Raw genomic sequence first — 57671 nt, forward strand, 5'->3', positions numbered from 1 at the left:
ATCCACATTGAAATTATTTTATAATTACCTAGTAAAAGAAAAAAGCCAGGTTTCCCTGACTCGTTTTTTCGCATGATTTGATCCTTGAAGAATTAAGACTGTTACTCATTTATCTTAGGGTCAAGTGCATCCCTGAGTCCATCACCGACAAAGTTAAAACAAATGACCGTCAACAGAATCATTAATCCCGGTGCGAGCGGATACCACCATGATTTTAATAAAATAGTGAAATTCTGTGCGTCCTGGAGCATGTTTCCCCAACTTGCGTCTGGAGGCTGAATGCCCAGTCCCAAATAACTTAATCCTGATTCTGCCAGAATGACATAGCCAACTGCCAATGTGGCTGAGACAATGATTGGACCCATCGCATTCGGAAGGATATGCGAAAATATAATCGTATGTGTCCTTGTCCCGATTGTTTTAGATGCTAGGACAAATTCCCTCGACCTTAATGACAGGAATTCACCTCTGACAAGACGCGCAGTAGTTGTCCAACCTAGCAGCGCGAAGATTAATATTAACTTATCTACTCCTGGCTTGAAGATCGTGACTAGTGTAATCAATAGGAAAATGGATGGGATTGATAGAATGATATCTACAAAACGCATGATAATAGCGTCAACAATCCCGCCAACATAGCCAGCGACCGCTCCAAGAAACGTTCCGATTGTAATCGAGCCCAATACTGAGGCGAAACCGACCAATAGAGATATTCTTGCACCATATAAAAGCCTAGAAAAGACATCCCTTCCAAATCGGTCTGTCCCCAGCCAGTGTTCACTGTTTGGCGGCTGCAATTTTAACAGCAGATTTTGTTTAGATGGCGAGAATGGTGCGATTACCGGCGCTAAAAGTGCTGCTGAGATAATGATGATCAAGAATACTCCGCCAAAAATGGCAAGCTTGTTTTTGAAAAACTTTCTGACAATGATCCCGAGCATTGTGTCCCGCGAGGTTTTAATGCCATGCAAGTCAAGGCTGCCAGAAGTATTTCCAGCTAGATTTGTTTTTGCCATGTTTACCTCCCCTTAATACTCGATCCTTGGATCAAAAATTGCGTAAAGTATATCGGCAATCAGATTTCCGATGACGACAAACACCGATGAAATTACAGTTAAACCCATAAGAACGGGATAGTCCCGCTGGAACGCCGAATCTACGAACAATAAGCCAATCCCTGGCCAGGTGAAGATTTTTTCAACAATGACAGCTCCTCCAATGAAGGAAGGAATCATCAAACCGAAAATCGTGATGACCGGAATCAGGCCATTACGTAAGCCGTGTTTATAGATGACTTTGTTTTCTCTAAAGCCTTTCGCTCTGGCAGTCCTCATATAATCCTGCTTAATGACTTCGAGCATGCTTGATCTCGTATACCTAGTCAGTCCGGCCATATCCGCCGAAGCCAAAACAAATGCCGGCATGATTAAATGGTGTATCCTGTCCCATATACTGAAAGGGGCGTTCAATGTCGCTACTCCTCCAGTAGGGAACCAGTTATTTTGTACCGCGAAGACCATGATCAAAATCAGGCCAAGGAAGAAGTTTGGTGTTGCTACTCCAAGAAATGATGTGACTGTTACTGAATAATCCAGCTTGGAATACGGTCGTGTGGCCGAAATCACTCCAAATGGAATCGAAATTAATATGGCCAGGATTGTTGAAACAACCATCAGTAAAATCGTATTTGGCACCCTGTTCATGATCATTTCTATTACTGGAACACCTTTACGGATAAGCGATGTACCAAAGTCACCCTGAAGCATGGCTCCCAGCCATTTTAAATACTGAATATGGACAGGATCGTTAAGCCCGTACCTTTCCATAAACCTTTCCTTATCAGCCGGACTGATCGTCGGATCCATCATCAGGCTGGCAGGATCACCGGGAGCTAGCTTCATGATTGCAAAGGAGACAATCGTAATCCCCAACAGCAAAGGAATGGCCATCAGTATTCGGCGAATGATATAAGATAGCATGGCAATTCTCCTTTTAAAATGAATACGTTTATATTTATGGCTGGCAAATCTTATTTTCAGAGTTAAAAAGAAAGAGAAGGGAATCCCCCTTCCCTTTCAGCCTTTTTGTGGTGAGAAAGTATCTACTTTTTCAGCCACCACTTGCTGATTTCATAAAAATCATCCTTCGCGTGGAAAACATAGCCCTCAAGATTCGCCGGCATTACCCTATGCACGTTAGGATAGTACAGGAAGGTGTATGGCTGGTCTTCCGCCAGCATCTTATAGATGTCGGCATATGCTGCCTTATATTCATCCTGATCCAGAATCTGTTTTGCTTCTTCCATCAGCTTATCCGCTTCAGGATTCGAGTACCATACGAAGTTCAAGCCTGCTTCCATCTGGCTTGTGTGGAAAATATCATATTGGTCTGGGAATGTTGACAAGCTCCACCCAAGTACCAGTGCATCATAATTCCAATTCGGAGCGGAAATCTGCTCAATGAACGCGCTCCATTCGACGATTTCAGGCTTTGCTTCGATTCCAACTTCCTTCAATTGCTCCTGAAGGACCACGACAATATCTTCCCTTACTTTGTTACCCTGGTTTGTTTTTACCGTGAAGGAGAATTTCTTGCCGTCCTTATCAAGGATTCCGTCGCCATCTGAATCCTTCCAGCCAGCTTCGGCCAGCAAAGACTTTGCTTTTTCAACGTCAAATTCAAATTTAGGAACATCTTCATTGTATGCGAACGATAGTGGACTTTCAGGAACGTGTGCCACTTTGCCGTCACCGTTCATGACAGAGCTGACGATTGCTTCCCTGTCAATTGCATGAGTTATTGCCTGACGAACCTTCTTATCTTTGAACAGCTCATTCTTCTGGTTGTAGCCAAGATATGTGTAAGAAAGGCCCAAGCCAGACTCGACTTTAACACCTGGGAATGATTTGACTGTTTCAATGTCAGTTCCAGGAACTCCTGCAGCAAAGTGGATATCTCCTGCCTGGATTTGCGCGATCATCGCATCCATATCCGGTACGATTTTGTATGTGAGTGTATCAAGGTAAGGGCGACCTTTGAAGTAATCATCGAATGCTTCAACTTTTACATACTCCCCATCCTTCCATTCAACGAATTTGAATGGACCAGTACCAATCGGGCTCTTTGTATTGAACTCATGCTCACCCAGTTCCGCAACAGGAACATCCTTTAGGATATGTTCAGGCAGAATGTAATAGCTTAACGAAACCGGGTAGAAGGAAGCATCTTTCTTGCTCAGCTTGAACTCGACAGTATAGTCATCGACTTTTGTAACTGATTCCATCGCTTCAAAAGCAGATCCGCGCTCACCATTATAATCAGGGTCCTTTGGAATGCTGAAGGTGAAAACGACGTCATCAGCAGTGAATTCTTCTCCATCATGCCATTTGATTCCCTTTTTTAGTTTGGCTGTAAATGTCAAACCATCTTCAGATATATCAATTGACTCGGCCATGCTCATTGTCGGATTAAATTCCGTATCAGATGATACAAGGCTGTCATAAATGAATCCTTCAATGTCAGAACTGGATGTATCCGTTGAATAAAGCGGGTTGAAAACGGTAGGTGCACCCGTAGAACCAATGATTAAATCCCCGCCTTGCTGCGGACCAGTTGCTTCTTCTTCTGTCTTGCCATCATCTCCAGGAGTTTCTTTCGGATCCTCAGCTGTTTTTCCTCCCGTACAGGCTGTCAGGAAGATCGACAGGATCAAAGTAAGACTAATCAACCACCACGAAGCTTTTCTTAATTTCACATCATTTCCCCCTTAGATTTCACTAGATTTTTAGCCATCAACGAATGTTTTGTTGGCCGTACTAGATAATGCATTCTTACAAACTTCGAGACTCATTAAAAAAAGACTCAAAATTCGTATACATTAATAGTGGTAAAGGCAACAAAAGTTACGCAAATTGCCTTAACAATAGACAGGTGCCGGTATCTCCTCCTTTCAAGTCATGCTCCTGCACTATGTATACAGATGGCAGGCAACAAAATGGTTGTTCTTGACTTCTTTGAAGTCGGGGTTAACTTGTTTGCAAAGGTCAAATGCGGCTGGGCACCTTGTATGGAAGACACACCCTTTTGGCGGGTTTGCCGGGCTTGGCAGCTCACCTTTCAAGATGATTCGTTCCCTCTTTAGGGCTCCCTTTTTTCTAGGAACAGGCACAGCCGAAAGCAATGCCTGTGTATAGGGATGGAGTGGTTCAGCGTAAATCCCCTTTTTTGAAGCAAGCTCCATCATTTTTCCGAGGTACATAACCCCAACCCTGTCACTTATATGCCTGACAACGCTCAGGTCATGGGATATGAATATATAAGTCAAGCCGAATTCTTCCTGAAGGTCCTCCATCAGATTAATTATTTGGGCCTGGATTGAAACGTCCAATGCTGACACAGCTTCGTCGGCAACAATCAGTTCAGGGTTCAATGCCAGCGCTCTTGAAATCCCTATCCTTTGCCGCTGCCCTCCAGAAAATTCATGTGGATACCGATTGATGAATGAAGCATTGAGCCCTACTTTTTCCAAAAGACTTTCGACTTTCTCATCCCGTTCCTTGCTTTTATAAAGATGATGGGTATCCAGCGGTTCCCTGATGATTGATCTCAGTGTTTTCCTAGGGTTAAGAGACGCGAACGGATCCTGAAAAATCATCTGGATGTTTTTTCGTACATCCTTGCGAAGCTCACTTTCCGATAGATGGGAGATATCCCTGCCATTAAAAATGATCTTTCCATCGGTAGGTTCATAGAGTCGGATAATGGTCCGGCCGACTGTTGATTTGCCACAGCCTGATTCTCCGACGATCCCTAAAGTCTCACCTTTATTCACCTTCAGATTTATTCCATCGACTGCCTTTATATGACCAACTGTCTTTTGCAGCAAGCCAGATTTTATAGGAAAGTGCTTTTTTACATCCTGTAATTCAAGCAAGGTTTCAGAACTATTTTCCTGTGAGTTCTTTTCAAGGGTTTGATTTTGTGAGGTCATTTCTTCACCTCCTTGCTGTCATGCAAAAAGCATCTTACAGAACGATTGGCGTATTTTCTCACAAGCTCTGGCATTTCAATGAAACAGCGCTCAAATGCATGCGGGCAGCGAGGTGCAAACCGGCAGCCTTTTGGGAGATTCTCAGGTGACGGAACATTTCCTTCAATAGAGGCGAGCCGTGAATGATCCTCGTCAATAGATGGGATGGAACCCATAAGGCCAATCGTATAAGGGTGCAGCGGATTTTCAAATAGGTCTTCAACCATTGCTTCTTCTACTACCTGGCCTGCATACAGGACGACGACTCGATCAGCAACTTCAGAAACCACTCCCAGGTCATGCGTAATGATTAAGATTGATGTTTCAAACTTTGTGCTCAGGTCCTTCATCAAGTCCAATATTTGCGCCTGGATGGTCACGTCCAATGCAGTTGTCGGTTCATCCGCAATCAATAGCTTAGGGTTGCAGCTCATCGCCATCGCAATCATCACCCTTTGGCGCATTCCACCCGAAAGCCTGTGCGGATAATCATTGATTATTTCCTTTGCACGGGAAAAACCCACCAACTCCAGCATCTCAATCGCCTTTTTCTTCGCCATAGCATTATTCAAGCCCTGATGGTATGTCAGGACTTCCGTGATTTGTTCACCGATAGTAAGTACAGGATTGAGCGATGTCATTGGTTCCTGGAAAATCATTGAAATATCATTTCCGCGAATTTTGCACATCTCTTCCTCGCTTGCCTTGGCAAGATCCCGTCCATCAAAATAAATCTGCCCGTCCACAATTTCTCCGGGAGGACTAGGAATCAGCCGCATAATCGATAGAGAAGTAATACTTTTGCCAGACCCTGATTCCCCTACCAATGCGACAGTTTCCCCTCTATTGATGACTAGATCAACCCCGTCAACTGCAGGAATCATTGTCTTTTTCCTTTTAAAATAGGTTTTAAGATTCTTTAGTTCCAATAAGGCTGTCACGTTTCTTGCACACCGCCTATCCCAATGAAATTGATATTAAGAGAAATGACTTTCTGACCAAGCGAAAGATTCTGATAATTATTAATTATTAGAAACAGTCTTCTTTTATTACACTTTCATTACTTTTTTCATCTTAATATTTTTTTCTCAAGATATAGGAATAGACCTTTTGCAGGCAAATTGTTTTAGCAGGAAAATAGTTTTGAGCTTTCTATTAAATCAGGAACAAGATATCGGGAGTGTTTTATATTAGTTGTTAGAATTATTCAATTGAAGGTTTTTTGGGAGTGGGATGCTCTGCTTTTACCCTAATGCAGGGACAAACACCTTTTCAGGCAATGCACGTGCTCTGCTTTTACCCAAATGCGGAGACAAACACCTTTTCGGGCAATGCACGTGCTCTGCTTTTACCCAAATGCGGGGACAAGCTCATTTTCGCGCAATGCACGCGCTCTGCTTTTACCCAAATACGGGGACAAGCAATTTTTCGGGCAATGCAGATGCTCTGCTTTTACCCAAATAGGGGGACACGCACCTTTTCGGACAATGGAGACATTCTGCTTTTACCCAAAGTGAGGTGGTGGAGCAATAAAGCTATAAAAAAAAGCAGAAACCCTAAAATCAAATAGGGTTCCTGCTTTTTTAGTTCGAGGAGTTTTTTTCCTCATTAAGCATCGTATTTTCTAAAAGCAATTGTCGCATTATGGCCGCCGAAGCCCAGCGAATTGCTGATTGCTGCATTGACCTGTTGCTTGCGTGCTGCGTTTGGCACATAATCCAGGTCACATTCTGGGTCAGGTGTTTCCAGGTTGATTGTTGGCGGCAGGGTTCCTTCCTTCAAAGCCAGAACCGTGAAAATTGCTTCGATTCCGCCTGCTGCGCCAAGCAAGTGGCCTGTCATCGATTTTGTCGAGCTAACCGTAAGCTTGTAAGCATGCTCGCCAAATACTGATTTGATGGCCATTGTTTCGTATTTATCATTATATTCAGTGCTTGTTCCGTGGGCGTTAATGTATCCTACTTCTTCCGGTGCAAGGCCTGCATCGTCAAGCGCCATTTTCATCGCTCTTGCTCCGCCTTCCCCTTCTGGAGCTGGAGCGGTAATGTGATAAGCATCACCGGTAGCGCCGTAACCGACGATTTCAGCGTAAATTTTTGCTCCACGGGTCAATGCGTGCTCCAGATCCTCAAGGACTACGATTCCAGCGCCCTCACCCATAACAAACCCATCACGATTTTTATCGAATGGCCTGCTCGCTTTCTGCGGATCTTGGTTAGTAGATAACGCCGTATTCGCACAGAAGCCTGCGAAAGACATTTTTGTAATCGGCGCTTCTGCACCGCCAGTAACCATTACGTCAGCGTCGCCTCGCTGGATTACTTTGAAGGCATCCCCGATTGAGTTGGTTCCAGTCGCGCACGCTGTGACTGTACAAGAATTAAAGCCTCTTGCGCCAAGTGTAATGGACACCTGTCCTGTTGCCATATCAGGAATCATCATTGGCACGAAGAAAGGGCTGACCCTGCGGTATCCTCTGTTCATGAAGGTTTCGTGCTGCTGCTCGAATGTCTCCATGCCGCCGATTCCTGAGCCGATCCATACTCCGACTCGAGGAGCGTTTTCATCGGTAATTTCCAGGCCGGAGTCTTTTACAGCCATCAATGAAGCAGCAACGGCATAATGTGTAAAACGATCCATCTTTCTTGCGTCTTTCCGGTCCATAAAGTTCTCAACATTGAATTCCTTTACTTCTGCTGCAACCTTTGCAGGAAAGTCATCTGCATTCAATCTCGTAACCGGTCCGATTCCCGATACACCTTCAATGATATTGTTCCATGTAGTTTCTGCGTCATTTCCAAGAGGCGTAACAGCTCCGATTCCAGTAACAACGACTCTGCGTTTCTCCATCATTATTGCATCTCCTTTATTCAGACTCTTATTTAATATAGAGTTCATCTAATAATTGGTTTATTTACCCCAGCGCAATGCGATCGCGCCCCATGTCAAACCGCCGCCAAAACCAACCATAACGACTACATCGCCATCCTTGATTTTGCCTGCTTCCAGCTCTTCAAAAAGCGAGATCGGTATCGATGCGGCTGATGTATTTCCGTATTTATGGACGGTCTTTGACATTTTTTCTACAGGCAGCTCAAGTCGCTGGCGGGCAGCTTCCATAATCCTGATATTTGCCTGGTGGGGAATCAGGAAATCAACATTCTCTTTTGAAAGTCCTGCCTTTTCAAGGACATTGATGCTGCTCTCACCCATCTGCCTGACAGCAAATTTGAAAACTTCGCGTCCATTCATCACAATAAAGTCATCCTGGTATAAATGCTTGCCGCCTGAACCATCAGATCCGAGTTCAAAAGAAAGCACTCCTCTGCCATCAGAAACAGGTCCCATGACGACCGCACCCGCACCATCACCAAACAAAACAGCTGTGTTGCGATCGTTCCAGTCGGTTATCTTGGAAAGCTTTTCTACACCTACTATTAAAACATACTTATATGCGCCTGCTTCAATAAATTGTTTAGCAGTAACCATTCCATACATGAATCCAGCACATGCGGCACTCAGATCCATTGCGGCAGCTTTTTTCGCACCCAATTGGTCCTGGAGCATACAAGATACTGTTGGGAAAGGCTGATCAGGCGTAACGGTCGCTACAAGAATCAAGTCGAGGTCCTCAGCTGAGATCCCAGCATTACTGATTGCCTCAACAGCAGCACGATAGGCTAAATCTGAAGTGTCCATATCGTCGCCTGCAATTCTTCTTTCCTCAATCCCCGTCCTTGTCCGGATCCATTCATCCGAGGTATCCATTTTCTTTTCCAAATCAAGGTTTGTTACAACTTCTTCCGGCAAATACCGCCCAACCCCAGTTATCCCTGCATTCATGGGCTCCATCTCCTTTTATCTTGGATTCTGTCTATTTCGTTAAAATTTTTATTATCAATTATTATGACTTGGTACTAATTTTAGCAGAAACTGCTCGTTCCCTGCAACTGAAAATTAACAATTCCGCTCCTGCCCTAGTCCAAATGGCCAGATCAATCATAAACTGACAGTGAAGACCAATGCTTTTTGGGCCGGTTGTTGGCGGCCTAAGGCAGTCTGAAATAAGCCAGCCTAACCAGTTGCTTTCAATTTTTTAAAAAATAGATAGAAACATAGAAAGGTGGGAGTGAAAATGGAGGATGGAAGAGACAGGGACTTATTTGGTTTCAAGCTAAAGAGAGAGAATGATGAGAGTTCCGATCAAGTTGAACAAGAGTATACTCATTTCGATCAATTTATGTTCGGGCGGCCAAGATATAACGAAGAATCTAGTCAGCAAAGTGAGAAAAATGATTCTCCTCTTAACAAGTATTTGGGACAAATTGATTTAGATGAAGTCATGTACCATGTAGATACACTGATCACATCAGCCAGAGAGCTCAAGCCACTAGTGGGCAAAGTAAAACCACTTTTTGACCATATCATCGAAAAAAATAAAAGCTGAGGCGCCCCTCAGCTTTCGTTCCTGAATTATTCTTTTGCAGCATCTGCTTTTCCCAGCTCATAAGCTTCGTTCATTACATTAGTGAAAAGCGTGAAAAATGGCTGCAGGTTGTCCATTGTCAATTCAATGCCAGCCTCCTGCAGTTTTTGCTGAGCTTCCGGGAGGTATTTCATCGCGATTTGCATGAACTCCATGGTTTTATCATTGCTTTGCATCTATCATATCTCCTTCTGTTTCATTTACTGGTTGGGCAATTTGCCGGTTTCTTTATAAGAATTGATAAACGTGCCTATTCTTTCCCTGAACTTGGAATCGACTTTAGGACTGAACTCACCGAGGGAAATAACTCCATCCTGAAAATCGAATGATAGATTGCCCGACTTTAATTCCCCATTATTGAACTTCTCAGCTGTCAATTCATACAAGTCATCAACATGCTGGACAGTACTCGTCAATACCGTCGACTCGCCAAAATCTGACTGGTCTGAAATATAGCCAATTACATATAAGCCTCTGTCCTTTACGCTTTCGATCACAGGTACATTATACCCATCTCCAGCAGGATAAATGACATCAGCTCCCTCATCTAATACATCACCAAGAACATCCAGCGCTTTCTTTTGGTCATCCCAGTGACCAACAAAGCGTATGTCGACTTTCATATCCTTGTTTTCAAACATCGCACCATCATAAAAGCCTTCGACTTCAGGTTGCCATTCATATGCGGCAATGATTCCTACCTTTCCTGTTTCGGACATGTGGCTCGCGACCATTCCGCCAAAAAAGCCCATGGCATATCCCTTGAAATTTAGGCTTGTCGAGTTTTTGGTTCTGGCATCTCCATTGAAGCTTATGAAATGTATGTCAGGATAGTTCCCTGATATCTTATTGAAATAAGTTGCGTATTCATTTCCATGCCCATAAATGAGGTTGACTCCCTGGCGGTCGAACTCCTTCACTGCAGCCTCTACATCTTCCTGTGAATTCATTCCTTCTTTGAAAAAGACGTCAACTCCCAGGCTGGATTGGATTTGCAGTAGTCCTCGATACCCTTTCGTCCCCCACACCTGATCATTTATAGTTTCAGGCACCAAAAGGCCGACTTTCTCCGCCTTGCCTGTTGCAAGAGGTTGTCCGCAACCCCCAAGCAAAAGAAGGCTTAATAATATTAGCCCGAAACGTGTCAGCATCCGATGCATCTCCTTTATGCGCCACTGTGCAAATCCTTTAAATCTTTCAGTGTTCGCTTTATTAAAATGGAACCGATTATAAGAATCTTTTACCATTTTACTCTCTGGAGTATCACTTTGAAAAGTGATTTATTGAAATTCGCTTACACTCTGCTGTCCTGTATCCGGGCAAAATGCTCCTTTTGCCTGCTTAACCCCTTGCTGATTTGCTCATTTTGTCCTATTGTCCTGACTTGGATGGCTGCTTTTATTCCTGGTGCTGCAACCTCGTTCCTGAGTTTTGCAGCATCCTGGCCAAGCAGCTCCTCTGCACATTGCAGCCACCTGTCCTGTTCTCCACTTGCTAGTAAGTACTGGCCCTGTTGGCCTGATTCAGCCATTTCCTTTATCGATTTGACAGCATCATCTATATACAAGCAATCATGCTTCCACTCCCATTTGCTGACATCAGGAAGCCTACTGCCATTACCCGAAGAATGAGAAATCGCTTGCTGGAAAAAACACGCTTCCGGCTGCCAGGGACCATAAATAGTCGGCAAATAAATTGTTAGAAGTGTCGATTTCCGATTGTTGATTATTGTGCTGATTTTTGTTTCTTCCTCTCTAAACTCCATGTTTTCCTCTGCAAAATATGCAGGCAGAATAACAGCTGTCGGCAGCTTTTTCAAATGACGATCTTCTAATTTGCTGATAAGTGCTTTCAAAAAATCTTTTTTACCATCCCGAGTCTGCAGCGACTCAAACAAAGTCACGAACAGAAACCCTTCTGCCTGCTCAGCTTCCCAATCTTCCAGACTGATCTCTGAGAAATTAGCATTCCTGCCGATTTCGAGACGTTTTTCCTCTGTAAAATAATCATCTATGTTTCCTGACAGATGGATTCCATCTATCTCAACGCCTAGATCAAGCATATGACGGCACAGACTATATCCTATAAAGTCATATATTCCGAGAATGGTTGCCCTTTCCATATTGAACCCCTCCTTACAAATACTCTCTTGTATCCTATGAATCTAAAACTGAAAATATTTGCAGGGAGTTATAGGACTTGCTCGTATTTTGTAAAAAATTGTACGATTTGGCTTCCTGCTTGAAGCACTTTTTCAGGAAGTACATAGCTAACTGTAACCGGCAGGCCCTCTTTTTCCCATTCAGCGGACAGTTCCTTAAGGACGCTTGACTGCTTATATGCCCTGTTTCCTGTTAATACATGGATGATTTTTACGGGCGTTTCTTTATTGAAAGCAGGACTGTAAGAGATGCCATCCAGGCTCTCGAGCAGCTTGCTAATATCTATTTCGTAAGCCGCTTCTAGTTCTGCGACAAGCTTTTTATAAAAAAACTTATTCTCCTTTTCCTGCTCCAAATGCTTACTTAAAGAGAGGATCGGGTTGATTAAGATCAAGCTCCTGATTTTAAAATCACTATCAGCTAAAAGCTTCAAGGCTACAAGTGCGCCCATGCCCTCTGCCACAACATGGAAAGAAGTATTCAATATTTCATTACGGACGATATGGCTGCACAGTCTCATTGTTAGCTCGACAGCCTTCTCACTTCCCCAATGCCTTCCATATAAGTTTGAATAGAAGACAGTATACCCTTCTTTTTTCAGTATGTTCAATAGTGAACGTTTACCTTCATTCTGCGTCCAGAAGCTGCTTTCACTGTTCACAAAATGCCTTTCATCCCCAATCGTCAGGATACCGAAACCATTTGGCTTTTCAGGATAATGTATGACATTCCACTCGGTATCCAGTTTAATGTTCCGGCTCTCCATCTTACCAACCCCTTCCCTACAGATTATTCATATTACTGTATGTAATTTAACAAGAAAGGAAAGGGGATTTGCCCATTTTTTCATATTAATCCCTTCTCTATGTGTTCAAATCTCCATAAGTTCGATACATTAATTTTACCATGATTTATAAAAACAGAAGTGTATCATGAAAACGCTTTTCATTTTATTTAAAATTCATTTATAATTTATGTGGCTTGTGGTAAGATGAGAAAAGATTTAATAATGTAAGAGGTGAAAATCGTGAAATATTTCTGGACATTACTCTGGACATTTCTTCTTGTTCTAATGCTAAATTACGTGGCTGGCGCGATGATCGGCGTTGGATTGGACTTAGCACAAAGCACGATCCTTGCGGTTGTGGCAACAATCATTATCCTTGTGATTCCTGCAGTTCTTCCAAATGGATCTGAAGAAAATCATCAGCATTAATAGTACATAAGAAATGCGCAAGCGCCTTGTTCAGCCCCGACAAGCGCTGGAGGACCGACCAGTGAAGTCGTTCTTTGACTTCATTGGGCGGACCGAAGCGACTCGAGGGGCTAGGCGCTGAAGCTAGACAATTTTCGAAGTGGAAATTGATATTTTCTTATCAGGTAAAAAAAGTCATCCGACATGGATGACTTTTTTTCTTTCCATCTAATGCTTCCTAACTAACGCTCAACGAAATCTCGCCATTTTCAACACTTATTTCAACCTGGCTCTTCTCTCTGATTCTGCCTGCAATGATTTCCCTGGCGAGCTTTGTTTCTACGCTCCTCTGGATAAATCTCTTCAGCGGCCTAGCGCCGTAAACAGGATCGAATCCTTGTTCAGCTAAGAACTCTTTTGCTTCATCGGTAATGGACAGCTGGATTTGCTGGTCTGCGAGCCTTGCCTGCAAGGTCTTTACTAATTTTCCAACAATCATTTTGATTTCCTTTAATGCCAGCGGCTTAAAGAGGATGATTTCATCAACACGATTCAGAAATTCCGGACGGAAATGGCCGCGAAGCTGAGCCATTACTAAATCCCTGGTTTCAGAAGAGATTTCATCGTCTCCTCCCTGACGGTCAAGCAAGTAATGCGAGCCAATATTGGACGTCATAATAATGACCGTATTCTTAAAGTCGACCATTCTACCTTGTGAGTCCGTTACCCGGCCATCATCCAGCATCTGCAATAGGATATTAAAGACCTCTGGATGTGCTTTCTCCACTTCATCAAGTAGGATGACCGAATATGGATTTCTCCTGACCGCTTCTGTCAGCTGGCCGCCTTCTTCATAACCTACATATCCTGGAGGTGCCCCAATCAGCCTTGATACTGCATGTTTTTCCATATACTCAGACATATCGATTCGGATGATATGCTCTTCACTATCAAACAATGACTGAGCAAGCGTTTTGGCCAGTTCTGTTTTACCTACACCGGTAGGACCAAGGAAAATGAAAGACCCAATTGGTCTATTCGGGTCCTTGATGCCAGCTCTGGCTCTGAGGACCGCATCGGATACGAGTGACACTGCCTCATCCTGTCCAACCACCCGTTCATGGAGGATGCTTTCTAACTTGAGAAGCTTTTCCCGCTCTCCTTCAACAAGCTTCATCACTGGTATGCCTGTCCATCTTGAGACGATTGACGCAATTTCCTCTTCAGTCACTTCTTCACGAAGGAGCCTCTCACCTTCATTTTTGCTTACCTCCTGCTCAAGTGCCTTGAGTTCTTTTTCAAGAGAAGGTATACGTCCATGCCTAAGTTCAGCAGCCTTATTTAAATCATAGTCATTTTCCGCTTTTTCAAGTTCTCGCCGAAGTTTTTCAAGTAGCTCCCGCTGTTCCTGAACCTTTTGGATGCCTTCTTTTTCTTTCTGCCACCTTGATTTCATTGCATTTGCTTTTTCCCTCGAGTTGGCAAGCTCTTTACGCAGAGATTCAAGGCGCACTTGGCTTGCGTCATCTTTTTCCTTAGTTAACGCAGCTTCTTCAATTTCCAGCTGCATGACCCTTCTAGTCACTTCATCAAGCTCAGTCGGCATGGAGTCAATTTCTGTACGGATCATCGCGCAAGCTTCATCTACGAGATCAATCGCCTTGTCTGGCAAAAATCGGTCCGTGATGTATCGATCTGATAACGTAGCAGCAGCAACCAGCGCACGGTCATGAATATTCACTCCATGGTGGATTTCAAACCTTTCCTTCAATCCTCGTAAAATTGATACTGTATCCTCGACGTCTGGCTCCTGAACCAATACTTGCTGAAAGCGGCGTTCCAGCGCTGGGTCTTTTTCAATGTATTTACGATGTTCATCGAGAGTTGTTGCACCAATACAATGAAGTTCCCCACGAGCAAGCATCGGTTTCAGCATATTACCTGCATCCATTGCCCCTTCGGTTTTACCCGCACCAACAATGGTATGGAGTTCATCAATAAACAACAGGATTTTCCCTTCGCTCTTTTTCACTTCATTCAAGACAGCTTTTAATCTCTCTTCAAATTCTCCCCGGAATTTCGCTCCTGCTATCAGTGCGCTCATGTCCAGCGCAAAAACAGTTTTATCCTTTAAGCCTTCCGGAACATCCCTTCGAACGATCCTCTGTGCCAGTCCTTCTACAATTGCAGTCTTTCCTACTCCTGGCTCCCCGATCAAAACTGGGTTGTTTTTTGTCTTCCTTGAGAGAATGCGGATGACATTACGAATTTCACTATCCCTGCCGATTACCGGGTCAACCTTTCCCGCACGGACTTCTTCCACAAGGTCGCGTCCATATTTTTTTAACACTTCATAAGTAGCTTCTGGGTTTTGTGAAGTCACTCTCTGGTTCCCCCTAACCTCTTTGATTCTTGCTAATAATTTTTCTCTGTTAACTCCTAATTTCCTCATTGCTCCGCCTGATTCAGATCCATGAATCTCAAGCGCAGCCAACAAAACATGTTCTACCGATAAATAGTCATCTTCAAACTGTTTCATTTCCTTTTCTGCTTGTGCCAAAACCTTTTGCAGCGTTGCGGTGATATATAATTTCCCCTGTTCTGCGCCACTTCCCGAGACTTGAGGTTTCTTTGACAGGGTAAGATTTAATGCATCTTTCAAATTATCCAGATTCAGTCCGATTCCAGTAAGCAAAGTTCCAGCCAGATTGCCGTCCTGTTCAAGTAAGGCAATCAACAGGTGCGCATCATCTACTTCCTGGTGATTTTGTTGAACAGCCAGGGTCTGGGCTGATACAAAAGCATTCTGCAAGCTTTCCGTCATTTTATTCAAATCCACGCCCAACCACTCCTTTGACCTTTTTTGACCTTTAATTATATTATAATAAAAATTCCCAAATAGTAAAGCCATCCGCATTGGATGGCTTTAAATGACAGTAAAAATTTTATTCCGGAAAATGCTTTTGTCCTGTAGACCTAGATGTAGTTTATTTAAAACTTTATCATGTAAGTCCAGTGGCGGTTGTGGTTGGAGTTTTCCGGAAAACGGTCCCCAGCTTTAAGTTTGATTTTTTGCGGGTTGTTGACATTGCTGCCTGTTTCTCCAATTTCAATATAAATACCATTATTCGGTGCCTTTTGTCCGGCACGGAACTGATGACTTTGACCCATTTGCCTTCCTCCTTCATTAAAGTATTCCGGCAATTTTATTATTTACTGATTTAAATAAAGTATTTATGCATAATTTATCCTTCCAAAAAAAAGGGTTATACGGTACATTAGTGTGTATGAGAAAAGAAAAGCGGAAGCGCCTTGTCCAGCCCCGACAAGCGGTGGAGGTCCTTACAGTGAAGTCGTTCTTTGACTTCATTGGCAGGACTGAAATCGAAAAGTANNCGACAAAGAAGCGCTTTTTGCTTCTGCGGGCGGAGTTGAAGTTTCGGAGTTTCTAGGAGGCAACACTAGACAAGCGTCTCGAGGGGCTAGGCGCTGCAGCTGGACAATTCTCCAAGGAAATAAAGTATTTCAATATTTTAAAAAACGCGGAGGAAATCTAAAACTTATGGAAAATTTCTATGACTTGCTTAAATACATATTTCTTGGCCTCTTCCAGGGAATTACCGAACCAATCCCTGTTTCATCCAGCGGACACCTTGAAATAGCAGAGCACTTTTTCGGACTTGAAATTGAAGGAATGAGCTTTGCACTTTTGGTAAACACAGCTTCTTTATTCGCTGTTCTATTGATATATCGTAAAGATATCATGCGATTAATTGTCAATGGACTTGCATATCTTAAAAATAAAGATCCGGAAGCAAAATCTGATTTTATGTTCATCATTTATTTAATTGTCGGAACGATTCCTGCAGGTGTAATCGGAGTCCTTTTTGGGGATTTCATTGAGGATAATTTAGCTTCGATTAGGACAGTAGGTTTTACGCTGTTAGTCACAGGCTTAGCATTGTGGTTGATCCGCAACCTGAGAGGCCGTAAAAATGATGGAGACTTAAGCTTCAAGGATGCCATTATAGTCGGTTTAGCCCAAGCGGTAGCTCTTATTCCTGGAATTAGCCGTTCTGGAGCGACAATTGTCGCGGCGATGGCACTTGGTATGAAACAGGAAACCGCATTGCGTTATTCCTTCCTTTTATATGTACCAGTCAGCGTCGGCGGCATGATTCTTGGATTTTCAGACATTTTAACAGACCCATACCTTAATGAACTGGCAGTACCATATGTATTTGCTTTTATCGCTTCACTGATTGCCTCTTACTTCTCATTAAAATGGTTCATGAATATCATGGCGCGCGGAAACTTGAAGTATTTTGCGATTTACTGCTTTATTGTAGGACCACTTATCCTCATCTTTTCTTAAATTCAAAAAACCGGCTAACTTGATAGCCGGTTTTGTGGTTTTTAGTTCAAAATTAGTTCAATATCACTTCAATACTTTGCAGAGGCTGGTATCCTTTTTGACTTTTGAATACTCAATCACTCATTTGGGCTAATACTTCTTTCTATAGAACCTTTTCATCCCTTCAACTACTTTTCGGGCTTATAGAACCTTTCTATAGGACCTTTTCTTTCTTCCAACTACATTTCGGGCTTATAGAATCTTTCTATAGGACCTTTTCTTCCCTCCAACCGATTTTCGGGCTTATAGAATCTTTCTATAAGACCTTTTCTTCCCTCCAATTACATTTTGGGCTTATAGAATCTTTCTATAGAACCTTTTCTTCCTTCCAACTACATTTTGGGCTTATAGAATCTTTCTATAGGACCTTTTCTTCCTTCCAACTACTTTTCGGGCTTATAGAAACTCTATATAGAACTTTTTCACATCTTCACCATTTAATCCTTCAGTATCTCCACAAGCAGTGCTTTCTGGGCATGGAGGCGGTTTCCTGCCTGTTCGAATACGACGGAGTGGTGGCCGTCGATGACTGCCGCTGTTACCTCCTCGCCGCGGTGCGCCGGAAGACAATGCATAAACAGGTAGTCTTCCTTTGCTGTTTCGAGTAATGCCTCATTCACCTGGTAGCCATTGAAATCATTTAACCTCTGCTCATTTTCGAGTTCCTGGCCCATGCTGGTCCATACATCAGTATAGATGATATCTGCATGATCAACTGCTTCTTGAGGGGACTCGGTGATGACCATGCTTGCGCCGCTTTGCCTTGCAAAATCTTCACAGTGAGCTGTTATCTTCTCATCCGGGAAGTATTCCTTTGGAGACGCAATACTTACATTCATCCCGACTTTTGTGCAGGCGATCATCAGTGAATGAGCAACATTGTTTCCATCACCGATGTAAGCAAGCTTGAGGCCTTTTAGAGTTCCCTTTTTTTCGTAAATCGTCAGAAGGTCTGCAAGTGCCTGGCATGGATGATACAGATCCGTCAGACCATTAATGACCGGAATGTCGGCATGATCGGCCAATTCCTCAACTGACTTGTGTGAGAAGGTTCTAATCATGATGCCGTCAAGATATTGCGAAAGTACCTGGGCTGTGTCTGCGACCGATTCACCTCTCCCAAGCTGAAGGTCGTTGCCATTTAAATAAAGTGCGCTTCCTCCAAGCTGGATCATTCCTACCTCAAAAGATACTCTTGTACGTGTTGACGACTTGTCAAAGATCATTCCCAGTATTTTTCCTTTGAGGGGCTCCTCAAATTCTTTTTTTAAGGTTTTATCCTTTAGGATTACCGCCTTTTCTAACAATGTTAAGATTTCCTGTGATTCCAAATCGGCCAGGGTTAACAAGTCCTTGCCCTTTAGATTCAGATCCATATTCAGCTGCTGTAAAGCTGTCATTCTGCCATCACTTCCTCACTAGTTTCTGTCAGCCATTGTTCCAGGGAGTTGACATTCCAACTTTCTACTGTTGCACTTTTTAACAGCGCATTTAAAGTTTCCTTTTGGGTCAATACGATTTTTCGGTTCTTGACAGCCCACTCTCTTAGAGAAATATCCCTTTCTGATGTGCCAGGGCAATACAAGGCTGCTACCTTTTGATGGTCGGTTACTTTTTCGATATGAATTAAATTGAAATCAGGTGCCAATTTTACTGCTTCCAACAGATCTTTTTCCTCTGCAAATGCAATGTCTCCCTGGACAGCTTTTCCGCTAATTGAATGGAAACTTTTATTCAGTGCCTCTTCAAGTGTCGAAGCAATGCTGATTCCTTCTCCTGTAGATATCATTTGCGGTCCTGTCTTGGCGTCCAGTCCTTTTAAGGCAAAATTCGAAAACACAGGATGCTTTACGCATGTGTACGGTGCATCAGAGTCAAGTATTACTTCATCTTTCGACAAAAAGTATTTCCCGAGCAATATTTTTGTCGCTTTTTTTACTAATTCAACACCGGCTACCTTGCTGACGATTGGCATTGTCCTGCTCGAGCGTGGATTTACTTCAAGCAAAAACACTTCATTTTCCTTCACAATGAACTGGATGTTCATTAATCCCTTATATTTCAATTCCTTGACAATTCTCTTTGCATACTCAGCCATCCGCTGTTTCGTTTCATTCGGAAAGCTACGGGCAGGAATGATGCAAAAACTGTCCCCTGAATGGACACCTGTTTTTTCAATGTGTTCGATAATGGCCGGAATCAGGATATGTTCCCCATCAGCTGCAAGATCAAGTTCTGCCTCAGTTGCTTCAATATATTGATCCACCAGAATAGGATATGAAATACTCCCTGAATCAAGAGCAGTCTCTAGTTCCTGAGCGTCTCGAAGCACCACCATATTAAGTCCGCCTATAACATAGGAAGGCCTGATTAATACTGGATACCCTAACCGTTCCACAGCGTTAAGCAGTTCACTCTTATCCTCAGCTGTTTCACCCTTTACTCTCGGAATTTGCAGCTTATCGAGAAGCTGGTAAAATTGATCCCGGTCCTCAAACAAATCAATGGCTGCTGAACTCGTTCCCAGAAGCTTGACTCCGGATTCCTCAAGGCCTTTAGCCAAATTCAAGGCGGTCTGTCCCCCCAATTGGACAATGACTTCCTCTATTCCTTCGATTTCAATCACATTCAAGATGTCTTCCAGGGTTAAGGGTTCAAAATATAATCGATCAGATATCGCAAAATCAGTGCTGACGGTTTCTGGATTATTATTGATCATGATTGTTTCTACATTTTCTTCTTTGAGGGCAAAAACGCCATGAACACTGCAATAATCAAATTCAATTCCCTGACCGATACTGATTGGACCGCTGCCAATCACTAGCACCTTTCGTTTACTGCTTTTAACTGTCGACTCATTTTCCCCAAGATAGCTGGAGTAAAAATAATTGGAAGCTGATTGAAATTCTGCTGCACATGTATCGACCATTTTATAAACAGGTGTTATTCCATGCTTTTTTCGCAGATCCCTGACCTCTTTCTCACTAACCTTCCACTCTTTTGCCAGGTAGGAATCACTGAATCCCTTTTCTTTCAGGTATCTTAATTCTGAAGCTGTAATGCTTTTGATTTCACGACCTTCGATATCCTTCTCAATGTCGGTCAAAGACTTGAATTTATGAAGGAAAAATAAATCTATTTTTGTTTTTTCATGGAGAAACTCAATTTGCTCACCCCGGCGCAGCAGTTCGAGCAATGCAAAAACCCTCTGGTCTGTCTGTTTTTCTGCCAATTTATATAGCTGTTCGACAGTGTGTTCTTCAAATTCAGGGAGCCGTAAATCCAGAGTTTTTATGTTCAGTGATCGGACGGCTTTGTTAAAGGCCCGTTCAAAGCTTCGATCAATTGCCATTGCTTCCCCTGTCGCCTTCATTTGCGTCCCTAGGCTCCTGTCGATTTGAGGAAATTGCTCAAACGGCCATTTCGGTATTTTTACCACTATATAGTCGAGCGCTGGCTCATAGCTGGCAAAGGTAGTGCCTGTTACAGGGTTTATGATCTCGGCAAGATTGTATCCAACTGCCAGCTTTGCCGCCATCCGTGCGATTGGGTATCCTGTAGCTTTTGATGCAAGGGCTGATGATCTGCTGACCCTCGGGTTCACTTCAATTAAATAGTATTTTTTGCTCTTGGGATCGAGGGCAAACTGGATGTTGCAGCCTCCAACGATTCCTAGCGCTGAAATGATTTTAACAGCGGATGTCCTGAGCATCTGGTATTCTCGATCTGTCAGCGTCTGTGAAGGAGCTACTACTATTGAATCGCCTGTATGGATGCCAACCGGGTCAATATTCTCCATATTGCAGATGGCGATACAAGTACCAGCACCATCACGCATCATTTCATATTCAATTTCTTTAAAGCCTGCGATGCTTCTTTCGACCAGACATTGCTTTATCGGACTCTCACTTAATCCGCCTGAAACTAGAGAGATCAATTCTTCCATTGTTTCAGCTATCCCGCCGCCTGTGCCTCCCAGTGTGTAAGCTGGCCTTACAATTAACGGAAAACCAATCTTTTCAGCAAATGCGACTGCCTCTTCAACTATATGAACAATTTCACTTTCCGGCACAGGTTCATTCAATTCATGCATTAAGCTGCGGAAGGCTTCCCTGTCTTCACCTTGCTTAATACTTGCAACCGAGGTCCCCAGCACTTTTACATTGTACTTTTCGAGAATTCCTTCTTCACTTAGCTTAAAGACAAGATTCAAACCTGCCTGGCCGCCAAGAGTCCCTAAAATTCCATCGGGCTTTTCCCGCTGGATCACTTTTTCCACACCTTCAGAAGTCATCGGTTCAAAATAGACTTCATCAGCGAATATATTGTCTGTCATAACGGTTGCCGGGTTATTGTTTACGAGGATGACCCGATAGCCTTCTTCCTTCAAGGCGATGCAAGCCTGTGTCCCTGCATAATCAAATTCAGCGGCCTGGCCGATGATAATCGGGCCGGAACCGATTACTAATATCGATTTAATCTTTGTATCCTTAGGCATAGCTGACTTCTCTCCGCTTTCTGTATTTGACTGTATTGATGAAATCTTCAAATATAAATACACTGTCTTCAGGGCCCGGGCTTGCTTCCGGGTGGAACTGGACAGTCATCAGCGGCCACTTTTCATGGTAAAGGCCTTCGATGGACTGATCATTTTTGTTGAAGAAGCGGACCTTAAGACCTGTACTGCTAATACTGTTTTGATTAACAGCATAGCTGTGGTTTTGTGAGGACATGAATACCCGATTGCTTGTCACATCGTATACAGGCTGGTTTGCGCCTCGATGGCCAAAGAGCATTTTGTTTGTATCCCCTCCAAGCGCCAGCGCTGCCAGCTGGTGCCCAAGGCAAATCCCCAATACAGGGTAATGCTCGATTACTTTCCTGATATCATGCAACTGTCCAAATAATTCTTTCGGATCACCTGGTCCATTAGATAACAGAACCCCATCAGGCCTTAATGCAGCAATTTGTTCAAAGCTATAATTGTAAGGAACAATTGTCACTAGACAATTTTGTTTGACCAGGTAGTCTGCAATCGACTTTTTAAAGCCATAATCGATTAACACGATGTGGGTGTCACCAAAGCCGATAGATTCTGGTGCCTTCGATGATACTTCCTCCACCTTGAGACCATTAAAATTGTCACAGCTTGATTCACAAACTGGTTCGCTTGATAAAATTGCAGGCATCGTCCCGTTCTGGCGTATGCATTTAACGAGCTCACGAGTATCAACCTGCTCGAGTAAAGGTATTCCCCATTTCTCCAGATACTCTGTAAATGAGTGCTGGGCTTCATAGTGATAAGCTGTTTTGGCAGCTTCTAAAACGATTACCGCTGCAACATGCGGCTTTTTGCTTTCAAAATCCTTATCATTGATGCCATAGTTGCCGATCAGCGGATATGTGAAAACAATGATTTGATTCTTGTATGAAGGATCGGTCAGTACTTCTTGATAACCTGTCATTCCTGTAAAAAATACAATCTCACCGGCAATGTCCTCTTCAGCTGGCGACCCATGCAAGTGCCCCTGAAATGTCTTGCCGTCAGCCAGATGCAGATATCCTTTCATCAGACACCTCTCCAAACGTATATTTATTTATAAAAATCTATTTTTATACATTCAATTCTAAAAAAAATTTACTGCTATAATGCTGCTGCCTTAGATTTACTTAAAGTTCCTTTTAGCAATGAAACAGCCTTCTCTATCTCCTCAGCTGTTACATTAAGCGGTGGAAGAAGACGGACAACTTTTTCTCCTGCCGGCAATGCTAACAGTCCCGATTTCCTCAATTCTGCTAAAATTGGCTGGGCAGCAACAGTCAGTTCGATTCCAGCCATCAATCCCAGTCCCCTGATTTCTTTAACAACTTCCAAACAGCACAGTTCATTATACAGCAACTCAAACAGCAGTCTCCCTTTGTCGGAAACCTCTTCTAGGAATTCCTCTTTAAAAATGATATCCATTACGGCTATCGCAGCCGATGTGCTGATTGGATTTCCGCCAAATGTAGAGCCATGGCTTCCAGGACCAAGAGATTCCGCCAGTTCTGCCTTTCCAACGGCAGCTCCTATCGGAAACCCATTCCCAAGACCTTTGGCAACAGTGATGATATCGGGTTCAATCCCATAATGCTGAAAGGCGAATGGCTTCCCTGTCCGTCCGACCCCGGTCTGGATTTCATCGATAATTAGCAGGACGCCGTTTTCAGCACATAACTTTGCAGCTTCTTTTATAAATTCGTTTGTAACGACGTGGATTCCGCCTTCCCCCTGAACAATTTCAATCATTACCGCAGCTGTTTCAGGATCTAATTCATTTTTCAGAGCTTCCACATCATTGAATGGCAGATGGATGAATGTTTCAAGCATGCTTCCAAACCCCTGCTTGATTTTATCCTGTCCAGTCGCAGCCATCCCGGCGAAAGTCCTGCCGTGAAAGGATTGCTGGAATGTGATGATTTTAGTCCGTCCAGTAGCTTTCCTTGCCAGTTTAATCGCTGCTTCATTTGCTTCAGCTCCGCTGTTGGCAAAGAATACACAATCCAGACCAGATCCGTCTGCGAGCTTTTTCGCTGCTTCTTCCTGGATACTTTGCGGAAAAAGATTGGATACATGCCAGAATAGACCGAGCTGTTCCTTGACTGCATGTTCGACTGCTTCAGGGCGATGGCCCAAATTGCAGACGCCTATACCTGAAGTAAAATCAATGTATTGTTGTCCGTCCTTTCCGTATAGGATGGTCCCTGCTGCTTTCTCAGGCTCTATTTCCCAACGGTGATAGGTAGGGAATAAATGACTCATTTATACACCTCTTCTTTTGCGGCAATTGCAGTTCCATGCCAGCAGTTATTTTTATAGAATTGCTTTTTGCCAGAAATGATCATGACAGTATCTACACCAGCTGCTGTGGCTGACAATGCGGATTTCACCTTTGGAACCATTCCTCCATAGATGCTTCCTTCAGAAATATAGTTTTCTATTTGGCTATCAGTAATTTCGCTCATCAACTCACCATCAATCAGGATCCCATCAACATTTGTTACGAATGCACAGCGTTCAGCCTTCAAGGCTTTCGCGATCGACGCAGCAGCATAATCGCCATTTATATTAAGTTTGCTTCCATCCTCGGCAATGCCGATTGGAGTAACTACTGGAATATAGCCATTATGGACCGCCAGCATAATCAGGTCAGTATTTACTTTGGTGATAGTACCAACGTATCCCAAGCCTTGTTTATCAATATATTCCGCCTGAAGGCAAAGTCCATCGCTGCCATTGATGCCCAGAACATTAAAATCCTGCTTCGTTAACATGCTGCATAGCTGACGATTGGTTTGGCCGGACAGGACCATTTCAACAATTCCCATTGTCTTTTCACACGTCACTCTAAGACCATCTTTGAAATTGGAAGTGATATTATATAAATTCAGCATCGAATTGATTGCTGGTCCGCCCCCGTGGACGATGACGGGATAAAACCCATCCTTCATCAATTCTTTAAGACTATTGTAGAAATTGTCATTAAGCTCCTCTAACACACTTCCGCCACATTTAATGACCACTGTTTCCAATGAATCCGCCCCTTTATGTCCGATAGCTTGCATTTATTTTCACATAATCATAGGAAAGATCGCAGCCCCAGGCCATTCCTTTCCCTTCACCCACATGGAGGTCAACGAAAATCTCAACCTTGTCATTCATCAAGTACTCCCTCGCCTGATCTTCATCAAATGCAACCGGTGTACTTCCTTTTAGCATAGTAATTTCTCCAAGGGATATATCGACTGTTTTTGGATTAACCGATGACTTGCTTTGGCCAATTGCCCCAATAATCCGTCCCCAGTTTGCATCAGCGCCGTAAACTGCTGTTTTGACGAGGTTGGATCCGGCAATTTGTTTTCCTATCATTCGTGCTTCCTCATCAGACATTGCACCAGATACTGAGATTTCAATCAGCTTAGTAGCCCCTTCACCATCCTTTGCAATCTGTTTCGCAAGACTTGCACAGCTTTCTTTTAAAAGTTCAACAAAAACTGACCAATCTGGATGGTCTGGGTTCAATGGCTGATTACAGGCACTTCCATTTGCCATCACCAGCACCATATCGTTCGTTGATGTATCTCCATCAACCGTGATTTGATTGAAGGTTGTGTTCGTTACATTTTTTAGCGCTGCAGTCAGGTGTTCACTAGAAATTTTTGCGTCTGTTGTTAAAAAACCAAGCATCGTGGCCATATTGGGGTGAATCATCCCTGAACCTTTCGCGGCTCCCCCTATACTTACTGTTACCCCATCAATTTCAGCAGTGTAGCAGCAGCTTTTCATTACCGTATCCGTTGTCAGGATTGCCGTTTGGAAATCCCTTGCATCCTCAGTTGTCTTGCCAACTGACAACTTCCCGATACCCGATTGAATTTTTTCCATTTGCATGAATTCACCGATGACACCTGTTGATGCTACAGCGACATGATGTTCAGGAATCCCGATTTTTTCTGCTGCCAGTGAACGCATTTTCAATGCATCCTGATACCCTTGTTCTCCCGTGCAGGCATTCGCACATGCACTGTTGACGACGATTGCCTGAAGCACCTGTTCCTTTGCTATGCTTTCCTGTGTAACCACCAATGGCGCAGCCTGGAAATGACTCGTCGTGTAGACAGCAGCACAACTCGCCGGTTTCTCGCTTACAATCATACCCAAATCATGCTTGGCATAGCGCAGCCCTGCATGTACTCCACCGCACTGGAACCCTTTTGGAGTTAGAATGCCTCCATCATAGACTGTTCTAATTTTCTTCTTGTCGGTCATTGCCTGATACATATAATCCTCCTTTATGGATACAGTGGAATCATTTCTATTCCTGCACTTTCCTTAAACCCAAACATGATATTGGCGTTTTGGACGGCCTGCCCTGCAGCACCTTTCATGAGATTATCGATCACTGAGACAATCGTCAGCCTTCCAGTCCTGCTGTCTGAATGCAACCCAATATCACAGTAGTTCGATCCCTTGACCTCTTTTACGGAAGGAAACACACCATTCTTCCTAACTCTTATAAAAGGGTGCCCATCATATGTTTCTTTATATAAATCCAGCAATCTAGAAGTATTCGATTCTTCTTTTAACTGGACATATATTGTGGCCATGATTCCTCTGGTAACGGGTATTAAATGTGTGCTGAAGGTTATCTTTACCTCTTCGCCATTCCAAAGGCTAAGCTGCTGTTCGATTTCCGGGATATGCTGGTGCTCGTTGACTTTATAAATTTTGAAATTTTCATTCAACTCTGCGTACAGAGTTCCCATTGAGGGTGATCTGCCCGCCCCAGACACGCCAGACTTAGCATCAATAATGATACTATTCGTTTCAATCAGCTTTTCCTTCAGTACAGGAGCAAGCCCGAGAAGTGCAGCCGTTGGATAACAGCCCGGATTGGCCAGCAGCCTTGCATCCATGATCTGCTCCCTGTTCCATTCGCAAAGTCCGTATATTGCTTCATTCAGAACAGAAGCATCAACTGGGTCATGCTTATACCATTCTTGATACGCTGATCCGTCTCTTAACCTTAGGTCACCTGATAGATCAATAACTTTTATGCCTTTATTAAAAAATGATTCAACAAGCTTTCCAGAAACTTTCGAAGGGGTTGCCAGGAACACAATGTCTGCTTCCTCAGCGATTTTATCAGAGTCAATCTTGGTGAGGACCTTATCAAAAATTCCTGTTAAATGGGGATACTCATCGGAAACAGGTTTTTCATCTCTTGTTGTGTGGATTGAATGAATGCTGATGTATGGATGATTTGCCAGGATACGAATCAATTCTCCCCCACCGTATCCAGTGGTACCAATGATCGCTGCCTTCACTTGAAACCTCCTTTCAACTTATGCATAAATAAACATATAAATTTATAATTATAAATAAATTTCTTTTTATTATAAGAACAAAGGATGGAAAACGCAATAGATTTATTAACAATTATGTGAACAATTCACAATTTTATTGCTGGCTTTGTATGATTTACAATATAATAATATTAATATCAGATACGGAAGGGAGTATAAAACTCCTCTTAATAAGGTGGTATTCATATGTTGACTGCAACAACGTTGTCACCAAATTTGAATAAGCTTTTTGAAAAGGTCCAAAGAATCAAAAGTATTGATAAAGGGCGCTTCCTTTTTGAAGAAGGCAATATCGCAGATGAGCTGTACATTATTCAGAGCGGGAAATTTCAGATCAGCAAAATGGTACCAGATGGCCGCGAGCTAACAATCAGAATGTGTTCATCTGGCGAATTGGTTGGAGAGTTATCATTGTTCAGCCCGGCATCTCAGCATATATTGAATGCCCGCGCCTCGGAAAGCGGGACAGTGGCGGTTATTCAAAAGGATAAGCTAGAGTCTGAAATTGAAAAGGATAGCGGGCTGGCACTTGAACTCGTTAAATGGCTATCCCTGCAGCACCGTAAATCGCAAACAAGGTTCAGGGACCTCGTCCTTCATGGTAAAAAAGGTGCTTTGTATTCAACCCTCATCCGGATGGTGAACAGTTACGGAGTCAAAACGGAGGATGGCTTGAAGATTGATGTATCGCTCACAAACCAGGAACTCGCAAATTTTTGTGGGACCTCACGCGAAGTCGTGAACAGATTATTGAGCGAGCTGAGGAAAAGTAACATCATCTCCATTGATAAAGGATTCATTACCGTCCATGCCCTTAATAGGCTAAAGAGAGAAATAGATTGTGAGAATTGTCCGATTGAGATATGCAATATCGAATAGCAAAAGCCGCCAGTTCATCACTGGCGGCTTTACTTATTAGCTGGTTTTGCATGGATAATCATTTCAGGATCGCAAACAGCATGATGGTAAAGAACAGGGCTGCGTTCACGATTTCGTATATGCCTACCTTCATGACGGAAAGTGGTTTACCGTAAAATGCTACAGCCCTGATTAAGCTTGGAACTGCGGCTACAGCGACTATGATCTCTCCGGCTGCGAGCCACAGGACAGGGACCAAAAGGTGGTAGGTCCAGGAAATCCATTTGAATTGGCTGTTCTTTTTTTCGCGAATCATTGTTTTCACGTAAAATGTGCTTCCAGTAAAAAAAAGAATGCTTGATGCAAAAACAAGGATTGCATTTTCATTGATTTCACCACTTGGCAGAAAGCTGCTGGCCAAACCGGCAATAGAGAAAACAACGATTGCACTTAAATCATTAAGGAGAGCACGATCTTTATTTTTAGCAGAGAAATATGCATTGAGCATGAAAAACGGAATCATTGCAAATCCGAAGGTTACGATTGCTGGTGTCGTGAACAATGGAACCATTAAAAACACAAGAGCTGGTATGATATAAATAAGCGCCCATTTACGATAAAATGGGATTTTCTTTTTCTTGAACAACAATAGAAGTGGATATGTTCCTAGATATAATAATAGCCATCCGATAAAAAACGGGATATGCTGCCAGACTATTTCGCTTGCCGAAGCTCCAAGCCAGAAAGGGATGATCAACATCGCCCAGGCCCCATGCTGTTTTGGCATAAATAATTTCATGAATGAACACTCCCTTTTGTTTCCTAACTTAAATATAAAGCAGGCGATTCATTCAATAAGTGAAACACATCACATTTTTTAGTGTGTAAATGCGGTTGACACTGAACTGTCAAAAACACTATCTAATAAAAGGAAAAGTGCATTTTCTGAACCTAAAGCTATAACCTTGGGGCAACACTATAATAAAGCTTTCATATCTTTATATGTAGGAGTGTAGTAAACTAGAAAATAACTGGAAAGAAGGAGTGATCATTTGAAAGACAACATGAATAGGTTGTTTAAAGATCAACGGAGCGTCCATGTCCTTTATTCCTATAATGAAATAGAAAAATACATTGAACAGGCTGTTAATTATATAGAAGACGGCGTTATGGCGGGAGATTATATTATTTTCATTGAAAACGAACCTCTTTTCCGTTTAATTAACAAAGAGCTAAGAACGCGATTAACGGAAGATCAAATGAAGTTTGTGCATAGCGTAAACAACTACGATTTTTATTATTCCAGTGGCAGTTATCATCCTCCCGCAATCCTGGATTACTTTAATAAGATGGTAGAGCCGTACATTGAAAATGATCTCTCTTTCCGATCCTGGGCACATGTTGAATGGGCAACTATGAAAGACCCGCTGCATATTATTGAAGATTTTGAAAGAATCGTAGACGAGGCAGTAAGTTCATCTTCTTTTCCACTGATATGCGCTTACGAAGGGGAGAAAATGCCAGACCATCTTATAAAAATCCTGATGGAAACCCACCCTTATGTTCTAAAAGATGATAATTTCACCATCTCAAATGAATATCAATTAGCAAGTGGCCGAAAATAAAGGAAAAACGCTTAGGAGCCCCTAAGCGTTTTTTTATGTCTCTTTTTATTAAACAAGTAGAATTATTTCATGGGACTTCATTTAACTTTGTTACTCAATCTATAACTAAATCCTAAATTCAGCCTCTTCTTTCAAGATGCAGTTTTAAAAAGATTTTCTTTATATATAAGTGCGGTTTTAATAAATAATAAATTTCCTTCGTGAATGCCAGGCTTAAGAGGAACAGGAATACAATAATAAAATGTACCTTTGAGAGTATGGAAACGTCTGTAACCAAACTCATGTCTGGCCGCAGTTGGGCTAGGCTGATGAGCCATCTGAACAGCAATACTGGTTCGTACGCTATGCTGCTCGACAACACAATGGCAATGCCCGTTGCTGTGCTGGCAACCATAAGTGTTTTCACGACGACAAGCAGAAACCTTCCTGCCTTCGAACGCGTTCCTTCTTCTCTTGATGCATCGTATTGCCAAACGAGCCCCATCGCTACTATTGCCGCAACCGAATACGGATACACAATCCATAAAAAAAGTTGTATCAATTCCATCGCTCTCACCTCATACATATCTCACAACATGAACCCCATTTAACATTCTAACCGGGTAAATATGAAGTGACAGTGACAAAAGTCGCCGTATATGTCTAAAATAAGAACTTTTTCTTGGTAAGCCTTTAATGAATAAAGGAAATCACCTAATGGGTACTGCTGATGTACTCAATAATCCAGTTGACTCCATCATCAATTTCTAATACAGGGAGTGACAAACCCTGTAACATATTTGCCAACTCCGCATTTCGGCATAAAATCACCTGGATATTCTGCAGCTTTTCCACTAGCTCCAGGTCGCTCTCATCACGCAGGATGACAGCCTTAGGATATGGCTCATTTTTATAACCTTCTATCAAGATTACATCAGGCTTGAATAAGGTTAGCATGTCTATTTCTTCAGATAAAGACCATTTATCATTTTCAGCATGAATAACCATCCTGCCTCCCCCTTCTACAAGAGAGACAGATGCTCCCGCCTTTACATGCCTGTCGGAATCCTTCCCCTCAACAACTTCCGGCCTTCCGCCATGCCCATGATGTTTGACTGTCGCAACCTTCAGACCTTTTGCAGCCAGCTGCTGGATCAGTGATAGGCTTAGTGTCGTTTTGCCGCTGTTTTGGTATCCTGCAACCTGAAACAGCACCGGTTTTACCAAGGCCATTCACTGCCCACATGGTCCTCCAGCAACAGAACTTCCACCTCTGATCCTTCTTCAAAGCCTCTTGTACCGCCAGGAAGGATCATGAGGGAATTAGCTCCTGCAAGGCTCATGATAATATTCGATTTATCCAGGCCGCTAGGCGTCACTACTAGTTTGCCATTCTCGACTCTAAGAGCGCTCCTGACAAATCTAGTAAATGGATTTGCTTTAGGAAAGTTGGCATCAAGGATCGCTTTTTCCTTCCTCAAATGAGGCTGGTCAGTGTAGAGCATTGTCCTGATGATTGGACGAGCGAACAACTCAAAGCCAACATAGCATGCCGAAGGGTTTCCTGACAATCCAAACAATAATTTCCCATCAAGCTGCGCTACAGTTGTGACACTGCCTGGTCTCATCGCTACTTTATTGAACAATACCTCTGCACCCAGCTTAGCGTAGATTTCCGGCAGATAGTCGTAATCTCCAACGGAAACCCCGCCCGTGGTAATAAATAAGTCCACTTCCTCTATCGCTTTGCTTACTGCATCAAAGCATGTATCAAAATCATCAGGCAGCTGTCCAAAGTATTTCACTTCTGCTCCTGCACGAATAATTTGTGCGGATATCATATAGGAATTGCTGTTGCGGATTTTCCCTGGCTCAAGCGGTTCGTCGACATTAAGCAATTCAGTTCCTGTTGCATATAATCCGATTACCGGCTTTTTCGAAACAGGTACTTTGGCATATCCAAAAGTCGCCAGCATCGCCTGGATTCCAGGATTGATGAACGTGCCTTTTTTAACAAGCACTTCCCCTTCCCTCGCATCCTCACCGCGGTAGGAAACATTATCTCCTTCCTTATGCTTGCGCTTTGTTGTCATGTATTTTTTTCCGTCACGCTCGATTTCACTGGCCAATTCAAACATGACAACAGCATCAGCACCAACAGGCATCTGTGCTCCAGTCATAATTCTGACTGCCTGGAATGGCCCAAGTTCTTTATCCGTAAGCATTCCGGCACCGATATGGTCCACCACTTCAAATTCAACAGCGTTATCTTGAGAAGCTTCCTGTGTATCAACGGACCGGATTGCATATCCATCATACGGAGCTCTGTCAAAATGCGGTACATCGCTGGTCGCTTTCAAATCCTCTGAAAGATAGCGTCCATAGCTTTCATTGATTGAAACAAATTCAGTGGAGCCTATTTGCTTATGCTCCATCACTTTTTTAACTGCCTCTCCAATTGGAATAGGGTTTCTTTTCTCTAACATATAATCAGCTCCTATTACAGGCTTATCTTCTAAATTTACCCTTTTCATTATAAGAGTAATGTAAAAATGAAAACATAACAAACCTCACAGTATTCTCTCATAAAATCTGCCGAAAATATGTAGATTTTTTGTGAAGTGTGATGCGCATCACCAAGTAGTAAAACCATTTCCTTTATGATGAGTATGTAAACAGTATTAAATAATTTACTGGAGGTTTCTTATATGAAAATGCCTTTTGATCAAAACTCTTTAGTTAAAGATATTGTCAATATATTCCCGCAATCAAGTGACTTATTCAAGCAGAATAGACTGGATTTCTGCTGCGGCGGAAACCGTCCTCTAGCAGAAGCAGCTGGCGAACAGAACCTGGATATACCTGCAATCATGGCTGAACTCGAAGAGCTATATCGCAAGCATAACGGCGCTGCAGAAAGCATGGAGGTCTGGACAGAAACTAACTCTGGGGAGTTGATCGACCATATCAAGAACAAATACCACCGCGAGCTTGAAGAAGAATTGAAATTGCTCAGCCCGTATGTAACAAAGGTTGCAAAAGTCCATGGCGATCGCCACGAAGAGCTGTTGAAAGTCTATGAGCTTTTCTACGAGTTGAAGAAAGAGCTCCTGGAACATACAGCAAAAGAAGAAGCGACTGTCTTCCCGCTCTTACTGCAGCTCGATACTGCCAATGAAGAACAGCGGACCGAAATGCTCGCAGAAATCACAGAACTTGAGAAGGAACACGACCATGCAGGCTCCATCCTGAAGCAATTACGTGAAATCACTGCCGACTTCAATCCGCCAATGGATGCTTGCGGAACTTATCGCTTAGTATACAAACGACTGGAAGCATTAGAATCACATACGTTCATGCATGTTCACCTGGAAAACAACATACTGTTCCCAAGGTATATTGCATAACTATTTAAAAGACCTCATCCTTAACGAGGTCTTTTTTAGTTCCTTTTATAATCATTTTTAAAGTGCTATAAAGCCCCTGAGAACAGCCGCGCGAATGATTCCTTCGTTCGTTCCCAAAGCCCTCGCTTATGGTACTGGACCGGGCTGATTTTTTCGGAATCCTCAAGATCTTCTTCATAATGAGCCACAAGGTCCCTGATCGAACTTGTACCAAACAGGAAGACATTGACTTCAAAATTCAAATGGAAGCTCCGCATGTCCATATTGGCCGTGCCGATCGAGGCGATATTCCCATCAACGATGATGACCTTCTGGTGTAAAAAACCCTTTTTGTAGGAGTAGATTTCAGCACCGTTCCGCAGCAGTTCCGAAAAATACGAGCGACTGGCATATTGGGTCAGATAACTGTCATTGATTTCAGGCACCATGATCCTTACTTCTATCCCTTTGGCTGCAGCTACTCTCAGTGCCGTCCGGATCGCTTCATCAGGAACGAAATAAGGCGTGGCTATCCAGATCGACTTCGTTGCACAGGACATCATTGTGTAGTAAAAATCACTCATGATTCCCTGCTGTGTATCTGGCCCGCTTGGCACCACCTGGATCGCACCATCCAGTTCATTATCTTCATGAGGTTTTTTCTCGGCGCGATGGCTCTCCAGAACTCTCTCGCCGCTGATATATTCCCAATCAAGCAGGAAAACATTGTGTAGAGTATATACAGACTCTCCTGTCATCAGCATGTGAGTATCACGCCAGAAACCGATCTTTTCATCTTCACCGAGGTATTCGACTCCGACATTCAATCCGCCAACAAAGCCGATTTCTCCATCAATGACGACAATTTTCCTGTGATTTCGGAAATTGAATTTCTGGTTGAAGAATCCATACTTCAGCGGGGAAAACGGAGCCGCTTTTATGCCTGCATCCTGCATGGCCTTCAAATCTGTTGCCGCGATTTTCATGCTGCCTGCAGCATCAAAAATAAACAGTACCTCGACACCCTGTTGCGCTTTTTCAATCAGAATCTCGATGATCTCCTTGCCAAGCCGGTCGGACCTGAAGATATAATACTCCATATGAATGAACTTTTTAGCTTCAAGCAGTTTCTTTTTTATTTCGTCAAAAGTCTCGTCACCATTTTTCAGGATTTTCGCCCGGGAATTAGTAGTAATCGGAGTCAAGGTTGCATTCTTTGCATATTGCGCAAAACACTGCTGATTCTCGATCAAAAAAGAGAGGTCCCGCGAATCTTCCTTCCGCATCAGTTTTTCCCACTGATCACGATCTCTCGTACGCTTGCTTTTATACAAATAACCCTTCAAATACAACTGCCCTGAGAATAGGTAGAAGAAATAACCGCCCACAGGAAAGAGCAGCATGACATACATCCACATCAGCGTGTGCTGGGCCGAGCGGTTTTCAAGCATCAATGAATACATGCTGATAAAAATAATCACCGCATAAATCAATATGGCTGTTACTTTGACCGTCTGGCTATAATCAGTGAATAATACAATGTAAAAACACGCCATTAAAATAAATACAAATAAAAACTCAAGTCTTCTCTTTAGCATCCCAGTATACTCCAATAAATTTATAGTAGATTCATGTATACCCATAAATCAATTGTCCGGAAACATAGTATACCCGAATTTTCCAGAAGCCAGATACACAGAAGCGTGATGTGTTTCTAAGTATATTGTGTAATCGAGAGTTTTTGACGAAGTGGTGGCCACTGTGCATGCGTTACATATTGAGCAGCAATAAGAAAGCACTAAAAAAAGACCCCCGAAGGAGTCTTAACCGCCAATATAGGACATTTCGATTTTCTTTCTGTTCGCAACTGTTTCAGCCGTACGTTCATCGGAATAGCGGTCAATTCTATGGTTCCACACGTCCGTAATGCGTGAGCGAAGTTCATCATCTGAAGCACCGGCGCGCATGAAGTCACGGATATCGTGGCCATTGCCGTTGAACAGGCATGTGAAAATCTGGCCATTTGCAGACAATCGTGACCTTGTGCAACTTGAGCAGAATGACTCTGATACCGAAGAAATGAAGCCGACATTGATATCAGTACCTTTATACCGGTATTTTTTAGCGACTTCCCCGAAGTATTCCGGATCAACTGGTTCTAGTTCATAGTGCTCGCTGATTAAGTCATGGATCTGCTTCTTTGTGATGACATCATCCATTTTCCAGCCGTTCGTGCTGCCCACATCCATATATTCAATATAACGAAGCTCCAGGCCTTCCTTTTTGCAGAATTCAGCCATTGGAAGAATTTCAGAATCATTGAGCCCCTTCTTGATTACCGTATTGATTTTTACACCCAAGCCAGCTTTCTTAGCTGCTTCAATTCCTTTTAATACCGGTCCAACACCAACATTCCGGCCATTGATTTGACCGAACAGTTCATCTTTTAGACTGTCAAGGCTGATATTGACACGTTTCAGGCCTGCAGCATACAGCTCATCAGCATATTTTGGCAGCATTACACCGTTAGTGGTCAAAGCGATATCCTTCAACCCTTCAATCTCATTCAGCATTTTAACGAGAATTGGCAAATCCTTGCGCATTAACGGCTCGCCGCCTGTAAGCCTGATTTTTTCCACACCTAGTTCAATGAATAATTTGGCCACACGATCGATTTCTTCATATGACAACAGTTCACTTTTAGGCAAGAACGCAAAATCCGGCCCAAAAATTTCAGCAGGCATACAATACTGACAACGGAAATTGCATCGATCTATAACAGAAATACGCAAGTCACGGAGCGGTCTATTTAATTGATCTTTAATTATGTTTTTCACCATTATTGTCAACTCCAATTATAGAAGTTATGATTATTGACATTGTAACAGCAACAAAGATTGTTAACTGTTAATATTCTCACAGTAACATCAATAGCCCTCTATCAGAATAGTAGATTTCATCCTTATGTCTATATTACAACATAAAAACTGCCAGGATAGTGTTTTTATGAAGAATTGTCATCATGTTGTCATATTATCTAAAATAGAAAGCTGCATCAAGGATTCGATGCAGCTTTTAAAAGTTTATTTGCTTTTAACAGGGATTTCGCTGAACATGCCGACAAAGTTCTTGATTTCACCTGCTTCATTTTTTACAATGCTGATCGTGAGCCATTCCGGGTAAATGGTGCCGTTCTTCTTCATGTTCCAAATTTGCCCCTGCCAAAACCCACGCTCTTCTACAGATTTCCACATTTCCTTGTAAAACTCTTCTCCATGCTGACCAGATCGCAGGATGCGGGGATTCTTTCCAATGACCTCTTCTGCACTGTAGCCAGTTACAGTCGTGAAGGCTGGATTCACTTTTTCAATACTTCCTTTTATATCTGTGACCATTATTCCCTCTGCTGTGTGGTCAATGATATTTTTAGCAAGAATTAATTTTTCCTGATAGTACATCCAGATAACGATGATCAAGCTTGCCAGTGCCACCTGGGATAATGCCATGAAACCAATTGCGTAATGTCCGGTAAGATTAAAAAGGAATGCAAGCATTAGCGGAGGAAAAAAGCCTCCTAATCCGCCCATCGCTGAAACAATCCCGTTTACGATCCCCGCTTGCTTCGAAAAATAAAGCGGCACAAGCTTGAAGACAGTCCCATTTCCAATACCGGCACTGATTGCGACCGCGAGACAGCCAATTGTATACAGCGTCAATGAAGGTGTGAACGAAAGCAGAATACCCGAAATAGTCATTCCGGCAAACACCACCATTAGAATGACAAACGAGTTGAATTTATCACCCAGCCAGCCGCCAATTGGCCTGAAAAATGTTGCCAATGCAATAAAGCCTGCAGTCCTCAGTCCAGCATCTACTTTATCAAGTTCAAAATGCGATACAAGGAAATTCGGCAAATAGATTGTGAAAGCTACAAATGAACCAAAAGTTAAAAAGTAGAAAAGACTTAAAGCCCAAAGCTTTTGGTTTTTATATACGCTCTTGATTTGCTCTCCTAAAGGAGTAACGACCTTGGGCTCATTTTTGTCACCAAAGAAATAGTTAAGAAAAGCGAATGCTATAAGCAGGATCATAAAAAGTTTGACTGTTGGCTGCCAGCCGAACTGTGCTGCAATGGCAGGCGCCGAAAAGGTTGTAAGTGCTGTCCCAAGGTTTCCTACTCCATATATACCGTTGACGAAACCGTGGCGTTCTTTCGAATAGTACTTCGGCAGCGATGTTACACCTACAGAGAATATCGCTCCCCCGATCCCAACAAACAAGCCCCCTATTAACAAATCAGAATAGGAATCAGCGATACTGATGAAGTATACCGGTAACAGAAGGAATGCAAAGCTGATAAAGAACAATTTTCGTGCGCCATATTTGTTTGTCCAGTATCCAATCGGGATTCTCAGGATAGAGCCGAGGACGACCGGTATGGCAGTGGCCATCGCAATCTGGTTTGAAGTCAGCTGTATATCCTCTTTGATGAAGGGCATTAATGCCGATAAAATAACCCATACCATAAACCCGGCAACAAGACTAAGTGTCTGGAGAGGCAGTTGCACTTTTTGTGTTCTCATGATTTCCCCTTTCTTGCTTGCAAATATTTTTTTTGCTTTAAATACCGTACAGTTCCCTGGATAAATAGTAAGAAAAATCAAAACTGTTAGATATGATGAACTTCACACCTGCTACTTTGTTCAATAAACTGTCACAGATACTGCTAAACATCCAAAACACCAGTCTTCTTTTATCGATATAATAAACAGAGAGACCGACTTTGTTTCTAAAATGTGAACAAAACCGGCTTAGAATGTGACGAGATTTTGACAATTCCTTAATCAATATTTAGTTAACACTATCTCGGTGTTATTATTGTGCCAATAGAGATTATCCACGGATTTTATATAGAAGAGCAAAATCAAAAAAAAGGGTGATGACCATGCCAAACACAACTAAAGTAACTCATTCAATTGAAATTAAAGAATTACTCCAGTTTGCCGACCGGACGATCCAGGTACCTAAAGGTTCATACCTCTTCCAGGAAGGCATGGAGGCTGAGGAGCTTTATTTGATCCTGGGAGGCAAGGTCCAAATCAGCAAAGTCACCCAGGATGGCCGCGAGCTTGCCTTAAGAATCTGCGGAGAGAACGATATCTGCGGAGAATTGACACTTTTTACTGATGCACCTAAGTACCTCTTAAGTGCGCTTATCCTGGAAGATGCGAAAATTGCTGCAATCAGAAAAGATGTAATTGAAAAGGAAATTTTCCACAATCCGAAACTTGCGTTTGAATTCATGAAGTGGATGAGCGATCATTTCCGCAAAACACAGACTAAATTCCGCGACCTAGTGCTCAACGGTAAAAAAGGAGCATTATTCTCCACCTTGATTCGAATGACGAACAGCTACGGTGTCCATAAAGACACCGGCATTTTGATCGACTTGCCGCTGACAAACCAGGAGCTGGCTAATTTCTGCGGAACTTCACGCGAGAGCACAAACCGCATCTTGAATGACCTAAAGCGAGAAGGAATAATCTCGGTTAAAAAAGGAAAAATCCTTGTACATGATGTAAATTTTTTGCGCCAGGAAATCGGCTGCGAAAATTGCCCAGCAGTATTTTGTTCAATAGATTAACAAGAAGAGCGCAAACGCCTTGTTCAGACCCGACAAATAAAAAAGCGAGTGAATCCCATTTTGGATTCGCTCGCTTTTCTTGTTGAAAGTAATTCTGCCGAGATGGGAGAGCCTTCTTAGCTCTCCTGTTTTTGCTTTCTCAGTGCTTTAGGAATGTACACGCAGAATGGCTCGCTCTCCAAGTAATCACCTGTCATCGCATACGCTCTTGAGCGTGAACCTCCGCATACATGCCTGAACTCGCACACTCCGCATTTTCCCTTGTACTCGTCTGGGTTCCTCAATGACTTGAAGATAGGAGAATCTCTGTAAATTTCACCAAGCGGCTGTTCCCTTACGTTCCCTGCTTTTACAGGCAGCAGCCCGCTTGGGTAAACATCTCCAACGTGCGAAATGAAGACAAAACCATTGCCATCGTTTACACCTTTTGGTGCGCGTCCCAGACCGTCGATTGAGCCGGTTAATCCTTCCTTCGTCAGTGCGGTCAGATAATCGATTTCTTCTGTATGATCCTTTGCTTCACGCATTTTTTGCTGGATGACAACCCGGCGATAATGCTGGGCCGCAGTCGTTTTTATATCGAACTTAACCCTTTTGCTCAAATCATACAGCCACGTGAAAACTTTTTCATGCTCTACCGGAGAAATCATGTCTTTTTCTTGGCCGCGTCCTGTCGGAACAAGGAAGAACACACTCCAAAGAACACAATCCAGGTCTTCAACCATCTTTGCCATTTCATCTAAATACTCAATATTATATCGTGAAATTACAGTATTGATCTGGATCGGAATTTCCAACTCATGCAAATACTTGATTCTTTCCATCGTTAAATCAAAAGAACCTGCCGTACCCCTGAAGTGGTCGTGGACTTCTGCAGTTGGTCCGTCAATGCTGAACGCCCAGCGGGACAGCCCAACTGACTTCGCCTTTTCTATCGCTTCCTTCGTCACATTCGGTGTCGCGCTTGGAGTCATCGAAACACGCACGCCTTTTTTCACCGCATACTCTGCGATATCAAAAACGTCCTCCCTCATCAACGGGTCCCCACCCGTGAACACAAGCATCGGATTATTCATTTCATATATTTGGTCAATCAGCGCTTTCCCTTCTTCAAAGGACAATTCACGCGGATCTCTTCTATATTGTGCTTCCGCACGGCAGTGCAGGCATTTTAATTGGCAGGCTCTGGTAAGTTCCCAAATCACAATGAATGGGTCTTTGTTAAAATCTCTTTCAAACATCATTGGCGCCTCCTTAAGTACTTCTCTATAAAAGAAGTATATAAGTGTTTTCACCATGATTAAGTGAACTAACTCACATAAATAGAGACTGAATTGCCATTTTGTATGACAATTTTGTGACTTGACTCTCAACAATAGAAAAAAGCAGCAGGATGGTTACCTGCTGCTTCTGGATTATATCTTAATTCCCAACGACTTAATCCCTTACGCCTAAAGCAATTTTCGCGTAGCGGGACATCATGTCCTTAGACCAAGGCGGGTTGAAGACGATATTAACTTCTGTATCTTTTACTTCTGGAAGGTCGGCAAGAGCCAATTTAACCTGCTCAACGATCGTACCTGCAAGCGGGCAGCCCATGGACGTCAATGTCATTGTCACTGTCGCAAGTCCTTCTTCGTTCAAATCCACATCATATACAAGCCCTAAATTAACGATATCGACGCCAAGTTCAGGGTCAACGACCATCTCAAGCGCACCCATCATGCTATCTTTTAATTCTTCATCCATCGGTGAACACTCCTTTTTATTGCTGTAACCTATTACTATCATAACAATGATTTGTACCCATTAAAAGCAGAAAGCCATTAGATATGCTTTTCAAACCATTTCGCCGTTGCCTCAACACCAGCATTTGAAACATTGTGTCCGGCATTTTCATCGGTGATGAATTCAAGCATTCCCTCATAGTTTTTCCTGTTTTGCTCGTAAAAATTATATGCAGAATGATATGGTACAACCGGATCTAATTTTCCATGCCAGAATAAAAGCGGACGTTTGTTCAATTTTTCAGGCTGCAGGCTTAAATCATAATGTTTTAACTGATTTAGCAAGCCTGATATTTGTTCCTGGGATAACCCTATCTGAACATTTCTTTTTTCCATTTCGTTCAGCTGCCATAGTGCGAACTCCTCATATGAAGGATTCCCCATCAGGCTGACACCTGATTTTATCCACTCATACTTGGCCAGTGCACCAAGTGTCGTAATTCCGCCCATCGATGTACCGGCAACACCGATTCTCGCTGGATCCACCAGACCTTCCCCAACCAACTCCTGCCTGATCGTCGAAAGCTCCTCAATAGATGTGATGACGATTTCCCAAAAGCGGAAGCTAAGCTCAGCTTCAGACAATCCTTCACCGCGAGTTCCGTGATATTTCGCCTCTGGCATGATGACCCTAAAGCCTTTTTCGGCAAAAAGGTAAGCGTAATGCATATTACGTTCTTTTGTACTCGTAAACCCATGCAGAAAAACAATCAAAGGCATTCTATCTGAAAATTGCTTTTGTTTTACAATATGGAGAACGGGAATATGTTCTATGCGTTTCTTCTCGACTAATATCAATGATTAACCCTCCAAAAGCGAACGGGAGAATAAATTTACCGCTCTTTAAACTATCTAAAATGATTTTTTTACATTTTATATGTAAAATGGTTACCATAGTGGTTATAAGACCAATTAACCATAATCCAATATATGTATTGTAGAACTCTTACGAAAAAAGAGCCAATCATACGCATATCATATTTGAAAGCGTAAGCGCCTTGGTCAGCCCCGACAAGCGGTGGAGGGCTGACCGGTGAAGTCGTTCTTTGACTTCATTGGGCGGACCGAAGCGACTCGAGGGGCTAGGCGCTGGAGCTAGACAGTGATCTTAGTACAAAAAGAAAACATACTTATCTTATTAAGAAAAAAATAGTGTTAAAAAAGGAGTATTTATGGCTGAAAAACATTTAATTGCATTAGATCTTGATGGAACTTTACTTACAGATGATAAAACGATTTCTGAAAAGAACAAGCACGTGATTAAAAAAGCACGGGAAGCAGGCCATGTTGTCATGATTGCTACAGGCAGACCATTCCGTTCCAGCGAGATGTACTACCATGAGCTTGCACTTGATACGCCAATCGTCAACTTCAACGGTGCATTTATCCATCATCCGCTTGATAGCAGCTGGGGAGTACACCATTCTCCGCTTTCAATCGATGTGGCAAAGGATATCGTCGAAGCACTCGATGATTTCAAGTTCTACAATATCATTGCCGAAGTAATCGACGATGTATATGTACATTATCATGATGAAAAATTGATGGACATTTTTAATATGGGAAATCCGAATATCACGACTGGCGATTTAAGAAGATATTTGAAGACATCTCCCACTAGTATGTTGATTCACTCTGATGAAGAGCATGTCCGTAAAATCCGTAACCATCTGTCAGAAGTCCATGCCGAAGTGATCGACCATAGAAGCTGGGCTGCTCCTTTCCATGTCGTCGAAATCGTTAAAAACGGCTTGAATAAAGCAGTTGGCTTAAAGAAAGCATCAGAATACTTCCAAATTCCTGCTGATCGCATCATTGCTTTCGGCGATGAGGATAATGATTTGGAAATGCTCGAATACGCTGGGCGCGGAATCGCGATGGGCAATGCCGTCGACGAAGTGAAAAACATCGCCAACGACATGACATTGACAAACGAAGAAGATGGCATTGGCGTTTATTTGAACGACTTGCTTAATTTGAAAGCTCTATAAAATACACAACTGTCCGATAGGGAAGCTCTATCGGACAGTTTTTCATTGATTCCCCCTGTGTTTGTACGTTAGAAGGGCTCTATCGGACATTTTTCCGTTGATTCCCCCTGCGTTTGCCCGTTAGAAGGGCTCTATCGGACATTTTTCCGTTGATTCCCCCTGCGTTTGCCCGTTAGAAGGGCTCTATCGGACATTTTTCCGTTGATTCCCGCTGCGTTTGTCCGTTAGAAGGGCTGTATCGGACATTTTTTCGTTGATTCCCCCTGCGTTTGTCCGTTAGAAGGGTTCTATCGGACATTTTTTCGATATCTTCCGTCTTTATATCCGATAGCAGACTCTACCGACACCCTCCCCATATTGCTAATCATTGCATGCACATTCCAAAATTGAACTTGCATCAAAACTGATTGTTTTTATGTCAAAAGAGCATACTATAAGCGAAGCGGCGTTATAGCCTGTTTCAAATTCGCTCGTAGATGGAGGGGTAAAACGATGGGTAAAAGCAATAAATCCAAGCGTTTTGTACAGCAAGGGGTAGATACTGTCTCCAAGCATGATAACCGAATCCCTTACCACACCACTTATGCCGAGGCTGAAGCACAAAAGATGGCAAATGTCAGAGAGTCCTCTTTAGGGGGAATTTAAATGGGAAACAGGCTTTTTCAGGAAGCTAGGAAGGCTGTCCAGTTAGCTCAGTCTGCAGAGCCTGCGGAACAGTCTGCAGCCATCAACACAGCTAAAAATGCTCTGTCATCAGCCTATGCCAATACGACAATGGCTGAAAAAGAGCAGCTTCGGTCATTTCAGGACGAGCTGAATTCAATTGAAAGCAAGTAAAAGTAAAAGCTGGCGAGATTCCGCCAGCTTTTGCTTTGTTAGTTATTTGGATTAAATCTTTCGAGCAGAACTGGATACGTATGGATGATTTCACCATCCTTGCTGAGTTCATACAAATTAAGAATGAGAGATCCATTTTGCGGAAGCTTGCTTTCAGGTATGGATACGTCCAGTGTGAAAGGCTTCCATTGCGGATACTTTGCATCAGGGACTACTTCTGTTTCGGCAACCAGCTGGTTATGACCATCTTCAACTGTATAATAAAACTTCCCATTGATTGGCCTGGCTTCACCCTTTATTTTATAAATCCCCTTGCCGCCCTCTGAAACAACACTTTTAAAAACGGGATTCTCCCCAGGAATATACATTGTCTTTGTATCTGTAAGCAGCTTTTTGTCCCCAACCGGCTTGCCGTTGACACTGGTTGCTGTTAATTGTGCAGTGACGGTATATTCCCCTTCTTGGACTCTTTTACCAGCACTGAAGTAGTCCCATTCTTCTACCCATTTCATTTTTTCCTGCGGTTTCAAGGTCAATGTTTCAAAAGCCTGGGCAAAAGACTTTCCTTCTGAATATTGATATACCTTCTGATTATTTCCGTCCTCAACAGTAATTTCGTATTTTTGAGAGGTTGGGAATTCAAACGATAACTCTGTACTTCCCTGGTTTTGCAGGACGATTTCAAACTCAGCTTTCTCAGGACCAGCCACGGGGTCAATGTAAAAACTGTATTCCAGACTTGCTTGTGACTGTTTTTCTTCTCCAATCGCCAGGACAGGTGCCACGGCCATCAGCAGCAAAATGATCAACAAACTGATCTTCCTCATTTACCAAACCTCCACTTCAGTGATTACTCCTTTCGGAAAAAACCGAAAATCCCAGCTGTCTCTACAATATTGGTGAACGCATTAGGATCCACTTCTTTGATAATGTGTTCCAGGTCATATAATTCATACCTTGTCACGACAATGATAAGCATTTCTTTCTGCTCTCCTGAAAAAGCTCCCTTGGCAGGCAGCAGAGTGATGCCGCGCACAAGTTTGTCATGGATGGCCATCTTTAATTCATCCGACTTCTTCGTAACAATCATCGCCGTCAGTTTCTCATGGCGAGTATGGATGGCATCAATTAGCCGTGTGGACACATACAGAGCGACAAGAGTATAAAGAGCGTTTTCCCAGCCGAATACAAAGCCCGCTGTCATTATAATGATGCCATTCAAGGTAAAGAAATATGTACCAACCGGACGATCATTCATTCGTGACAGGATCATTGCAATAATATCCATTCCTCCTGTGGAAGCCCCCCATTTCAAGGTCAGCCCAACGCCTAATGCGGCAATGACTCCCCCAAAAACGGCATTCAGCAGAATATCACTCGATACTTCTTTTACCGGTATGATTTCAAGAAAGAATGATGAAAGCAGAACGGAGATAAAACTATAGAGTGTGAATGATTTCCCAACTTTCATCCAGCCAAGGATTGTCACCGGAATATTCAATAGCAGCAGAAGAATCCCTGTAGAAATATTAAATGGCGCAAATTCACCAAGTATGCTCGAAACGAGCTGTGCGATTCCGGTAAAGCCGCTGGCATATACATTTGCAGGTATTAAAAAGAAGTTCAGCGACAAAGCATTCAAGAATGCACCGATCACCACGATGATGATTTTTTTTGTTTCCAACCAGACCATGTAAATCCCCCTTATTCTTTTCTATTCTTCCTGTACCCCTATTTTGCCGAAAATCACTATAATTAATTGTCTTTTTCCCATATTCCCTATAAACTATTACATATATAGGTTGAAAGCAGGTGAATGTAATGTCAGTAAAAATCATGGCTGATAGTGCATGTGATTTGCCATTGAGTTTTTATGAAGAAAATGATGCGATATTGTTCCCATTGAAGGTCCAAATTAATGGCAATGACTATGAGGACCTACGAACAATCCAGCCCAAAGAAGTGTACGATCAAATCCGCGCTGGCAACCTTCCAAAAACCTCACAGGTCTCTCCTGCTGGTTTTAAAGAAGTTTTCACGGAATTGGCCGAGAATAAGCAGGATGGAATATACATAGCTTTCTCTTCACAGTTATCAGGAACATATCAGACAGCTGTCATGATTGCCGAGCAAGTCAAGGAAGAATACCCTGACTTCAACTTGTCGATCATCGATACGAAATGTGCTTCCCTTGGATATGGACTAGTTGTTATCGAAGCAGCACGGATGGCGAAGGTGAATTTTTCAAAAGAAGAAATCGTTGAAGCTGTCCAATTCCACAGCCAGCATATGGAGCATCTATTCACTGTAGATGACCTTGATCACCTTGCTAAGGGTGGACGCGTTTCAAAAGCTTCTGCATTCGTAGGCGGCCTGTTGAATATCAAGCCGCTGCTTAATGTCGAGGATGGGAAATTAGTTCCAATTGAAAAAATCCGCGGAAAGAAAAAGCTTCTTCGCAGAATTATTGAAGTTATGAAGGAACGAGGCGAGGCTTTTGAAAATCAGGTTGTCGGCATCAGCCATGCAGATGATTTTGAGACGGCCACTGAAATGAAGAATATGATCCTTGAAGAGCTTCATGCAAAAGATGTTTTCATCACTTCGATTGGTGCAGCTGTAGGCTCCCATACCGGACCTGGTACAATTGCAATTTTCTTCTTAAATAAACTGCCATCTTAATTTACATACTCCTTTCAGGTTTTAGGGAAAATAAAATGTACCTAACCTGAAAGGAGTTTTTTATATGCCACATACATCTGATAACGATAAAAAAGCAAAGGACAACAATGCCCTTCGCCATGAAAAAAATATGATGCGCGAAAAGAACCGCAAAGCAGGCAAGAATCAATATTCGAAGAAAACAGATCATCTATAAGAAAAGCGCAAGCGCCTTGTTCAGCCCCGACAAGCGCTGGAGGGCCTGACAGTGAAGTCGCTCTTTGACTTCATTGGCAGGGCCGAAACGTCTCGAGGGGCTAGGTGCTCGCGCTAGACACTAATCTAAGTGAAAAATTTATACTTTCTTATACAGTAAAAAAATAGAGCCAACCGGCTCTATTTTTCTTTTTTATATGTCCAGTTATTTTCCTGATAGATCTTTCCTTCCTTCATGAGCCTTCCCATTGCCCGCTTGAAGGAGCCTTTGCTCATGCCGAAACGTTCCTGAATGTCCTCCGCCATGCTCTTGTCATGGTAAGGCATTGCGCCATTACGGAGCTCTAGGTATTCCATAATCTTTTCGGCATCTTCATCCAGTGCTTCCTGCTTGCGCGGCAAAAGCGAGATATTGACCGAACCATCCGGTTTTACGTCGATGATCCTTCCCTCTACTTTCTGGCCAATACGAGGCTCAGTCCGGCGCTGCGATTCGTGGATGAAGCCTTTAAAGCCTTCAGCAGTAATCATCCAGCTTCCTACCCTTGCCGTCCGGTAAATATAGCCATGGACATTCTTGTTAAAATCACTTCTCGTAGCCTTGACGGAGATTTCCTGAATGACAGGGTCAGTTGCCATTCGTGCATAAATCATATTGTTCCGATTTACTCGTAGCGTGATATAAAGCAAGTCCCCTTCTTGTGGCCAAACTGATTTTACGACCGGCAAGTCTTCCTCACCTAACAAAACATCCTTACTGATACCGATATCAAGGAATATGCCGATACCTTCCTTAACATCAACGACAGGTACCCACTCATAGTGGCCTACCTGGACTTTCGGTATAGTTGTTGTCGCTGCAAGCCTTCCTCTTGATTCAACAAATAGAAAAACCTCTACCTTATCTCCTTCTTCAAATGTCATGTCCGTATCATTGGAATGGAGCAGCACATCCTCTTCTCCGTCCGTTAAAAAGTAGCCGAAATCAACAATTCTTGCTACGGTCAGCTCCAAAGTCTGACCTGTATATTCGCTCAAGGACATAAAATCCCTCCTGCCTTGTTATTAACATCTTACCCAAAGAGCTAAAGCTCTAAATTACGTAAAGTTGTTTGAACTGCTATATTTTACTATAATGAAAGCAAAAGCGAAAGCGCCTTTGACAGTTCTTTGTCTTCTGGCGCAGCAAAATTTCTCTTAATCCGGAGGTTAGCCATGTCTAAAGAGAGCTCATTTGATATTGTATCCAAAGTTGAAATGTCTGAAGTCACAAATGCAATCAGCATTGCAATGAAAGAAATCCAGAACCGTTACGATTTTAAGGGCAGCAAAAGTGATATTTCACTTGATAAAGAAGAACTTGTCCTGATTTCCGATGATGAATTTAAGCTTGACCAGTTGAAGGATGTTCTATTCAGCAAAATGATCAAACGCGGCATTCCAATAAAGAATTTGGACTACGGGAAAGTCGAACGTGCATCAGGTGGTACGGTTCGGCAAAAAGCCAAGCTCGTACAAGGAATCGATAAAGAAAACGCCAAGAAGATTAATACACTTATAAAGAACAGCGGCTTGAAGGTCAAGAGCCAGGTTCAGGATGACCAAGTTCGTGTCACAGGCAAAAACCGTGATGATCTTCAAAAAATCATTGCTGCAGTAAAAGAAGCAGATCTTACAGTAGATGTGCAATTCGTGAATTATCGTTAAAAAAGAGCTAAAACTAATATAATAATGTTGGGTAAAAGCGGACTATGAGAGCATGGTCCGCTTTTGTTTTATCAAAATTCATGAATGGTTCACAAACCGCCTACGGTATTATCCTATTTACACGTTACAATTAATGTATTGATCTTAGATGTGACATTAGTTAGTAAAGGATACTTGTTTTGATAAAACATTCACAAATCCTTCACAAAGTACTATTGGATTTCCCCTATTTTCACGTTAATATACCAGTAGGGGTATAAAACACATAAATTTCTCAACCGAAAGGATGACAATACAATGGGTAAAAAAATCGTAATCGTTGGCGGCGTAGCAGGTGGCGCAACTACAGCAACTAAGCTTAGAAGACTTGATGAACAAGCTGAGATCGTTCTTTTTGAAAGAGGAGAATTCATTTCTTTCGCTAACTGCGGACTGCCTTATCATATCAGTGGTGTTATCGAAGATCGTAAAAAGTTACTTCTTCAAACTGTTGAAGGCATGAATGCACGTTACAACCTGGATATTCGCAATTTCTCTGAAGTGACTGCAATCAACCGTGAACAGAAAACCGTTTCTATCAAACATGTTCAAACTGGTGAAGAATACACAGAAAGCTATGACGTACTAGTGTTATCACCAGGAGCGAAACCAATCGTTCCTCCAATTGAAGGTTTGAAGAGCGCAAATGTATTTACACTAAGAAATATTCCGGATATGGATAAAATAAAAGCATACCTTGAAGACAATAAACCAAATAGTGCAGTGGTAATCGGCGGAGGCTTTATTGGCCTGGAAATGACAGAAAACCTTGTCCATGCTGGAGTCAATGTAACTCTAGTAGAGAAATTGCCACAGGTAATGGGGCCGGTTGATCCAGAAATGGCAGCAATCGTTGAAGAAGAGTTGAGAAAGAATGGCGTTGAGCTGATTCTCGGTGACGGTATCACTGACGTTCAAGAAAACGGCACAAAAGTTGTTCTTGAAAGCGGCAAGGTCCTTGATTCAGAATTGATCATTCTGTCAATCGGTGTTCGCCCAGAAAACAAGCTTGCAGCTGACTCTGGCCTTGTGCTTGGAGAACGCGGCGGCATCAAGGTAAATGAATACCTGCAGACATCTGATGAATCAATTTATGCAATGGGTGACGCCATCGAGGTTACTGACTATATCAATGGTCAGCCTACCATGATTCCGCTAGCATGGCCTGCAAACCGCCAGGCGCACATTGTCGGACACCATATCAATGGACGTAACATTGCATATCCAGGTACATTGGGTACTTCTATCGTTAAAGTATTCGAGTTGACTGCTGCAACGACTGGTAACAGTGAAAAGCTATTGCGCAGACTGGGCATTCCATATGAAGTCGTTCATATTCATCCGCTATCTCATGCTGGTTACTATCCTGGCGCAGAGCAAATCTCTCTTAAAGTCATTTTCGACAGAGAGACTGGCAAGATCTTTGGTGCCCAGGCAGTCGGAAAAGATGGAGTTGACAAGCGCATTGACGTCATCGCAACTGCGATTAAAGGCGGATTGAGCGTCTATGACCTTCAAGAGCTTGAACTTGCATACGCACCACCATTCTCTTCTGCAAAAGACCCAGTGAACATGGCTGGTTATGTAGCTTCCAATATTGTTGACGGTACGATTGAAACTGTCCAGCACTATGAAGTTGACGAATTGCTCCAGGACGGCGCATTCATGATTGACGTCCGTACCGAGAAAGAGCATGCAGATGGCAAAATCGAAGGCTCAAAGAATATTCCGCTTGATGACCTGCGCAATCGTCTGGATGAGTTTCCAAAAGATGAAACAATCCTGATCACTTGCCAAGTCGGTTTGAGAGGTTACCTAGCTTCCCGAATCCTTCAGCAAAACGGCTTCAAAGTCAAGAATCTGACTGGCGGTTACAAGACTTATTCAATCTTTAAAAATAAACTACAATAGTTTAAATGAAGCGGCTTTCAAATATAAGGGGCCGCTTTTTTTGTTTGTGTCGACTTCTGCATTTTCCCTTTTTTCGCTTCTCTACACTTTTTGGGGTAATGCAGAGCTTCTGCTTTTACCCTTTTTCGCTTCTCTGCACTTTTTGGGGTAATGCAGAGCATCTGCTTTTACCCTTTTTCGCTTCTCTACACTTTTTGGGGTAATGCAAAGCTTCTGCTTTTACCCTTTTTCGCTTCTCTGCACTTTTTGGGGTAATGCAAAGCTCCTACTTTTCCCCTTTTTGGTTTCTCAACTCTTTTTGGGGCAATGCAAAGCTCCTGCTTTTACCCTTTTTGGTTTCTCAACTCTTTTTGGGGCAATGCAAAGCTCTTGCTTTTCCCCTTTTTGGTTTCTCAACTCTTTTTGGGGCAATGCAAAGCTCCTGCTTTTACCCTTTTTCGCTTCCTACCAACTTTTCGGGCAATGCAGGTGTTCTGTTTTATCGTTTTCAGCGCCCCGGTCAATGCACTCCCATGATTAAAAGAAGGAATTTCCATGTTTTTAATCTGGTTTTTTAAGGAATTTAATAAATGTTGATTTATATTAAAGGAGTGAATTGTTCTATGTCTAATGAAAATAAAAAACAGGGCTTTCCGCCCCAGCACCAAGACCATCAGCCTGGTACTGAGCCGGAAATGAACCCTGAGCCGAAGTCAGTGGATGATAATTATAAGGGATCAGGAAAACTGGATGGCAAAGTGGCCTTGATTACTGGAGGCGACAGCGGTATCGGCAAATCGGTTGCCATCTATTATGCGAAAGAAGGCGCAGATGTAGCGATTGTCTATCTAGAGGAAAGCAATGATGCGCAAACAACAAAGGAGCTCGTTGAAGCTGAAGGCCGGAAATGCCTGCTGCTTGCTGGTGATATCGGCAGTGAGCATTTCTGTGAGGAAGTGACGAAGAAAACTCTTGATGAGTTCGGGAAAATTGATATTCTGGTCAATAACGCAGCTGAGCAGCATCCGCAAAAAAGCTTGCTCGATATCTCTGCGGATCAGCTGGAGAAGACGTTCCGCACGAATGTATTTTCCATCTTCCATCTTACAAAGGCTGTCCTTCCACACTTAAAGAAAGGCAGCACCATCATTAATACTTCTTCTATAACTGCATATAAAGGTCATGAGAAGCTGCTTGACTACTCATCGACAAAAGGGGCTATTGTTTCGTTTACACGTTCTCTTGCCATGTCCCTTGCGTCACAGGGCATTCGAGTCAACAGCGTCGCTCCTGGTCCGATTTGGACTCCGCTCATTCCTTCCACCTTCACTGCTGAAGAAGTAGCGAAATTCGGAACGAACGCGCCGATGGGACGAGCCGGGCAACCATATGAGCTGGCACCCGCATACGTCTATCTTGCTAGCGACGACTCCACTTATGTGAGCGGACAGACAATACACGTAAATGGTGGCACTATCGTGAATGGCTAAAACAAAAAAACTGCACCTCCATTCCAGCATGGAGGTGCAGTTCTTTAGTTACACTAATACTTCTTTGTAATCCTTAGGATGACCACAGGAATATCGAGTGACAATTTTAAACGGTACGATGATCCGTTTAATTGGCTCCTTAGGATTCTCAATAATTTGAATCAAACTTTTCGCAGCCTGGTATCCCAGGTCGAAAATGTTAATATCTACAGAAGTTAAAGGCGGTCTGGCCATCTCGGCTATCAGTACATTGTTAAAGCTGACGATGGAAACATCTTGTGGCACGGCAATTCCCATTTCATCCAGCTTATTCAACACTCCTAGTGCCATCAGGTCATCGGCAACTACCATTGCGGTAGGTGGCTGATCCAAGGAAAGCAATACCTCAACAGCATCCTGGCCGCTTTCGCGGAGGAATTCATCATTTACAATGTACTTATCTTCAAGATGGATTCCAGAGTTTCTCAGAGCTTTTTCATAGCCAAGCAGACGTTCAACCGTCACGACTAAATCAAGATTTCCTCCAATGAAAGCAATCCGGTCATGACCAAGCTGGATAAGATGCTCGGTTACTTCTTTGCCCGCTTTAAAATTATCATTATCGACATAACTGGTATTTTCATCATCTTTAAAAGGTTTGCCTATCACGACAAACGGAAATTTTCTTTCCTTCAAATAAGCAATGACCCTGTCTTCCACCTTTGAATATAAAAGAACTACACCATCTACTCTTCCGCCCTGAACCATTGCGACCACACCATCGAAGATTTCATCCTCTGTTTTTCCAGTCGTCATGTGAAGAGCGTATTGCTTTGAATGCGCACCTTCGCTCAAACCTGTCAAGACAGTAGGAAAGAACGGGTTCTGGAAGACGACATCAGTAGAGCTCGGCATTACCAGGCCGATTGCCCGGGTGGATTGGCTAGCTAGGCTTCTGGCGATGAAGTTTGGGTGATACCCAAGCTGGTCCATAACCTCCCTGACTCTCTCTTTCGTTTTTTCGCTGATCCTCGGACTATTGGCGATTACACGCGAGACAGTTGAAGGCGCGACGTTAGCTACCTTCGCAACATCTTTAATTGTGACAGCCATAAAGTTCCCCTCCCTTTTGCCAGAAAAAATCCTTATCTCTATTATAAATGATTTGTCCCGTATTTTTGCTTATTTTTTCGAGTCTCCATTAAACAACAATGAAGGCAGGTTTTGGTCTTGCTCTCATTATTCCTTGCTTCGCTTCCTTCTCTTGAAAAGGAGGAAAATGAAGCCGAAGAACGCTGCGTATACAGCACCCATTGTCGCTATATAAGGAATATTCAATCCTGTTTTTTCGGCTAGCACATAAATCTCTGCTTTTTCACGTTCCAATGCAAGGTTATACTCTCCATCCTTGCTTCTGACAAGGTCATCTGCAAGCAAGCCTCTCAACTCTTTATCATCTTCCAGCTGATCTGCTGTCAGTGTGACATTCTGGGTATTTGAGGTGTTATTAATTGCAATGACGGAAGTTTCGTTTTCATAGGTTCTCTTGAAAACGGCCATGCCCTTCTTTTCATAAAGGACTTCCAAATCACCTCTCCTTAATGAAGGAAGGTCATTGCGCAGCTCACCAATTTTCGTGATGTAATCAATTAATTCTTTATCAGCCCTGAAGCTCATCTGTCTGCGGTTATCCGGATCTTCACCGCCGTCAAGGGCGATTTCACTTCCATAATAGACAATCGGAATTCCCGGTGCAGTATACATATAAGTCAGCGCCATCTTCCATCTCGTTCCTGGATGATGCCTGTTCTGGACGGCTTTCCTTGTAAACCTGACCATATCATGGTTGTCGATAAAATTCCCCATCAACTCAGGATTTTCGTATATCGCTTTATTTCTTTTCGCAGTTGTTAAAAGCCAGTCCAAAGTTTGATCTGGTTTTTCGAATGCAGTGCGCAGCTGCTCATTCAATGGGAAATCAACAAAACCATCGATGCCTGCTTTATCATATTCAGCAATATAATTTGGATCTTCAGACCATACTTCACCAATCAGGTAAAAATCATCTTTGACACTTTTCACTTCTTTTGAAAAATCTTCCCAGAATTCAACAGGTACGTGGCGGACAGTATCGAGTCTATAACCGTCGATATCTGTTTCTTCAATCCACCACTTAGCGGCTTCCAATAGATATTTCCTGGTATCCGGATTTTCCTGAGCTAAATCGGGAAGCCCGTAAAGCCAGTTATTCTCCAGCTGATCCTGGTCATCCCAGTCAATGATATCCTGTTTTTCATGGAACCAGTCTTTCTTGGCCGGATCATTTACCCATTCGTGTTCTGGAGCAACATGGTTGACGACGAAATCAAGAATGATTTTAATATCGCGATCATGCGCTTCTTTTACCAGCTCTTTGAATTTGTCAACGCTTCCAAAGTGCTCTTCTGTATTATAGAAGTCCTTGATCCAATATCCATGGTACCCCTTGTCGACATTATCGAACACCGGCGTAAGCCAGATTGCGGTAAAACCCATTTCCTTTAGGTAATCCAGCTGGTCGATGACACCCTGGAAGTCGCCTCCATGATAGGCTTTAGGATCATTTGCGTCCACATCGAAATCATTGCTATTGTCACCGTTGTTAAAACGGTCAACCATTAAAAAATAGATTGTTTCATCCTGCCATTTGCGTTCTTCATTTTCAACGGCACCTGCCGGGAGGGCGCTAAAAAGAAGAAACGGAATCAAGATGAAGATGATCATTTTTTTCATCTCCGGTCCTCCTCATAATTTAAGCAAAGGCCAAATATGGCCTTTGCTTAAAATGTTTCTGCCCTAATAGATTATCCTTTTGTTCCTCCTGCCGTCAAACCAGAAACAAAGTATTTCTGGAATGACAGGAACAGGATCGCAATCGGTACCGCGATCAATACTGCACCAGCCGCGAAAGTCGTGAACTCTGCACCGAACTGTTTGGCTACCATATCATACAGACCAACAGCAAGTGTGTATTTTTCTTCGGTTCTTAAAAGGATTCTTGCAAGGATGAAATCCCCGAATGGAGCAATGAACGCGAACAATGCTACAACCGCGATGATTGGTGTCGCAAGCGGCATGACGATCTGGAAGAAAATCCTCAAGTGCCCGGCACCATCCATTTTAGCTGATTCATCAAGTTCTTTCGGAATCGTATCAAGATATCCCTTCATCAACCAAGTATTCATCGGGATTGCGCCCCCAACGTATACAAGGATCAAACCTAAGTGAGTGTCAAGAAGGCCAGTCAATAGAGCAAGGATGAAAATCGCGATCAGGGCTGCAAAGTTTGGAATCATCTGCAGGATCAGGAATGTCATCAAGCTGTTTTTACGGCCGATAAAACGGTAACGTGAAAATGAATAAGCTGTAAGGCTGACTAGGATGACTGTGAACACCATTGTCAGCACACTTACCTTCAGTGAATTCCAGTACCAGTATAAGTACGCGCTCTGGCTAGTATCGAAAAGCTCCTTATAGTGAGCAAGCGTAGCATTTTCCGGAATGATGCTTGAACCGGACAAGCTTTGCCCCGGGTTGAAAGATGAACCGACAATCCAGAGGAGCGGGTAGATAATGATCGCAAACATAGATAAAATCACAAGATACGTTAATGTCAGTCTGAGGTATTTCTGTCGTTTGATACTCATATTACATCATATCCTCTTCTTGGAATGATTTCGTTCTCTTGAACTGCCATAAAGCTACTCCGATAACGATCAATGAAAGCAGCATTGTGATGGCAGCAGCTTTGGAATATTGTGCAGATGTCATCGTGAGGCTGTAAATCCACGAAATCAGGATATCTGTTCCGCCGGCATTAGCGCCAGGCACAGCAGGTCCGCCGCCATTAAAGAGATAAATAATATTAAAGTTATTGAAGTTGAACGTGTATTGCGTAATCAGGATTGGCGCTGTAGCGAAAAGCACCAGCGGCAATGTGATGTTCTTGAACTTCTGGAAGTTTGTCGCACCGTCAACCGTCGCCGCTTCGTACAATTCTTCTGGAATGGATTGAAGGACACCTGTTACCATTGCGAAAATGAACGGGAATCCAAGCCATGTTTGAATCATGATCAGCGCGATTTTCGTATACATTGCCTCTGTCATCCATGGAATAGGATCGATTCCAAAGAAGCCAAGGATGTCACGGTTGATTGCACCGAATGATTCGTTGAACATACCGGCAAATACAAGGATTGATACGAATGCAGGTACAGCCCAAGGAAGAATGAATACTGTACGGATGATTGCCTTTCCTTTAACATCCTTCTGGTTGACAAGAATCGCCAGGAACATTCCCAATGCAACCTGGAAAGTAGTTGCGACAAATGTCCAGATGATTGTCCATGATAGTACGGAGAAGAATGTCTGACGCCAAGATTCTAATTGGAATAAATCAAAGAAGTTTTTCAGTCCGACCCAGTCAACCAATTTTGCAGGCGGTGAATGGTATAGGTCATAGTTAGTGAATGCTAGTAAAACTACGAATAGAATTGGGAATACAACAACAAAAATCAATAGCAGGAATCCAGGTGACATGATCAAATATGGGAATCCATTGTCAATTAAATTGTTGTATTGCTCTTTAACAGTACTAAGACGCTCTCCCATGTCTCTTTTTAAGCCAGTCTTATATGCATCATTTAAGTTGAATAGATAGAAACCGATTCCAAAGATCAGGACAATCAGTGCCAGGATCCCTTCAACCATCAAGAAGATGGAATGGTCACGTGGCGTCTGCTCTCCAAGTGTGAACAGGCCCCATAAACCCATGTTGAGCAGGTCTGCGAACACTCCGAAGAATGCACCGGTCAAAATTAAGAATGCGATCCCTTTTAAATATTGTTTGTTGTATAGCTGTCCTAGCCCTGGAATAATCGAAAGGGCTGTTGCTATTCTGCGGTGGTTGGTTTGATAGGACTTCTCTTTCATCCTATATTCCCCTTTCTCTGTCTATGTTTTTTTAAGGCTTCTCATCGTGTAACCCGCTTTTCTTGCTTCCTGTGAACCAGTCTCGATCAAACATTTCTTTTAAAAGAGAGTGGAATCAGCAATGGAAAAACTGCAATTCTTGCGAAGAAACCTAGGTAAAAGCATCAGATGCTTTATGAGAACGAATACATTGTTATCATACAGAAGGCACTCTCTTTCTGTATTATCCCGAAAACTCTTGTTTTCACTCTCATGAAGCACCTGATCAACTTATCTCTATTCTAGCGCAACCGTTTGCTCAATGAAAGACTTTTTTACTGCGTTTTTCGTAAACTTTGTGACTTTTCACGTACCGCTTAGGAAGACACAGAAAATGGAATATACTACTTGAAAATATAACAGTACCCCCCATGGGAGGTACTGCTATATCTATTGGTACTATTATTTTGAGTGGTTTTGCTCAATGTTTTGCTGAATTTGTTTTACAGCTGAATCAAGAGCAGCTTTCGGTTCTGCTTTGCCAGTTACAACTGTTTGCAATGCACTTGCCATTGGTGACCAAACTTCGCCCATTTCTGGGATGTTTGGCATTGGAACTGCGTCTTGAGTCTGTAGTGCAACTGCTTTAGCGCCTTCGTTCTCAGCGATTGCCGGATCGTCAACAAGTGCTACGTTTGTTGGAACTTCAGCAGTTTGCTCGAAACGGTACTTCGCGTTTTCGTCATTTGTGATGTACTCAAGGAACTTAACAGCCCAATCTTGGTTCTTAGAATAAGAAGAAACGTGCCATCCTTTAACACCCATGAAAGTCTTCATTGGAGTGCCATCAGCGAATTTAGGGAATGGAGCTACACCAAAGTCGATGCCAGCATCTTTCATTCCGCCGAATGCCCATGGTCCATTCATAACAGAAGCAACTTTACCTTCGTTGAAAAGTCCGTCCATAGCAGATCCGCCGTTTTCGCCGATGATTCCGTTAGGGAATAATTTTTCAGCATACCATTTCTGGATGTACTCAGTACCTTTTACAGCACCTTCATTGTTCAATCCAAGATCTTTTGGATCTAGAGCGCCGTCTTTTTCACCGAATACATATCCGCCGTTGCCGCCGATTGGAGCGTGTGCGAAGTAGAAGTTATCCCAAAGTGCGAGGAAACCGTACTTGCCGTCTGTAGTATTAGCTTTTGCAAATTCGTAAAGGTCTTCCATTGTAGCAGGAACTTCAGTCATAAGAGCTTTATTGTAGATGAATACTGGAGTTTCAGCAGACTTTGGAAGTCCGTATAATTTACCGTCGAAAGTTTGTGCTGAGATTGAAGATTCAGAGAAAGTGCTCTTCACATCGTCGCTTACATTTAGTTCAGCAATGTGTCCTTGAACTGCAAGCTCACCGATTTGGTCATGTGGAAGAGTGATGAT

General features: G+C 42.8%; 53 protein-coding genes (1 of these 53 only partly in view). 15 read left to right on the top strand and 38 right to left on the bottom strand.

Features of this window, described 5'->3' with window-relative positions:
- Positions 1-101: 101 nt before the first annotated feature.
- From opp4C to J7E32_RS14915, 7 genes are all read right to left on the bottom strand, one after another.
- The gene (gene opp4C / locus J7E32_RS14885) at positions 102-941 is read right to left on the bottom strand and encodes an oligopeptide ABC transporter permease (RefSeq protein WP_286183305.1); all 840 of its coding nucleotides are present in this window, start codon (positions 939-941) and stop codon (positions 102-104) included.
- 87 nt (positions 942-1028) lie between these two features.
- Complete coding sequence (locus tag J7E32_RS14890) at positions 1029-1979, bottom strand: ABC transporter permease (protein WP_214908664.1); 951 nt, start codon at positions 1977-1979, stop codon at positions 1029-1031.
- A gap of 122 nt (positions 1980-2101) precedes the next feature.
- Positions 2102-3754, bottom strand: coding sequence for a peptide-binding protein (locus J7E32_RS14895; protein ID WP_214908665.1), 1653 nt, complete (start codon positions 3752-3754; stop codon positions 2102-2104).
- 213 nt (positions 3755-3967) lie between these two features.
- Entirely contained in the window at positions 3968-4990 is a 1023-nt protein-coding gene (locus J7E32_RS14900; protein ID WP_214908667.1) for an ABC transporter ATP-binding protein, read from the bottom strand.
- Entirely contained in the window at positions 4987-5970 is a 984-nt protein-coding gene (locus J7E32_RS14905) for an ABC transporter ATP-binding protein (RefSeq protein WP_214908669.1), read from the bottom strand. Before J7E32_RS14905 ends, J7E32_RS14900 begins: the two co-directional genes overlap by 4 nt.
- 667 nt (positions 5971-6637) lie before the next feature.
- Positions 6638-7879, bottom strand: a complete 1242-nt coding sequence (fabF, locus tag J7E32_RS14910; RefSeq protein WP_214908989.1) for a beta-ketoacyl-ACP synthase II — start codon at positions 7877-7879, stop codon at positions 6638-6640.
- Positions 7880-7939: 60 nt separating this feature from the next.
- Complete coding sequence (locus tag J7E32_RS14915) at positions 7940-8872, bottom strand: beta-ketoacyl-ACP synthase III (protein WP_214908671.1); 933 nt, start codon at positions 8870-8872, stop codon at positions 7940-7942.
- Positions 8873-9164: 292 nt separating this feature from the next.
- On the opposite strand from J7E32_RS14915, the gene J7E32_RS14920 reads away from it, so the two are divergent.
- Positions 9165-9476, top strand: a complete 312-nt coding sequence (locus J7E32_RS14920) for a hypothetical protein (protein ID WP_214908673.1) — start codon at positions 9165-9167, stop codon at positions 9474-9476.
- A 26-nt stretch (positions 9477-9502) separates the two neighbouring features.
- On the opposite strand, the gene J7E32_RS14925 is transcribed toward J7E32_RS14920, so the two are convergent.
- From J7E32_RS14925 to J7E32_RS14940, 4 genes are all read right to left on the bottom strand, one after another.
- The gene (locus J7E32_RS14925) at positions 9503-9691 is read right to left on the bottom strand and encodes a ComZ family protein (protein ID WP_041967344.1); all 189 of its coding nucleotides are present in this window, start codon (positions 9689-9691) and stop codon (positions 9503-9505) included.
- A gap of 24 nt (positions 9692-9715) precedes the next feature.
- Positions 9716-10666 carry a BMP family ABC transporter substrate-binding protein gene (locus tag J7E32_RS14930; protein ID WP_214908675.1) on the bottom strand — a complete coding sequence of 317 codons (951 nt, stop codon included), beginning with the start codon at positions 10664-10666 and terminating at the stop codon, positions 9716-9718.
- 143 nt (positions 10667-10809) lie between these two features.
- Positions 10810-11637, bottom strand: a complete 828-nt coding sequence (locus tag J7E32_RS14935) for a hypothetical protein (protein WP_214908677.1) — start codon at positions 11635-11637, stop codon at positions 10810-10812.
- A 68-nt stretch (positions 11638-11705) separates the two neighbouring features.
- Positions 11706-12443, bottom strand: coding sequence for a hydrolase (locus J7E32_RS14940; protein WP_214908679.1), 738 nt, complete (start codon positions 12441-12443; stop codon positions 11706-11708).
- 261 nt (positions 12444-12704) lie between these two features.
- On the opposite strand from J7E32_RS14940, the gene J7E32_RS14945 reads away from it, so the two are divergent.
- A complete protein-coding gene (locus tag J7E32_RS14945) occupies positions 12705-12893 on the top strand; it encodes a YjzD family protein (RefSeq protein ID WP_214908681.1) in 189 nt (62 codons plus the stop codon).
- A 217-nt stretch (positions 12894-13110) separates the two neighbouring features.
- Here J7E32_RS14945 and clpB read toward each other — a convergent pair whose 3' ends face one another.
- Together clpB and J7E32_RS14955 are read right to left on the bottom strand one after the other, a co-directional pair.
- A complete protein-coding gene (gene clpB / locus J7E32_RS14950) occupies positions 13111-15711 on the bottom strand; it encodes an ATP-dependent chaperone ClpB (RefSeq protein WP_214908688.1) in 2601 nt (866 codons plus the stop codon).
- A 152-nt stretch (positions 15712-15863) separates the two neighbouring features.
- Positions 15864-16043 carry a YjzC family protein gene (locus J7E32_RS14955; RefSeq protein ID WP_214908690.1) on the bottom strand — a complete coding sequence of 60 codons (180 nt, stop codon included), beginning with the start codon at positions 16041-16043 and terminating at the stop codon, positions 15864-15866.
- A gap of 391 nt (positions 16044-16434) precedes the next feature.
- Between J7E32_RS14955 and J7E32_RS14960 the strand changes: the two genes are divergently transcribed.
- A complete protein-coding gene (locus J7E32_RS14960) occupies positions 16435-17247 on the top strand; it encodes an undecaprenyl-diphosphate phosphatase (RefSeq protein ID WP_214908692.1) in 813 nt (270 codons plus the stop codon).
- Positions 17248-17723: 476 nt separating this feature from the next.
- On the opposite strand, the gene argF is transcribed toward J7E32_RS14960, so the two are convergent.
- The 7 genes from argF to argC all read right to left on the bottom strand — a co-directional run bounded on the left by argF (position 17724) and on the right by argC (position 27153).
- Positions 17724-18686, bottom strand: a complete 963-nt coding sequence (gene argF / locus J7E32_RS14965) for an ornithine carbamoyltransferase (RefSeq protein WP_214908698.1) — start codon at positions 18684-18686, stop codon at positions 17724-17726.
- Positions 18683-21784 carry a carbamoyl-phosphate synthase (glutamine-hydrolyzing) large subunit gene (locus tag J7E32_RS14970; protein ID WP_214908700.1) on the bottom strand — a complete coding sequence of 1034 codons (3102 nt, stop codon included), beginning with the start codon at positions 21782-21784 and terminating at the stop codon, positions 18683-18685. Before J7E32_RS14970 ends, argF begins: the two co-directional genes overlap by 4 nt.
- Positions 21777-22856 (bottom strand): carbamoyl phosphate synthase small subunit, encoded by a 1080-nt coding sequence (locus tag J7E32_RS14975; RefSeq protein ID WP_214908702.1) that lies wholly within the window; start codon positions 22854-22856, stop codon positions 21777-21779. Before J7E32_RS14975 ends, J7E32_RS14970 begins: the two co-directional genes overlap by 8 nt.
- Before the next feature lie 74 nt (positions 22857-22930).
- The gene (locus J7E32_RS14980; protein ID WP_214908704.1) at positions 22931-24088 is read right to left on the bottom strand and encodes an acetylornithine transaminase; all 1158 of its coding nucleotides are present in this window, start codon (positions 24086-24088) and stop codon (positions 22931-22933) included.
- Entirely contained in the window at positions 24085-24849 is a 765-nt protein-coding gene (gene argB, locus J7E32_RS14985; protein WP_353654060.1) for an acetylglutamate kinase, read from the bottom strand. The genes J7E32_RS14980 and argB overlap by 4 nt, the downstream gene beginning before the upstream one ends.
- Positions 24850-24871: 22 nt before the next feature.
- Positions 24872-26107: a bifunctional ornithine acetyltransferase/N-acetylglutamate synthase gene (argJ, locus tag J7E32_RS14990; RefSeq protein WP_483297611.1), complete on the bottom strand. Its 1236-nt coding sequence runs from the start codon at positions 26105-26107 to the stop codon at positions 24872-24874.
- 11 nt (positions 26108-26118) lie between these two features.
- Positions 26119-27153 carry an N-acetyl-gamma-glutamyl-phosphate reductase gene (gene argC / locus J7E32_RS14995; RefSeq protein WP_214908716.1) on the bottom strand — a complete coding sequence of 345 codons (1035 nt, stop codon included), beginning with the start codon at positions 27151-27153 and terminating at the stop codon, positions 26119-26121.
- A gap of 225 nt (positions 27154-27378) precedes the next feature.
- Here argC and J7E32_RS15000 point away from each other — a divergent pair, with 225 nt between their 5' ends.
- Positions 27379-28071 (top strand): Crp/Fnr family transcriptional regulator, encoded by a 693-nt coding sequence (locus J7E32_RS15000; RefSeq protein WP_214908718.1) that lies wholly within the window; start codon positions 27379-27381, stop codon positions 28069-28071.
- Between the two features lie 58 nt (positions 28072-28129).
- Here J7E32_RS15000 and J7E32_RS15005 read toward each other — a convergent pair whose 3' ends face one another.
- Positions 28130-28849, bottom strand: coding sequence for a YwiC-like family protein (locus tag J7E32_RS15005; RefSeq protein ID WP_214908720.1), 720 nt, complete (start codon positions 28847-28849; stop codon positions 28130-28132).
- Between the two features lie 253 nt (positions 28850-29102).
- Between J7E32_RS15005 and J7E32_RS15010 the strand changes: the two genes are divergently transcribed.
- The gene (locus J7E32_RS15010) at positions 29103-29675 is read left to right on the top strand and encodes an MEDS domain-containing protein (RefSeq protein WP_214908722.1); all 573 of its coding nucleotides are present in this window, start codon (positions 29103-29105) and stop codon (positions 29673-29675) included.
- Between the two features lie 118 nt (positions 29676-29793).
- Here J7E32_RS15010 and J7E32_RS15015 read toward each other — a convergent pair whose 3' ends face one another.
- The 3 genes from J7E32_RS15015 to J7E32_RS15025 all read right to left on the bottom strand — a co-directional run bounded on the left by J7E32_RS15015 (position 29794) and on the right by J7E32_RS15025 (position 32140).
- Positions 29794-30222: a respiratory nitrate reductase subunit gamma gene (locus tag J7E32_RS15015; protein WP_214908724.1), complete on the bottom strand. Its 429-nt coding sequence runs from the start codon at positions 30220-30222 to the stop codon at positions 29794-29796.
- 146 nt (positions 30223-30368) lie between these two features.
- Entirely contained in the window at positions 30369-30887 is a 519-nt protein-coding gene (mobB, locus tag J7E32_RS15020; RefSeq protein WP_286183284.1) for a molybdopterin-guanine dinucleotide biosynthesis protein B, read from the bottom strand.
- On the bottom strand, positions 30875-32140 hold the full coding sequence (locus tag J7E32_RS15025; RefSeq protein WP_214908726.1) for a molybdopterin molybdotransferase MoeA: 1266 nt from the start codon (positions 32138-32140) through the stop codon (positions 30875-30877). Before J7E32_RS15025 ends, mobB begins: the two co-directional genes overlap by 13 nt.
- A 222-nt stretch (positions 32141-32362) precedes the next feature.
- Here J7E32_RS15025 and ric point away from each other — a divergent pair, with 222 nt between their 5' ends.
- Positions 32363-33061 (top strand): iron-sulfur cluster repair di-iron protein, encoded by a 699-nt coding sequence (gene ric, locus J7E32_RS15030; protein WP_214908732.1) that lies wholly within the window; start codon positions 32363-32365, stop codon positions 33059-33061.
- 65 nt (positions 33062-33126) lie between these two features.
- Here ric and cls read toward each other — a convergent pair whose 3' ends face one another.
- The 3 genes from cls to J7E32_RS15045 all read right to left on the bottom strand — a co-directional run bounded on the left by cls (position 33127) and on the right by J7E32_RS15045 (position 37623).
- Positions 33127-34638, bottom strand: coding sequence for a cardiolipin synthase (cls, locus tag J7E32_RS15035; RefSeq protein ID WP_214908739.1), 1512 nt, complete (start codon positions 34636-34638; stop codon positions 33127-33129).
- 225 nt (positions 34639-34863) lie between these two features.
- Positions 34864-35880, bottom strand: a complete 1017-nt coding sequence (moaA, locus tag J7E32_RS15040; protein WP_286183285.1) for a GTP 3',8-cyclase MoaA — start codon at positions 35878-35880, stop codon at positions 34864-34866.
- Positions 35881-36123: 243 nt separating this feature from the next.
- Positions 36124-37623, bottom strand: a complete 1500-nt coding sequence (locus J7E32_RS15045; protein ID WP_214908741.1) for a nitrate/nitrite transporter — start codon at positions 37621-37623, stop codon at positions 36124-36126.
- Positions 37624-37985: 362 nt separating this feature from the next.
- On the opposite strand from J7E32_RS15045, the gene J7E32_RS15050 reads away from it, so the two are divergent.
- Positions 37986-38684: a Crp/Fnr family transcriptional regulator gene (locus J7E32_RS15050; protein WP_214908996.1), complete on the top strand. Its 699-nt coding sequence runs from the start codon at positions 37986-37988 to the stop codon at positions 38682-38684.
- 116 nt (positions 38685-38800) lie between these two features.
- On the opposite strand, the gene J7E32_RS15055 is transcribed toward J7E32_RS15050, so the two are convergent.
- From J7E32_RS15055 to J7E32_RS15065, 3 genes are all read right to left on the bottom strand, one after another.
- The gene (locus J7E32_RS15055; protein WP_214908749.1) at positions 38801-39928 is read right to left on the bottom strand and encodes a TIGR04053 family radical SAM/SPASM domain-containing protein; all 1128 of its coding nucleotides are present in this window, start codon (positions 39926-39928) and stop codon (positions 38801-38803) included.
- Between the two features lie 193 nt (positions 39929-40121).
- A complete protein-coding gene (locus J7E32_RS15060) occupies positions 40122-40433 on the bottom strand; it encodes a metal-sulfur cluster assembly factor (protein ID WP_214908751.1) in 312 nt (103 codons plus the stop codon).
- Between the two features lie 77 nt (positions 40434-40510).
- Entirely contained in the window at positions 40511-41269 is a 759-nt protein-coding gene (locus J7E32_RS15065; protein WP_214908753.1) for a prolyl oligopeptidase family serine peptidase, read from the bottom strand.
- A gap of 374 nt (positions 41270-41643) precedes the next feature.
- Between J7E32_RS15065 and J7E32_RS15070 the strand changes: the two genes are divergently transcribed.
- The 3 genes from J7E32_RS15070 (at position 41644) to J7E32_RS15080 (ending at position 43299) form a co-directional block, all read left to right on the top strand.
- Positions 41644-42462 (top strand): Cof-type HAD-IIB family hydrolase, encoded by an 819-nt coding sequence (locus J7E32_RS15070; protein WP_214908755.1) that lies wholly within the window; start codon positions 41644-41646, stop codon positions 42460-42462.
- A 492-nt stretch (positions 42463-42954) separates the two neighbouring features.
- Positions 42955-43107, top strand: coding sequence for a hypothetical protein (locus J7E32_RS15075; RefSeq protein WP_023615320.1), 153 nt, complete (start codon positions 42955-42957; stop codon positions 43105-43107).
- Positions 43108-43299, top strand: a complete 192-nt coding sequence (locus J7E32_RS15080) for a DUF3813 domain-containing protein (protein ID WP_041967316.1) — start codon at positions 43108-43110, stop codon at positions 43297-43299.
- Positions 43300-43337: 38 nt separating this feature from the next.
- Here J7E32_RS15080 and J7E32_RS15085 read toward each other — a convergent pair whose 3' ends face one another.
- On the bottom strand, positions 43338-44126 hold the full coding sequence (locus tag J7E32_RS15085) for a BsuPI-related putative proteinase inhibitor (RefSeq protein ID WP_214908757.1): 789 nt from the start codon (positions 44124-44126) through the stop codon (positions 43338-43340).
- A gap of 23 nt (positions 44127-44149) precedes the next feature.
- Complete coding sequence (locus J7E32_RS15090; RefSeq protein WP_214908759.1) at positions 44150-44992, bottom strand: YitT family protein; 843 nt, start codon at positions 44990-44992, stop codon at positions 44150-44152.
- Between the two features lie 128 nt (positions 44993-45120).
- Between J7E32_RS15090 and J7E32_RS15095 the strand changes: the two genes are divergently transcribed.
- Positions 45121-45981 (top strand): DegV family protein, encoded by an 861-nt coding sequence (locus J7E32_RS15095; protein ID WP_214908760.1) that lies wholly within the window; start codon positions 45121-45123, stop codon positions 45979-45981.
- A 64-nt stretch (positions 45982-46045) separates the two neighbouring features.
- The gene (locus tag J7E32_RS15100) at positions 46046-46177 is read left to right on the top strand and encodes a DUF3941 domain-containing protein (RefSeq protein WP_071976845.1); all 132 of its coding nucleotides are present in this window, start codon (positions 46046-46048) and stop codon (positions 46175-46177) included.
- Between the two features lie 179 nt (positions 46178-46356).
- Here J7E32_RS15100 and J7E32_RS15105 read toward each other — a convergent pair whose 3' ends face one another.
- Positions 46357-47220, bottom strand: coding sequence for a CvfB family protein (locus tag J7E32_RS15105; RefSeq protein ID WP_214908762.1), 864 nt, complete (start codon positions 47218-47220; stop codon positions 46357-46359).
- 171 nt (positions 47221-47391) lie between these two features.
- Here J7E32_RS15105 and J7E32_RS15110 point away from each other — a divergent pair, with 171 nt between their 5' ends.
- The 3 genes from J7E32_RS15110 (at position 47392) to J7E32_RS15120 (ending at position 51302) form a co-directional block, all read left to right on the top strand.
- The gene (locus tag J7E32_RS15110) at positions 47392-47883 is read left to right on the top strand and encodes a YajQ family cyclic di-GMP-binding protein (RefSeq protein ID WP_023615327.1); all 492 of its coding nucleotides are present in this window, start codon (positions 47392-47394) and stop codon (positions 47881-47883) included.
- A gap of 297 nt (positions 47884-48180) precedes the next feature.
- Complete coding sequence (locus J7E32_RS15115) at positions 48181-49833, top strand: CoA-disulfide reductase (RefSeq protein ID WP_214908764.1); 1653 nt, start codon at positions 48181-48183, stop codon at positions 49831-49833.
- Between the two features lie 602 nt (positions 49834-50435).
- Positions 50436-51302 (top strand): SDR family oxidoreductase, encoded by an 867-nt coding sequence (locus J7E32_RS15120; protein ID WP_214908766.1) that lies wholly within the window; start codon positions 50436-50438, stop codon positions 51300-51302.
- 48 nt (positions 51303-51350) lie between these two features.
- On the opposite strand, the gene J7E32_RS15125 is transcribed toward J7E32_RS15120, so the two are convergent.
- From J7E32_RS15125 to J7E32_RS15145, 5 genes are all read right to left on the bottom strand, one after another.
- Entirely contained in the window at positions 51351-52394 is a 1044-nt protein-coding gene (locus tag J7E32_RS15125; protein WP_214908768.1) for a LacI family DNA-binding transcriptional regulator, read from the bottom strand.
- A 126-nt stretch (positions 52395-52520) separates the two neighbouring features.
- Positions 52521-54053, bottom strand: coding sequence for an alpha-amylase family glycosyl hydrolase (locus tag J7E32_RS15130; RefSeq protein WP_214908770.1), 1533 nt, complete (start codon positions 54051-54053; stop codon positions 52521-52523).
- A gap of 71 nt (positions 54054-54124) precedes the next feature.
- Complete coding sequence (locus J7E32_RS15135) at positions 54125-54967, bottom strand: sugar ABC transporter permease (protein ID WP_192473041.1); 843 nt, start codon at positions 54965-54967, stop codon at positions 54125-54127.
- Between the two features lies 1 nt (position 54968).
- Positions 54969-56252, bottom strand: a complete 1284-nt coding sequence (locus J7E32_RS15140) for a carbohydrate ABC transporter permease (RefSeq protein ID WP_214908772.1) — start codon at positions 56250-56252, stop codon at positions 54969-54971.
- A 441-nt stretch (positions 56253-56693) separates the two neighbouring features.
- A protein-coding gene (locus J7E32_RS15145) for a sugar ABC transporter substrate-binding protein (protein ID WP_214908774.1) crosses the window boundary here: on the bottom strand, positions 56694-57671 show its 3' portion. It continues 300 nt past the right edge of the window; only the last 978 of its 1278 coding nucleotides appear in the window; the start codon falls outside the window, past its right edge; it ends in the stop codon at positions 56694-56696.

Source organism: Bacillus sp. ISL-55, assembly GCF_018613155.1.
Lineage (GTDB): Bacteria > Bacillota > Bacilli > Bacillales > Cytobacillaceae > Mesobacillus.

Coding starts and splice junctions, on each gene's coding strand:
- opp4C (WP_286183305.1), bottom strand. CDS start 941: ATGCTCGGGATCATTGTCAGAAAGTTTTTCAAAAACAAGCTTGCCATT.
- J7E32_RS14890 (WP_214908664.1), bottom strand. CDS start 1,979: ATGCTATCTTATATCATTCGCCGAATACTGATGGCCATTCCTTTGCTG.
- J7E32_RS14900 (WP_214908667.1), bottom strand. CDS start 4,990: ATGACCTCACAAAATCAAACCCTTGAAAAGAACTCACAGGAAAATAGT.
- fabF (WP_214908989.1), bottom strand. CDS start 7,879: ATGGAGAAACGCAGAGTCGTTGTTACTGGAATCGGAGCTGTTACGCCT.
- J7E32_RS14915 (WP_214908671.1), bottom strand. CDS start 8,872: ATGAATGCAGGGATAACTGGGGTTGGGCGGTATTTGCCGGAAGAAGTT.
- J7E32_RS14920 (WP_214908673.1), top strand. CDS start 9,165: ATGGAGGATGGAAGAGACAGGGACTTATTTGGTTTCAAGCTAAAGAGA.
- J7E32_RS14925 (WP_041967344.1), bottom strand. CDS start 9,691: ATGCAAAGCAATGATAAAACCATGGAGTTCATGCAAATCGCGATGAAA.
- J7E32_RS14930 (WP_214908675.1), bottom strand. CDS start 10,666: ATGCTGACACGTTTCGGGCTAATATTATTAAGCCTTCTTTTGCTTGGG.
- J7E32_RS14935 (WP_214908677.1), bottom strand. CDS start 11,637: ATGGAAAGGGCAACCATTCTCGGAATATATGACTTTATAGGATATAGT.
- J7E32_RS14940 (WP_214908679.1), bottom strand. CDS start 12,443: ATGGAGAGCCGGAACATTAAACTGGATACCGAGTGGAATGTCATACAT.
- J7E32_RS14955 (WP_214908690.1), bottom strand. CDS start 16,043: ATGGGTCAAAGTCATCAGTTCCGTGCCGGACAAAAGGCACCGAATAAT.
- J7E32_RS14960 (WP_214908692.1), top strand. CDS start 16,435: ATGGAAAATTTCTATGACTTGCTTAAATACATATTTCTTGGCCTCTTC.
- argF (WP_214908698.1), bottom strand. CDS start 18,686: ATGACAGCTTTACAGCAGCTGAATATGGATCTGAATCTAAAGGGCAAG.
- J7E32_RS14970 (WP_214908700.1), bottom strand. CDS start 21,784: ATGCCTAAGGATACAAAGATTAAATCGATATTAGTAATCGGTTCCGGC.
- J7E32_RS14975 (WP_214908702.1), bottom strand. CDS start 22,856: ATGAAAGGATATCTGCATCTGGCTGACGGCAAGACATTTCAGGGGCAC.
- J7E32_RS14980 (WP_214908704.1), bottom strand. CDS start 24,088: ATGAGTCATTTATTCCCTACCTATCACCGTTGGGAAATAGAGCCTGAG.
- argJ (WP_483297611.1), bottom strand. CDS start 26,107: ATGTATCAGGCAATGACCGACAAGAAGAAAATTAGAACAGTCTATGAT.
- J7E32_RS15000 (WP_214908718.1), top strand. CDS start 27,379: ATGTTGACTGCAACAACGTTGTCACCAAATTTGAATAAGCTTTTTGAA.
- J7E32_RS15005 (WP_214908720.1), bottom strand. CDS start 28,849: ATGAAATTATTTATGCCAAAACAGCATGGGGCCTGGGCGATGTTGATC.
- J7E32_RS15015 (WP_214908724.1), bottom strand. CDS start 30,222: ATGGAATTGATACAACTTTTTTTATGGATTGTGTATCCGTATTCGGTT.
- mobB (WP_286183284.1), bottom strand. CDS start 30,887: ATGGCCTTGGTAAAACCGGTGCTGTTTCAGGTTGCAGGATACCAAAAC.
- J7E32_RS15025 (WP_214908726.1), bottom strand. CDS start 32,140: ATGTTAGAGAAAAGAAACCCTATTCCAATTGGAGAGGCAGTTAAAAAA.
- ric (WP_214908732.1), top strand. CDS start 32,363: ATGAAAATGCCTTTTGATCAAAACTCTTTAGTTAAAGATATTGTCAAT.
- cls (WP_214908739.1), bottom strand. CDS start 34,638: ATGCTAAAGAGAAGACTTGAGTTTTTATTTGTATTTATTTTAATGGCG.
- moaA (WP_286183285.1), bottom strand. CDS start 35,880: ATGGTGAAAAACATAATTAAAGATCAATTAAATAGACCGCTCCGTGAC.
- J7E32_RS15045 (WP_214908741.1), bottom strand. CDS start 37,623: ATGAGAACACAAAAAGTGCAACTGCCTCTCCAGACACTTAGTCTTGTT.
- J7E32_RS15050 (WP_214908996.1), top strand. CDS start 37,986: ATGCCAAACACAACTAAAGTAACTCATTCAATTGAAATTAAAGAATTA.
- J7E32_RS15055 (WP_214908749.1), bottom strand. CDS start 39,928: ATGATGTTTGAAAGAGATTTTAACAAAGACCCATTCATTGTGATTTGG.
- J7E32_RS15060 (WP_214908751.1), bottom strand. CDS start 40,433: ATGGATGAAGAATTAAAAGATAGCATGATGGGTGCGCTTGAGATGGTC.
- J7E32_RS15070 (WP_214908755.1), top strand. CDS start 41,644: ATGGCTGAAAAACATTTAATTGCATTAGATCTTGATGGAACTTTACTT.
- J7E32_RS15075 (WP_023615320.1), top strand. CDS start 42,955: ATGGGTAAAAGCAATAAATCCAAGCGTTTTGTACAGCAAGGGGTAGAT.
- J7E32_RS15080 (WP_041967316.1), top strand. CDS start 43,108: ATGGGAAACAGGCTTTTTCAGGAAGCTAGGAAGGCTGTCCAGTTAGCT.
- J7E32_RS15085 (WP_214908757.1), bottom strand. CDS start 44,126: ATGAGGAAGATCAGTTTGTTGATCATTTTGCTGCTGATGGCCGTGGCA.
- J7E32_RS15090 (WP_214908759.1), bottom strand. CDS start 44,992: ATGGTCTGGTTGGAAACAAAAAAAATCATCATCGTGGTGATCGGTGCA.
- J7E32_RS15095 (WP_214908760.1), top strand. CDS start 45,121: ATGTCAGTAAAAATCATGGCTGATAGTGCATGTGATTTGCCATTGAGT.
- J7E32_RS15100 (WP_071976845.1), top strand. CDS start 46,046: ATGCCACATACATCTGATAACGATAAAAAAGCAAAGGACAACAATGCC.
- J7E32_RS15105 (WP_214908762.1), bottom strand. CDS start 47,220: ATGTCCTTGAGCGAATATACAGGTCAGACTTTGGAGCTGACCGTAGCA.
- J7E32_RS15110 (WP_023615327.1), top strand. CDS start 47,392: ATGTCTAAAGAGAGCTCATTTGATATTGTATCCAAAGTTGAAATGTCT.
- J7E32_RS15115 (WP_214908764.1), top strand. CDS start 48,181: ATGGGTAAAAAAATCGTAATCGTTGGCGGCGTAGCAGGTGGCGCAACT.
- J7E32_RS15120 (WP_214908766.1), top strand. CDS start 50,436: ATGTCTAATGAAAATAAAAAACAGGGCTTTCCGCCCCAGCACCAAGAC.
- J7E32_RS15125 (WP_214908768.1), bottom strand. CDS start 52,394: ATGGCTGTCACAATTAAAGATGTTGCGAAGGTAGCTAACGTCGCGCCT.
- J7E32_RS15130 (WP_214908770.1), bottom strand. CDS start 54,053: ATGAAAAAAATGATCATCTTCATCTTGATTCCGTTTCTTCTTTTTAGC.
- J7E32_RS15135 (WP_192473041.1), bottom strand. CDS start 54,967: ATGAGTATCAAACGACAGAAATACCTCAGACTGACATTAACGTATCTT.
- J7E32_RS15140 (WP_214908772.1), bottom strand. CDS start 56,252: ATGAAAGAGAAGTCCTATCAAACCAACCACCGCAGAATAGCAACAGCC.